The 56,943-nt window shown below is 40.0% G+C and carries 31 protein-coding genes and 1 pseudogene; 16 read left to right on the forward strand and 16 right to left on the reverse strand.

Annotated elements, in window-relative coordinates; all coding sequences use genetic code 11:
* Positions 1–241: 241 nt before the first annotated feature.
* Complete coding sequence (locus CL181_RS11185; RefSeq protein WP_176505182.1) at positions 242–2,464, reverse strand: carbohydrate binding domain-containing protein; 2,223 nt, start codon at positions 2,462–2,464, stop codon at positions 242–244.
* 225 nt (positions 2,465–2,689) lie between these two features.
* Between CL181_RS11185 and CL181_RS11190 the strand changes: the two genes are divergently transcribed.
* From CL181_RS11190 to CL181_RS11220, 7 genes are all read left to right on the forward strand, one after another.
* Positions 2,690–3,706: a hypothetical protein gene (locus CL181_RS11190; RefSeq protein WP_097299396.1), complete on the forward strand. Its 1,017-nt coding sequence runs from the start codon at positions 2,690–2,692 to the stop codon at positions 3,704–3,706.
* A 35-nt stretch (positions 3,707–3,741) separates the two neighbouring features.
* Positions 3,742–4,233 carry a DapH/DapD/GlmU-related protein gene (locus tag CL181_RS11195; RefSeq protein ID WP_255251547.1) on the forward strand — a complete coding sequence of 164 codons (492 nt, stop codon included), beginning with the start codon at positions 3,742–3,744 and terminating at the stop codon, positions 4,231–4,233.
* Positions 4,226–5,149 (forward strand): GNAT family N-acetyltransferase, encoded by a 924-nt coding sequence (locus CL181_RS11200; RefSeq protein ID WP_097299398.1) that lies wholly within the window; start codon positions 4,226–4,228, stop codon positions 5,147–5,149. Before CL181_RS11195 ends, CL181_RS11200 begins: the two co-directional genes overlap by 8 nt.
* A gap of 174 nt (positions 5,150–5,323) precedes the next feature.
* Positions 5,324–6,367 (forward strand): glycosyltransferase family 2 protein, encoded by a 1,044-nt coding sequence (locus CL181_RS11205; protein ID WP_176505183.1) that lies wholly within the window; start codon positions 5,324–5,326, stop codon positions 6,365–6,367.
* Positions 6,368–6,546: 179 nt separating this feature from the next.
* On the forward strand, positions 6,547–7,722 hold the full coding sequence (locus CL181_RS11210) for a transposase (RefSeq protein WP_255251548.1): 1,176 nt from the start codon (positions 6,547–6,549) through the stop codon (positions 7,720–7,722).
* Between the two features lie 154 nt (positions 7,723–7,876).
* Complete coding sequence (locus CL181_RS11215) at positions 7,877–8,659, forward strand: TylF/MycF/NovP-related O-methyltransferase (RefSeq protein ID WP_097299400.1); 783 nt, start codon at positions 7,877–7,879, stop codon at positions 8,657–8,659.
* A 419-nt stretch (positions 8,660–9,078) separates the two neighbouring features.
* A complete protein-coding gene (locus CL181_RS11220) occupies positions 9,079–9,975 on the forward strand; it encodes a methyltransferase domain-containing protein (protein WP_097299401.1) in 897 nt (298 codons plus the stop codon).
* On the opposite strand, the gene CL181_RS11225 is transcribed toward CL181_RS11220, so the two are convergent.
* The 11 genes from CL181_RS11225 to CL181_RS11280 form a co-directional block, all read right to left on the reverse strand.
* Positions 9,939–11,114 carry a glycosyltransferase family 4 protein gene (locus CL181_RS11225; protein ID WP_097299402.1) on the reverse strand — a complete coding sequence of 392 codons (1,176 nt, stop codon included), beginning with the start codon at positions 11,112–11,114 and terminating at the stop codon, positions 9,939–9,941. The genes CL181_RS11220 and CL181_RS11225 overlap by 37 nt on opposite strands.
* 27 nt (positions 11,115–11,141) lie before the next feature.
* On the reverse strand, positions 11,142–12,149 hold the full coding sequence (locus tag CL181_RS11230; protein WP_097299403.1) for a glycosyltransferase family 2 protein: 1,008 nt from the start codon (positions 12,147–12,149) through the stop codon (positions 11,142–11,144).
* Between the two features lie 12 nt (positions 12,150–12,161).
* Positions 12,162–13,400 carry a class I SAM-dependent methyltransferase gene (locus CL181_RS11235; RefSeq protein ID WP_217993158.1) on the reverse strand — a complete coding sequence of 413 codons (1,239 nt, stop codon included), beginning with the start codon at positions 13,398–13,400 and terminating at the stop codon, positions 12,162–12,164.
* 60 nt (positions 13,401–13,460) lie between these two features.
* The gene (locus tag CL181_RS11240; protein WP_097299405.1) at positions 13,461–14,645 is read right to left on the reverse strand and encodes a class I SAM-dependent methyltransferase; all 1,185 of its coding nucleotides are present in this window, start codon (positions 14,643–14,645) and stop codon (positions 13,461–13,463) included.
* Positions 14,646–14,722: 77 nt separating this feature from the next.
* A complete protein-coding gene (locus CL181_RS11245; RefSeq protein ID WP_097299406.1) occupies positions 14,723–16,183 on the reverse strand; it encodes a lipopolysaccharide biosynthesis protein in 1,461 nt (486 codons plus the stop codon).
* A gap of 317 nt (positions 16,184–16,500) precedes the next feature.
* The gene (locus tag CL181_RS11250; protein ID WP_097299407.1) at positions 16,501–20,238 is read right to left on the reverse strand and encodes an FG-GAP-like repeat-containing protein; all 3,738 of its coding nucleotides are present in this window, start codon (positions 20,236–20,238) and stop codon (positions 16,501–16,503) included.
* A 236-nt stretch (positions 20,239–20,474) separates the two neighbouring features.
* A complete protein-coding gene (locus CL181_RS11255) occupies positions 20,475–22,526 on the reverse strand; it encodes a VCBS repeat-containing protein (RefSeq protein WP_176505184.1) in 2,052 nt (683 codons plus the stop codon).
* 238 nt (positions 22,527–22,764) lie between these two features.
* Positions 22,765–24,039 carry a glycosyltransferase family 4 protein gene (locus CL181_RS11260; RefSeq protein WP_097299409.1) on the reverse strand — a complete coding sequence of 425 codons (1,275 nt, stop codon included), beginning with the start codon at positions 24,037–24,039 and terminating at the stop codon, positions 22,765–22,767.
* A gap of 170 nt (positions 24,040–24,209) precedes the next feature.
* The gene (locus CL181_RS11265; protein ID WP_097299410.1) at positions 24,210–26,318 is read right to left on the reverse strand and encodes a carbohydrate binding domain-containing protein; all 2,109 of its coding nucleotides are present in this window, start codon (positions 26,316–26,318) and stop codon (positions 24,210–24,212) included.
* A 434-nt stretch (positions 26,319–26,752) separates the two neighbouring features.
* Entirely contained in the window at positions 26,753–43,471 is a 16,719-nt protein-coding gene (locus CL181_RS11270; RefSeq protein WP_097299411.1) for an SdrD B-like domain-containing protein, read from the reverse strand.
* 390 nt (positions 43,472–43,861) lie between these two features.
* Complete coding sequence (locus CL181_RS11280) at positions 43,862–44,614, reverse strand: M48 family metalloprotease (RefSeq protein WP_217993159.1); 753 nt, start codon at positions 44,612–44,614, stop codon at positions 43,862–43,864.
* Positions 44,615–44,802: 188 nt separating this feature from the next.
* Here CL181_RS11280 and artC point away from each other — a divergent pair, with 188 nt between their 5' ends.
* Positions 44,803–45,639 carry an archaeosortase C gene (gene artC, locus CL181_RS11285; protein WP_141398883.1) on the forward strand — a complete coding sequence of 279 codons (837 nt, stop codon included), beginning with the start codon at positions 44,803–44,805 and terminating at the stop codon, positions 45,637–45,639.
* Here artC and CL181_RS11290 read toward each other — a convergent pair.
* The gene (locus CL181_RS11290; RefSeq protein WP_097299415.1) at positions 45,632–48,556 is read right to left on the reverse strand and encodes a DUF1616 domain-containing protein; all 2,925 of its coding nucleotides are present in this window, start codon (positions 48,554–48,556) and stop codon (positions 45,632–45,634) included. The two genes, artC and CL181_RS11290, sit on opposite strands and share 8 nt — an antisense overlap.
* Before the next feature lie 11 nt (positions 48,557–48,567).
* A complete protein-coding gene (locus CL181_RS11295) occupies positions 48,568–49,086 on the reverse strand; it encodes a VanZ family protein (protein WP_097299416.1) in 519 nt (172 codons plus the stop codon).
* Between the two features lie 289 nt (positions 49,087–49,375).
* Here CL181_RS11295 and CL181_RS11300 point away from each other — a divergent pair, with 289 nt between their 5' ends.
* The 4 genes from CL181_RS11300 to CL181_RS11315 all read left to right on the forward strand — a co-directional run bounded on the left by CL181_RS11300 (position 49,376) and on the right by CL181_RS11315 (position 52,653).
* Complete coding sequence (locus CL181_RS11300) at positions 49,376–49,852, forward strand: PEF-CTERM sorting domain-containing protein (protein WP_141398885.1); 477 nt, start codon at positions 49,376–49,378, stop codon at positions 49,850–49,852.
* Positions 49,853–49,935: 83 nt separating this feature from the next.
* Entirely contained in the window at positions 49,936–50,901 is a 966-nt protein-coding gene (locus CL181_RS11305) for a glycosyltransferase 4 family protein (protein WP_097299418.1), read from the forward strand.
* A gap of 6 nt (positions 50,902–50,907) precedes the next feature.
* The gene (locus tag CL181_RS11310) at positions 50,908–51,561 is read left to right on the forward strand and encodes an acyltransferase (RefSeq protein ID WP_097299419.1); all 654 of its coding nucleotides are present in this window, start codon (positions 50,908–50,910) and stop codon (positions 51,559–51,561) included.
* A gap of 6 nt (positions 51,562–51,567) precedes the next feature.
* Positions 51,568–52,653 carry a DegT/DnrJ/EryC1/StrS aminotransferase family protein gene (locus CL181_RS11315; protein ID WP_097299420.1) on the forward strand — a complete coding sequence of 362 codons (1,086 nt, stop codon included), beginning with the start codon at positions 51,568–51,570 and terminating at the stop codon, positions 52,651–52,653.
* A gap of 38 nt (positions 52,654–52,691) precedes the next feature.
* On the opposite strand, the gene CL181_RS11320 is transcribed toward CL181_RS11315, so the two are convergent.
* Complete coding sequence (locus tag CL181_RS11320) at positions 52,692–52,871, reverse strand: hypothetical protein (protein ID WP_141398886.1); 180 nt, start codon at positions 52,869–52,871, stop codon at positions 52,692–52,694.
* A 152-nt stretch (positions 52,872–53,023) separates the two neighbouring features.
* Here CL181_RS11320 and CL181_RS11325 point away from each other — a divergent pair, with 152 nt between their 5' ends.
* Entirely contained in the window at positions 53,024–53,545 is a 522-nt protein-coding gene (locus tag CL181_RS11325) for a hypothetical protein (protein ID WP_097299422.1), read from the forward strand.
* Positions 53,530–54,063: an inosine/xanthosine triphosphatase gene (gene yjjX, locus CL181_RS11330; protein ID WP_097299423.1), complete on the forward strand. Its 534-nt coding sequence runs from the start codon at positions 53,530–53,532 to the stop codon at positions 54,061–54,063. The genes CL181_RS11325 and yjjX overlap by 16 nt, the downstream gene beginning before the upstream one ends.
* A gap of 5 nt (positions 54,064–54,068) precedes the next feature.
* Here yjjX and CL181_RS11335 read toward each other — a convergent pair whose 3' ends face one another.
* Entirely contained in the window at positions 54,069–56,120 is a 2,052-nt protein-coding gene (locus tag CL181_RS11335) for an adenosylcobalamin-dependent ribonucleoside-diphosphate reductase (protein WP_255251549.1), read from the reverse strand.
* A 179-nt stretch (positions 56,121–56,299) separates the two neighbouring features.
* Between CL181_RS11335 and CL181_RS20425 the strand changes: the two genes are divergently transcribed.
* Together CL181_RS20425 and CL181_RS11340 are read left to right on the forward strand one after the other, a co-directional pair.
* A complete protein-coding gene (locus CL181_RS20425; RefSeq protein ID WP_176505185.1) occupies positions 56,300–56,479 on the forward strand; it encodes a hypothetical protein in 180 nt (59 codons plus the stop codon).
* Positions 56,476–56,943, forward strand: a pseudogene (locus CL181_RS11340) (RNA-guided endonuclease TnpB family protein); the annotation flags it as partial. The gene CL181_RS20425 and the pseudogene CL181_RS11340, both read left to right, overlap by 4 nt.

Genomic DNA, 56,943 nt, shown 5'->3' on the forward strand with positions numbered 1-56,943 from the left:
GGTTTCTCAGGAACAGTGAATGATGGACGATTGATGTTCCAGCTTGCACAGTTTGCCGCTGCCAGGGATATATACTACATTGATGATATACGATTGGAAAAGATCAATGACAGCAATATGGTATGATTGGGAAATGTTTTGTAGGTACTTTCATAAATCGAAAGTATCTTTTCTTTTTAATTCTTTAATCGTATAATATTTTATGCGTTGAAAAAATTATGGTCGGAAATAATAAAATTTGTCAAATGATATTACTACCTACCAAAATTAAATCCGAAATATCTACTTTCCCATCTTCATTTACATCATAAGCAGGATAAGGTATCGTGGTATTTTCACCAAAATGTTTAGACACTCTAAATAAATCGTAAATATTTACGATGCCATCATTGTTTATGTCATAGATACTATGGTAATTTTCAACTTTCTCCAGTCGTACATCATCAATGTAGTAGGTATCTCCGGCAGCAGCAAACTGTGCAAGCTGGAACATTAATCGTCCATCATTCACTGTTCCTGAGAAACCGCTTGTGTTAAATACAGCCATGAATGTCTGCCAGCTCGTTCCGAGATCGGGTGTAAAGCTTAAACCATAATTTGTATATGGGGAACCATGTTTGATCAAATTCACAGTCATGTCATGTCCAGTCATTGAATATGCCACAAGACTCAATCGATAAGTGGTATTTGGTTCCAGTGTTATCTCCATCTGATACAATTGGATATTCGTACCGCTGCTGATCAATGAAAGATTAGCAGCTTTTGTCCCGTTGTAGCCGGGGGATGCTGCGCTGAAGGTTCCGGTTCCACTCGTGTAGAACTGCCATGAAGTTGTACCTGATTCAAACCCCGGGTTCTTGACAAGAACAATGGAAGCCGTTGGCAAGACTGTTATTGTTGCGGCATTGCTCATTACACTACCAAAAGAATTCTTCACATCTACGCTGAACGTTGAACCAGTATCAGATAAGGCTGTTGCCGTAATATTGTAAGATGCACTTGTGGCTCCAGGTATGTTCGCACCATTCTTCTGCCATTGATAGCTTAACGATGCTCCTGTGGCCACCACGCTTAATGTGGCTGTCTGTCCCACCACAATGGTTTGACCAACAGGATGAATTGTAATGTTTGGCAATCCTGACAGAGGGATGTTCTCTGCCTTCAATCCAATCGGGTTAAACGTACGCTTGGTTTTTGGTGGGTTGTTATGTAGCCATTGGTAAGGGGTGATTTCAGAATGATCTGGTATTATATTCCACAATGGGGGGTAATATGAATTATTAATAAATCCGGATGAATAAATAAATTCTGTTGTACCACCAAGTGCCGCTACATTCGACACTTCATTAAAGAATATTGGATTTAAATAACCAGACCCCATCGAGCCAGTTGATATATATGATATTCCTGAATGATAAATATCGGGCGTGTTCTTTATTACTTCTTCCATGTATAATTTTTGGCTGTTCAAATTATAATTAGCAGGGGACTTGGTTGGTGATGTTCTTTCTGTTACCCACATATCAATATACTTATTTTGGCTTAAATCACTGAGATTTATTGCATATTCAGCACATCCGGGACCGACAATACAGGTGGGATTGAATGCGGATTGATATGTCTGTGTCATGATTAAAAAATATGGGTACTTATAATCATTTCCTAAGGATGAAAGGCTTTCTCGGAGTTCTTTGAAGAATGATGTCATTCCCTTTTCTCTCTCGTGAAGCATATCTAGTAAAACTGGATTGGCATTAGGGGGGGAATTTACAAATGGATATGAATAGGAATTAATATCATAACCATGTTCTGCCAGAATACCAGTTCTTCCTGACCATTCTACACCATATCCATCTATGCCTGTTCCTGCTAACCACAATCCTGGTTCTTCGATATGAATACCATCGAAATCAAAATTGCTTACTGCATACTTTATTAATTCGATTCTTTTTGCTCTGGCTTCGGGATAATTGAAATCCAAATAATTCGTTCCAGTACTTGGTAAAACATTTCCGTTTTTATCTTTAGGGTAATACTGTGTACCGAAATACCCTTTACAATTACTATCTCCTGTAAGCGTCATTTTGTTAGCGGGGGAAAGTAGAATGACAGATATATTTCTACTATGTGCATTTGCCAAGAAATTCACAAGAGTTTGTTTGCTTCTGCCAAGTGGGTCAACATATCCTTTCCCTGGCGCAATCTCTTTAACAAAGAAACATGCCCCCCATGGCATAACAATTGAGTCTGCATTAATATATTGTGCTTTATCAAGTATTCCGTTATAGTATGCAGCATTATTTTGTATATTCCAAAAATGTTCCCATAACGCCCTTCCCATTATATTTTTCGTCATATCAGGGGCTGCGCTCGCAAACGGTACCTGAGTTGCCAGTATTATAATGGCAATTAATATGACATTTTTATTTATATAATTAGTCGAGTTGAATTTTATAATTTTCATGTTATCTCCTTTTGTTGATCTAACATTTTTCAATACATTGACTTCTATTAAGGAGCATGAATGAACATGCATTTCAAAGATATGGCCATAAATTTTTTAAGAAAAGACCGTCCTAAGATGTTCCTTAGACAATTCCTAATCCCGGAAGAATCATGGAACAGACTTCTCAATATAAATAATCTTAACACGCTAATAGAGATAAGTACTCGATAGTCTTGATTGAATATGAAAGAAGTAATAGTTATTATTTGCTGTGACACAGAACCGGATCAACCACAATACGGTGGTTTGGATTATAATGTGCATTTTGGAAAACACACATGGAAGGGTATAAAAGAAGGCATCCCTAAAGCGAAGGAAGTTGCCAATTATATTGAGGATGCAGAAGGGCATAACGCTAAAATAACATGGTTTCTCAGGTCCGATGACCAGATTAAAGAATTATATGGTGATCCTGCATGGATGGTAAGAAATTTCATGGGTATCTGGAAAGAACTTGGATCGCAAGGGGATGAAATTGGCTGGCATCCTCACCTGTGGAGGTGGAATGAATCCATAAAAAGCTGGTATCCTGAACTGGAAGATCGAATATGGATTGAAAATTGTATGGAAGAAGGATATAATCGATTTCCAGAAGAGTTTAAATTGACCAGCAGCAGGATGTGCTGGAATTTTCATAGCAATATCACAATGAACAAGGTAGATGAACTCGGGTTGAAGGTGGATATTTCGGCGATGCCGGGGCAAAAATCTATCAAACCTGTAAATGACTCACCGGATTCTCTTTATTATGATTGGGAAATTACAAAAGAGCCACCATATTTTCCATCACAGTCAGATTATCGTAGAGAAGCGGATATAAATGAGCGATCTCTGGACATTTTGGAAATTCCACTGACAAATTTTGAGATATCATTGTCCTGGCAAATTAAAAGGATACTAAAAAGGTTTCTCAGGCCAGGCAGGGGATACCCTTTAGGAAAAAGAAATCCGGCTAAAATAGATGATAATCCGGATTTTTTTAGGTCATGTGCTATAAGAAAGTTCTTTGAAAGCAAGGAAAATAATTGCAGAACCTTTTTGGTTTCATATTTCCATGCAGATGAATTGCCTGGAAAAGATTCATTAGCATCGACTTACTTTGAGAGAAATCTGAAATATATATCTGAAGCTTCTAGAAATTATGGTGTTCCCTTTAGATTTCTAACTGCAAGAGAAGCAGCCGGAGAAGTTATAAAATGAGAATTCTAAGGACAATAAATAGGATTTTCTTGTATATGGCGGAATACGTACCGGTTCCATTTGGATATTTCCGAATGCTGCTTTATACATTGGCAGGTCTGAAGATGGAAAAAGGAGTAACAATTGAGTATGGTATGCAAATAGGTGGTAATTTTGAAAATATTTACCTTAAAGAGAATGTAGAGATCGCACAGGGTGTATATTTGCATGCATATGATAGGATAGTAATTGGCAAAAATACTGCCATTGCACCTTTTGTAAAGATAATTACCAACCAAAATCCCAGGTTAGATGTGAATAAACTTAACGAGTTTTATACACCTTTTAATAAACCTGTTGTTATTGAAGACAATGTGTACATCGGTACGGGTGCAATTATTCTACCAGGTGTTACGGTTCATGAGATGTCAGTTGTGGGGGCTGGTGCAGTGGTTACAAAGGATGTTCCATCTTTTACCGTAGTAGCTGGTGTTCCCGCCAGAGTTGTGAAGAACCTTGCCAAAAAGGAGACAATATGCAATGAATGATCAGAATATTGCAGAATGGAAAAGCGGAGAAATTTTTCTGGAAGATGAATATGCCAGCATGTATGCGAAACATAGAAAGTACATATTAACAAAGATATTAAATAATACCTGTTTCTTAATTAAAAGACCAATAATAGGAATCGTAAAAGCTAACGTATTTTACTATAACGGTAATGTGAATGAATTCATAGATGAATGTTATAGGCTTTCTAAAGAAAAAAACATCCCCTATATTGAGATACAAACTTCGATCACGGATAAAGCATTCTTACAATTCCCCCATAAAAATACTGGCACTTATATAATAAATCTTCATGATGATATCGAAACAATATGGAATAATTTAAACAAAAAAGCAAGGAATCAAATAAGGCAGGCCAGGAAAAAGAATGTTGAAGTGGTAATAACAGACAGCGAAAAAGATTTTTTAGAGTGGTGGGATATATATTCAAAGACTGCAAACCATAAAGAATTTATTTTAGAGTCGTATAATTTGACTAAAGAGTTATTTGAAAAGAAAGAAATTTCGCGGCTTTTTGTTGCTAAAATAGGGAATAAAATTGTTTCTGGCAATCTAATTATATTATCCAATACAGAAGTGATATGGAAATTGGGGGGCTCAGACCGTGAATTTTCGGAATTCAGGCCAAACCATTTACTTCAATGGGAAATTATTGAATGGTCAAAGAAACAGGGGTATTCATATTATGATATGGGAGGGGCATTACCTCCCCGATATGATATTAATGGTGTACCGATAGATGAAGGAAGTGGAGAAGGCCCAAGTTCATTCAAGAGAAAATTCGGTGGAGAGTATAAAGAAATTTATAAGTATCAGATAATAACAAACAAATTAAGATATAAAATTAATAAGGCATTAATAAATGCGCGATTTAAATTAATGAGACATTTGTAATGCAATGATTGGAATGCGGAATTTTGTAACAAAACAGGAGATAGATAAAGTTCAATGAAATTAAATAACAAAATTATATATTTTATGATCCTATCATATATATTACTTAATCTTTTTGACATTGTATGGAAGGAGATAATATTATTAATTTTATTTATTTATATATTAATAAATTTGTGGCGTCTCAAACCTCTTGAAAATGTTGATACAATCGAAGAACCTGCGACATTCCCGCTTGTTTCTATAATTATCCCGGCATGGAACGAAGAGAGCACCATAAAGAGAAGTATAATAAATATATTAAAATCAAGCTATACTAATTTCGAATTAATCGTCATCGCTGGCGGAGAAGACAAAACATTTGAACTTGTGGATGATCTTTCCAGGAAAGATAATAGGATAAAGGCAATCAAACAGGAACCCCTCGGAAAGAGTGCAGCTTTAAATAAAGGTTTGGAACATAAACAGGGTGAAATAGTCATATTCCTGGATGCTGACAGCCTTGTTGATGAGAACTGGCTAAATTATCTGGTTAAACCAATTATCAACAAAGAAGCAAACATAACAGTAGCTGATTTCAAACCTTATATAGAAAACTGGGTAACAACATGGTATTCTTTATACCATAGTTATTTAAGATATGTAACGGATAAAAAAGGCTTTTTTGGAGGTTCGACTGCATTCGAAAGTGCTGTTTTTGATAATGGAATCGTGCTTGATGACAAAGTTATTGCAGATGATTATTATTTGAGTATTCGATGTGGAGATAAATATAAAATAAAATTCGTTAAAGAAAGCATAGTAAGAACAGACATTCCCAGCACTTTTGCTGATTTTTTAATCAATGGAGTAAGGTGGGTCAGGATATTGTTGCATACAACATTACTCTTCAATAACAAAAGAAAGAACGTCTTATTTACGCTCCTGAATGCAACCTACTTCACATTAGGTTTACCTGTATACCTTCTTCTTTACTATACGATAGGTAATGAAGCCTCATTTATCTTTTTGGAAGTATGGTTCATTTATTTCTCACTTTTGATCCTGTTAAATGCAATTAAACCCCTGGCTTTATACAGGATCGATGGAAACGGCAAATGGTTAAAATATGGGTGGGTTGCTCTGGTTTTTCCAGTCTTCGTATATCTGGTATACTTTTATGCAATGCTCACTTATAAAAAGGTAACGCCATTTTTTAAAGGATCAAGGAAGTTTTAATCCGATTTATCTTCGTGGGTTCAAAGGGTTGAGAATACCCCTTCCGATAGGTGGGGGATGAATCAGACCCTTTGCAATTGTAATACCTATCCCGAAAAAAGTATTGTTCAGATAGCATTTTAAGGGATAAGCATAACGAATATATAGTATCAAATACATATATAGATTGTTCAGATAGCATGAGAAAATCATTTCAATTTCGGATATACCCAAACAAAAAGCAAGAAGTAGCTCTTGAGAGGACTCTTTCTACATGCAGACATCTTTACAATGATGCTCTTGCAGAGAGAAAACGAAATGCTGAACTTAACAGACTTCAAAAATCATTCGATCTATTCCCGTGGGGATATCCTGAATGGATTAATTACTATGACCAAGCCAATCAACTACCATTGATAAAAACAGCATTCCAAAAAGAAGTACATTCCCAAGTACTTCAAAATACCCTGAAGCGTGTCGAACGAAGTTTTCAGAACTTCTTTAATGGTGCAGGATATCCGAGATTTCAAGGAAGGAATAGGTACAATTCATTCACGTATCCGGGTAGCGGCCTGAAACTTGAAGATGGAAAACTTATCTTATCTAAGATAGGAGCAATCAAAATCATCTTACATCGTGAAATCGAAGGCAAAATCAAGACCTGTAATATCAAGAGAGATGTTGACCAGTGGTATGTTTCATTCTCATGTCAAATTGATATTCCGATCATTCCTATTGAAATCAAGACTATAACGGGAATAGATGTCGGATTAACTTCCCTGATAACATTCAGCAATGGAGAGCAGATTGAACCTCCAAAGTATCTTAGAGCATCCGAGAAAAGACTTGCACGAGAACAGATACATCTATCAAAGAAAAAGAAAGGTTCAGAGAATAGGAATAAGCAACGAATCATTGTTGCGAAAGTACATCAGAGAATCAGGTATCAAAGAAAGGATTTCAATCATAAATTAAGTACAAATCTTGTGAATAACTATGACCATGTAGTGTTTGAAAAATTGCAAATACAAAACATGCTTAAAAATCATTGTCTTGCAAAGTCAATAGTAGATGCATCATGGTCACAATTAATCAATTTAACTATATACAAAGCAGAATACGCTGGTAAAATAGTGGAATTGGTTAACCCTAATGGAACATCGCAGACCTGTATATGTGGTCACCATGTACCAAAAGACCTGTCAGTGAGAGTACATTCATGTCCTTCCTGTGGTCTTGTGCTAAATAGAGACCATGTATCTGCGATGATAATCCAGAATATAAGTACGGCGGGTATCGCCGGAATTCAAGCCCGACTGAGCAATCCCAATAGGGAAGCAATGAAGTGGGAAGCCCCTTGTGAGAGCAAGGGGTAGTTCACAGTCAAGATTCTAACTAGTGAAACCAATATATAAGAACCTATTCAAGTCTGAAATGTATATTTTGGATAGAATAAGCATAAATATATTAGTAAAGGATAAGATAAAATAGTAAATATTTATACAATATACAAATAATTCAAAGGTATTTATGATAAATCAGGTCAAAAATCTTGTTCGGAAAAATAAAATAGTTGTTCATACACGCCTATTTTTCAGGCGAATGTCTGATTCCTGGAAATATGTTCCAGTTAAAGAATATGCAAATATCAAGAAACTCTTTCTATTCTGGGAACTTTTTCCATATTCCCAACAAAATTATGCAAGTCTTTCAAATGTTTATGATCTGGCCAAAGTGATGGAAAAGAATAATACCAGGGGAAGTTTCGTTGAATGCGGCGTCTGGAAAGGTGGGTGCGCCGCGGTTATGGCTATTATTGCCAATAAAGCCGGGAACAACAGGAAGATCTGGCTTTTTGATTCATTTGAGGGGATGCCGGAAGCTACAGGAATGGATTCAGGAAAGAGTGCCATGGAACTGGCTGAAGGTAAAATGAGTGGCAAATTAATTCCTGTGGGTACGAATATCGCTTTAATAGAGGATGTTAAGAAACTGTTTTTTGAAAAATTAAATTTAAATAAGAGTAACATAATCTTTGCAAAGGGCTGGTTCCAGGAGACAATCCCAAAATACAAAGATCAAATAGACCATATCGCTATTCTTAGAATTGATGGGGACTGGTATGAGTCAACAAAAACATGTTTAGAGAATCTCTATGATCAGGTTATTGAAGGAGGATATATAATAATTGATGATTATGGCTTTTTTCCAGGATGTAAAAAAGCGGTCGATGAATTTATCAGTATGAGAAATCTGAAAGTAGAATTAATAAAGATCGATTATTCGCGCGTATATTTTAAAAAATTGGATTAAAAAATTATCCTGTATTTTAGAAAAAATAAATTTTCAGATTTTGTTGTCAGAAGTTTGGGGTAAAGTTGGGTAATTTATGACAACAGAGGAGGGGCGGGGTAGAACCCCGGATATATCACCTCGCAGAGTATAAAAGCATAACTTTTGTTGAACCGAAGGAATACCCGTTATTTCAGTTAAAAAAGCCATTATCAATGAGGGAGCTTCCTTTGATGAGCATTACAATTCCAGCTACTCTCATACCTGGAAATATAATAGCTCCTATCATTGTTGAGGCCAGGGAATAAATTAAAAGGAGCTATTCTTATAGCTTGTGATGGGGAGGGATTAATTAATGGATGGGCTCCTAATTGTGCAAAACTTTATATTTGTTGAGTGTATTTTTATCGTACATTATTAATACTTTGAGGAAATTTTTTATGATACAAATTAATTTAAAATTCAGTATAAAAAATATTAAAGATGAAATTTTGTGGGATTATTTTTACGGTGCTCTTCGTAAACCAAAAGAAAATTTTAAAGGCACTTCATCTAATATAAAAAATATTCTGCATAATCCTCTAATACAGAATGAAATCATTGAAGAACTAAAAAATAATGATTTGAATGTTATAGATCTCAAAATAGACGTGGACGATTACAGAAAATACCTGAAAGAGGCTGAATATAATAAATTTCCTGATTATTACTCTACTGGCAATAAATCGTTTAACATCAGTGAGAAATCACTTGAGCATTATCTAGGAGCTAAGTTATTATCCTTGTCCAAAGAGGATATATATATAGACATTGCAAATGATAACTCACCTGCACCAGATATATACAAAAAATTATTTGGTTGTAAGGTATATCAACAGGATTTGGTTTATCCAGATGGCATTCATGGAAATATCATCGGGGGAGATGCGGCAAATATGCCGTTGGAGGACGGTTCTGTAACAAAGATGGGACTTCATTGCTCATTTGAACACTTTGAAACAGATTCAGACTTACGATTTATCAAAGAAGCTGGCAGGGTTCTGAAGAAGGGAGGAAAATTATGTATACTACCATTATATCTTTTCAATAAATATATAATAACAACAGATCCCGCGATTTTGCCAAAAGGTGGTATACCTTTTGAGGAAGACGCTGTATTGTATTGTTTTAATAGATTAAATGTTCGCCACTGTCGCTTCTACGATATACCTCATTTCATATCCAGAATAAAAAATAATCTGAATGATCTCAAATTGACGATCTTTGTTGTCAATAATGAAAAAGAGGTGGATTCATCATGTTATGTTAAGTTTATAGCAATGTTTGAAAAAAGCTGACTCAATTTTTCTCCATATTGGTCCCAGGAGTATTTTTCTTCTGCCAGCTTTCTACCGTTTTTTGCAATGTATCCTGCATACTCAGTATCATTTAATAATTCATTGATTCTATCAGGGAATTTACTGATATCATCCTCTATTATCAGGTGCTTTCCATCTATCGCATCAATTCCCTCTGCGCCGATCGATGTTGAAATTACAGGCTTTTCCATAGCAAAATACTCAAGAATTTTAAGGCGTGTCCCGCCACCGATGCGCAGTGGGACTATACAGACATCCGAATTAGAAATAAACGGCCTTACGTCAGGCACCTCACCGGTTATGAAGATATCATTTTTTTCGAGGTTCTTCAGGGTACTAATGGGATTTCTTCCTACAGCATAGAATTTGATTTGCGGGATTTTTTCTTTCAGGACTGGATATGCATCCCTGCAGAAAGATTTAATTGCATCTACATTTGGATACCAGTTCATAAGACCGGTGAACACTATGTTCGGGCTAAAGTCTTTCCGTTCAACAGGATAAAAATGATCTAAATCCACACAATTGGGCAGCATCATTAGATTTTGTGCCCCCATTGCTCTGAGCCTTTTACTATCGTTTTCAGAGACAGAGATGCAGGCATCAAAACTTCTGATAGCATCCTGTTCATGTTTCTTATTTTTAAGATAATCAAGGAAAGTTAAAACTGACCTGGTACTGAATTTATTTATAAATGTTCTATATAAGATATCAGATTCGATATTATGTGCATCATACACTTTCGGGATCGTTGAAATATTTTTCACATATGCCGACATTAAAAGCGATTCAACATGGAGAATCTGGAAATTATTATGATTAATTATATGAGAAATCTGCTCCTGAATTTTTGGTGAATAACAACTTAACATCGTCTCATAAGGATTCCAGGATAAGAGTGATTTCAATCGACCATATTTTTTCGCCTGGAATGGTAACGGATAAACGGTACAATATTTTTCCAGACCCGATACGTCTTTAACTTCGCCGGGACGAACTAAAAATAATACAGAGATATCGTGGTATTTTGATATTGTTTTAATTAAATTAAAATTTCTGATTTTTGCTCCACTATTCGGCGGATAGGGCGGATTCGGTGCTAAGAAAAGTATATTCATACAACCACATTAGATTATTTTGTGCATTTATTTTTTCCTGATAGGATTCAAATGGTATTTAGTAGCAAATTTCAGTTCCATGGCCATCTGCCTGGAATGGGATCGCAGCCAGTTCATTAAATGTCCATAACAACATACTCTTTCATAAAAGGCCAGAGAAAAGCGATTTATTGAATTGAAATATTCAAAAAAAAACCTCCAGTGCGGAAATGATATCTGTCCGCCCTTTGACGAATCGAACCAGACACTGCGCATGTGCATATCCGGGTGCGCCCTGACCGAGCGCTCTGCATGATCCCTGTTAAAAAAAAGATACTCCGGAATCTCAAAGAACCGACCGAGCAGGCCAAGTTCGGCAAGTAAACCCAGGTCTGAACCCGGATAAGATTTGATAAGTGAAGTTTTCCTGAGAACATCAGACCGAATCAATCCGAATACCTCAAAACACATTGGATGAAAGAATATGAGATCACCGAATCGATCCTGGGGCTTCGTGGAATTAACATTCAGTTTTCTTGCTAAGTAGCGTCTGCTGAATGGAAGATTGAATCGAATATTTTGATTGGTTTGATCGGTATTCAGCTTTAGGATGTAGGCTGCAATGACAGATCCATATTCATCGATGATTTCAGTTCTTGAACTGCAAAGCACAATTGAATTATCTTCCTCAAGAACTTTTATGCACTTCGATAGATAATCCGGAGCTATGAGGTCGTCATGTGCAGCCCATTTGAAATATATACCTGAAGATAAATTAAATACGTTATTAAAGTTCCAGGCAGCACCACGATTTTTTTCAATCCTGTGATAACGAATACGGGAATCTTTCTTTGCATACGCCTGACAGATTTCCTGTGTTCTGTCCGTGGAGGCGTTGTCAGAAATTACCAGCTCGAAATCCGTATACGTTTGGGCTAAGATCGAATCCAGCGCTGCCTCAAGATATTTTTCACCATTGTATACTGGTAAACCGAAACTTACTGGAACTCTGGATTTTTTGTTATTATATTTTTCTCCTTCTGATCCCGGACTCATTTTTTATCAACCTCAAACAAATATCAATTGTGCTGATACTCCTAAACCATTCATTATCTGCTGGATTTCATTTTTATATATTGCATTCATTATTATTATTTTATCCGGCTGGTATTCTCTCAGGAACTCAGGTGAACATATTTTCTGCCCTGTTCCCGGAATATATTTACCCTGTTTACGGGGATTGATATCAATGACATATTCTATCTGCTTTTTAGCCCCGATCATATTCAAGAACGTGACACCTTTAGAGCCGGCTCCCCACAATACAATCTTCTGTCCGGACTTTTCAACAGTTTTGATTTCTTTCTTCCAGGTTCTTATTTTAGTATGGAACTTCCTTACAAACTGGTCCAATAAAAGTTTCATATTGGATTCATAATCGGTCTTTCGACAGGATTGCGAAGTACAAGCTATAGCCTCTATGAAAAGAAATTGGCCATTATACGAATCGTTTAACGCAAAAATCGAGAATCCGCATGAAGCGAATAAATAAGCAAGTGATCGTTTGCTGAAGAATGATCTATGTTCATAAATCAAATCCCATATTCCAAGATCCTTCAAAGTATAATCTACATTCGGGACCTCAAAAAAAACAATTGTATGATTATCACCTATCATTTTGCGAATATCAGTCAAAAAATCAACAGGAGATTCGATGTGTTCCAGGACCTGTCGGCAACATATGAAATCAGCCCTGTAATTCAGGTATCTTTGCGAATAAAAATCTTTAATAAAAGTAATTTCTGGATCAGGGCAGGGTGTCTCCCCGACATTTTCATAACTGGAATCAAATCCGACTCCCCGGTTTTTGCCGGTTTTACATAGCAATTTTAAGAAATCCCCTTTTCCGCATCCTATCTCAATTATACTTTTTCCGTGTAAATTGTAGGTTTCTATCAATCTATCTGCCAATTCTTTAGCATAACCCTGGAAAATTTGAGAAAAATGTAATGAATTTTCATATTGTTGCGTATATTCCATTAGCCTGGGATCAAAAGCACAATTAAAAATATGTTCACAATCTTCACATAACACTAAAATAATATCGGACCTTGGAGCGTTCAAAGCATCGTCGCTTGTTTCCCATAGAAGGTTGCAATGAACAGGGACATCCGGAATCTCAAGAAAGACATCAGTATTTGATGATTTGCAGACAGGACATATACTTTCTTTCCGAATATTCTTATTATTCACTATATTCTTATTATTCACTATATTCTTATTATTCACTATATTCTTATTATTCACTAACATCGGCTCATTCGAATTATGTTCAATTTTCTTTTCTTCATGTTTTAAACAGATTTTTTAAACAGATTTTAGTTCTGCAGTAACACCCATTTTATCAAGAGTCTCTTGAATTTCATTACAATAAATTGGATTCATAACTATAATTGTATCAGGCTTGTACTGAATTAAAAACTCCGGGGCAATGACCTTTTGACCTGTACCTGCCATATATGTTCCATGTTTTTTTGGATTGATATCAACTACATATTCTATCTCTTTAAGAATGTTGAGAGTGGTTAGAAATGCAACTCCTTTGGAACCTCCTCCCCAGAGGACTACTTTGCGGCCTTTTTTCCTTGAATTTTCAAAGTAGCTTTTCCACGTATTTAATTGTTTCTTACAGTTCTTAGAGAATAGATCAACCTGGCTTTTTAGTTGCACTATATCCTCTTCTGCTGGTAACGAGTTACGTTTCTCTCCCTGGCTCAATCGTGCTCCTAACATTATATACTGATCGTCATAATCAATATACAGATCTATAATTTCAAAACCGTTATTTCTAAACAATTTAGCCAGGGACCCTGGACTGAAATACGAACAGTGTTCATAATATATGTCCCAGAATGCCTGTTCTTTCAGGATTCGCCTGACATCCGGAACCTGGAAAAATACTGTGGTATCAGGTTTGTTATGAATAGATTTTTTAACAGTTCTTATAAAATCGGCTGTTTCATATATATGTTCAAGTGTCATTCTGCAGCAAAGGAAGTCACATTGAATATCAGCATATTTTTCTGAATAAAAGTCTTTTATGATAGAAACATGGTTTTTTTCAAGATTTTCATTGCGTCCCGGTATATAAGCCGGATCAAAACCCCTGCCGCGATTATTCCCAAGTTCGCAAAGCATTGATAAAAACTCCCCCTGACCACATCCGATTTCAATTATGTCCCTGCCATGAAGATTATAGCGATCAATTAAATTCCGGGCTAATTTCCGGGCAAATAGATTAAAAGTTGTTGAATAAATTTGTGTTGATTCATATTCATTTGAATATTCATGAACACTTGAGTCAAATGAAACATTCGAGATAAAACCACATTTTTCACAAAATCCCAATTCAATATCTCTTTTCGGATATGTTATGGCTTTCTCCTTAGTTTTTAATAATTGTACACTATGAATGGGTATGTCTGCAATTTCATAAATTATGGATGGCATTTCCAATGAGCCACAATTTGGACAGGATTTTTTTTCTAACATTGTAATTCCTTTATTAGTAAAATTTTTGCATTTATAATAAATTTAACGCATATTAAATGTTGTTAAAGTTAATATCATCATGAGATCAGATTTGAATATAACATTCGAATGTCTTCTTTTAATCTACCATTTGTCAGAATAAATAGGATTAATACATACATAATAATTCCTGACAGGACTAAAAATATTAGATACAATAGAGGATATTTTGAAATAATATCATACATTTTTGTGTATTCTTTAATTCCTATAATAAAAATTGCCATTAGAATTGCTGATAAGAGTGGTGGTATTAATATTTTGACAAAACTCTTTCCCTCTATTCCCAGAAATTTTACTGCAAGACTAAAACTAATAGGTGCGAAAATTAATCCGGAGAGAGAAACAAGAGATGCTACTCCAATTAAACCAAAAATTTTTGCTGCCGGAATAATAAATAAAATTATTAAAAATAATTGCATTCCAACCAGTATTGTTGATATATTGGGCTTTCCCATAGAAAGGTATAGACTGCTCGTTGCTGAAGAAAGAGAATAAACTAAACCTGCAATACATAATATCTGTAATGGTAAAATTGCGGGAGCCCATTTTTCTCCGAGTACTATCTTTACAAATTCCGGAGCGAGTGCAAAGATACCAAGTGTAATAGGTATGGTGATAATAGAGGTATATTTTAGAGTTTTTAAAAATGCATTTCCCAGTCTGGGAATATCATTACTAATATTTGAAAATGTTGAAAACAGAACTTTATCAAATATTACAACTATCTGCCTGGATGAAAAGGTTGCCCAGGTATAAGCTATTATGTAATATCCCACAACCGTTGGTCCTATTAGCTTTCCTAAAACGGTATAAATTAAATTATCAAAAGCTAAAATTATAAATCCGGTTGCCATTACGTACTTTCCATAGTTGAAAAGTTCTTTTGCTATTTTTTTATCTAATTGTAAATGGAATTTCCATGGGTTTATAATCCAGAAAATGATAGAAGAGACTACTCCCTGTATAATTCTGCCATATACAAGACTCCAAAAAGAATAGCCGTTATATGCCATGAAAATTGCCACTGCAGAATATGAAATATTGCCTAAAAAACCAGATATAACAATCTTCTCGAACCTGAGTTCCTTTGTCAATTTCGTATTTGGTATAAAATTAAAATTTTCAATTATAATAACAATCGCAGAAATTTTCAAAATCGAGGAAATTACCTGGTCTTTAAAAAAATTTGCCCACAAAGGAGCGACAATATAAACTACACAAAAAAGAAGGATACTCATTATTAATCTAATCGAAAATCCAGTCCGTAAGGATTTTTCAACGTTTTCCTTTCTTTGAATGACCGCACTGGACATTCCAAAATCTTTTAACCCATCAACTAATGTAATCAATATACCGGCTATTGCGACAATGCCAAAATCCGATGGCGAGAGTAGTCGAGCCAGGATAATTAGAGTTACTAAATTGAGAATTTTTCCAAAAACCTGAAATAAACCAACAGCACTTATATTTTTCAACGTTTTTTTTGTTAAGGACATAATTATACTCCTCTCTAACTTAGAATATTGTTGGCAATTTCTCAGCGATCCGTTTATTGGATAATCCCGGTTTCATAAGATACCTTACGAGAAAGCAATTCAAAGGCAGAATTTAGTTCCCTGGAAAATAGTTCCTGTTTTGTCATTGAAAAAGTCCTCTTTTCATTCTTCCCGGTACATTCCTTATAAAGGTAAATTTATAGTCTATTATGTTGAGACTCTATATATATTATATAGCAACAAATCTCTAAATGAGGGAGAAAACGTTAGCTATTGGGATGAAAAGAAATCCTGCCCTTTTTCGGACCCATAATATCCTAAATCGCATCGTTTCTCCAGAGATGAATGAATTGGGGCGCATCCCAGGCTATGCTCACAATGTCGAGGTCGCCATCCCCGTCCAGATCTACTGTCCGGGCCCCCAGGTGGCTCTCCTTCCCGCTCGACACCAATCGCTCCTTGAAAAGTCCTGTTCCGTCATTGACCCAGATCGAGAGGTTCAACGTTCCCTTGTGCTCAGCCAGAATGACATCCCTGTCTCCATCCCGGTCCATGTCGGCAACGCCAAGGTTATTGGTCGAGCCCTGCGAAATGATGCGGGTACGGATCCAATTCGATGTCATCGGGTTCGCAGGCTGCTTCCACCAGAACGTTTCTGCCCCGCCGGTCAGTCCGTTCTCTTCGGTCGCAACGATATCCGATTTACCGTCTCCGTCCAGGTCTGCGACTTCCAGGCGATCAGGGAAAGCTGCTTCGGAAAAGTCCCCCACTGCGAATGCCTGCCAGGTAGATGCACCGGTTCCGGGATTCTTATACCACTCGACCCGCTTTGTCTCACCTGTGGTCGCAGCTATGTCCATGTTGCCGTCACCGTCAATGTCTGCGACTCCAAATCCCTCATCGGAAGGATTACTGTTCACTATGACCTCTGGCCAGTTCCCAGCTTCCGGATTCGAAGACGGGATTCGGAGATAGTAGATACCCCGGCAGGCTGAACTCCGCGTTGACACCAAGATTTCCGGCCGTCCTCCTTTCTCGATCTGTGCGACCCTGTACCCCTGCGACCCCTGGGGATGACTGGCGGCCGGAAGACTGGCCACCCTGCGGGCAGTGAAGCTACTACCCTTTGTATCGTTTGCCTCCAACCAGTAGATGCTCAGGTTGGTTCCTTCCGTCTTCTGCCCGATCACATCTGTGAAATTGTCCCCGTCTACGTCAACCACCAGTATTGCATGAATACCGTTAGGGAACACGGCTGACTTCGCCCATGAATTCGTCATTTTTCCGCCTGGATTACGATACCAGGAAGGCCCGGAGACAACGTCGGTCTTGCCGTCCCTGTCGATGTCGCCAAAGTCCAGTCCGAATGTAGGTGTGTGGTTGCCCGCCAGCTGGATGTAGAACCATCGGTCCAGCGGAAGTGTAGGCCTGTTTTCTTTCATATTTCTCCACAGTTCGACAGGCGAGGTGTCTTTGTAGTTTGCTCCCACGATGTCTATATCGCCATCCCTGTCGATATCGCCCATACGGATATTATGGGATCCGGTGGTCGCAAGAACCTGCAATGACCATGAAGCTCCGCCCCCGGGATTCCAGTAGATGCCTACCCGCCTGCGGGCCGACTGCTGCATCTCGGAAAATGCCACGTCCGGATCCCCATCGTTATCGAAATCGGCGACCAGAATGCCGTGCACGTAGTCGACCGAAGGTTCGATCACGTGCTCGACCCATGTGGCGCCGGCGTCTCCAGGATTTGCCGGAGCCGCATACCAGGCCAGCCGCCCGGGGCTCTCCGAGTTCGCTATTAACACATCTAACCGGCCATCTTTGTTTATGTCCGCGACTTTGTTGCTGACGAGGGGGGGCCAGCTGCCGTTTATGGTATGCCGGATCCAATTGGGATTCGCTGGATCATCCGGACTTTCAAGCCAGTACCCGTTTCCCACAATGTCCAGATATCCGTCGCGGTCGATATCGCCAAGAGCCGTTCCTTCACCATCCGTGGAGGTTGCGATATCCACACGCTTCCAGGACAATGGATTATCCTGCAGGAAAAGAATGTGCCTGCCGAAATGGGGGCGTACCACAACGTCGACCCTGCCATCCCTGTTGACGTCACCCACTTCTATGTCATGAGCCTTGGAATAACCGATGATGTGCTTTGTCCATGAATCCATCGGACTGCCGCCTGTGTGCCTGGGGTTCTCATACCAGAGGATCTGACCGTTGACAAAGTCGGGAACGATCACGTCTAAGATACCGTCTCCACGGATCGAAGCTAACTGCATGTCAGTCGTGAAGACCGAACTGGTGTCGATCACGTGCTTTGTCCATGACGGCCATTCATACCACTGCAGCGGTGTCCCGCTGTTATCTGCGACGACCACGTCAGGATAGCCATCACCGTTCAGGTCGCCTACGGCCTTTAAATCGGCACCCAGATTGGCGCTGTCGATGATGGAGTGCTGGAATATTTTAGTATCCGGGGCAATCTGGGCTGAGACGGATATTGATAAAACACTGCCATATGCATTTGTAATTCTAACCCGGAATTGTGCGTTGTTATCTGCTGCTGTTATTGCAGATGCTGTGTATGATGCACTTGTTGCCCCTGAAATATTGACCCCATTCTTTTGCCATTGATAACTAAGGGGTAAGGTGCCTGTGGCTACTACGGTGAATGTTGCATTCTGGCCAGCAGTAACTGTCTGGTTTGAAGGTTGTTTTGATATGACTGGCGGGCTAAATGTGTTTACCTTCTCCAACCGAACGTTATCGATGTAATATCTATCTCCTGCTGTCATAAATGCTGCAAACCAGAACTGTAAACGGCCATCATTAACCGCACCACTTGAAGTAAATTCAGTCGTAAAAGTCTGCCAGGTCGTACCGAGATTTACTTTAAACTCTGGCATATAAGCGGTATATGGCGAAACTTGCTTGAACAGCCTGACAGTCATATCATGCCCTGTCTTTGAATAAGCCGCAAAACTCAGCCGATAGCGGATGTTTGCTTCCAATGTTACTCCTGTCTGGTACAACTGGACATTCGTGCCATGACTTTCAAAAGCAAGTTTGGCGGCATTATTTCCTTCATAACCGGGGGATGCCGCAGTGAAAGTACCCTTTCCGCTCGTATAGAACCGCCAGGATGTAGTTCCTGATTCAAATCCAGAATTCATAATTAGATTTATTGAGTTCGCAGGAATGACCGCTAACGCTGCTGCATTGCTCATAATGCTGCCTGCCGAATTTGTCACCAGGATGCGGTAATTCGAACCACTATCTGATAAGACCGTTGCCGGGACCGTGTACATTGGATCGACTGCACCGGATATATTTACACTATTCTTCTGCCACTGATAGCTCAATGGTGCAGTCCCGGTAGCTACGACACTGAACTCTGCGGTCTGACCTTCATTAACGGTCTGATTCACAGGATGCCTTGTAATAGCCGGTGGTACCGGAGAAGTGGAAATTACCTTTTCCAATCGAATATCATCGATGTAGTAGGTGTCTCCTGCTGCCGCAAACGGTGCCAGCCAGAACTGAAAACGGCCATCATTAACAGTACGTGTGAAACCTTTCGTCGTAAATTCGGTCGTAAAATTCTTCCAGCCTGTGCCAAGACCTGCCGTATACACCAAACCGTAGTTGTTATATGGTGAAACGTGCCGGATCAAATTCAAAGTCAGATCATGTCCTGTCGTTGAATATGCGGCAAAGCTCAATCGATAGCGGACATTTGGTTCCAGTGTTACTCCCGTCTGATATAGCTGGATATTCGTACCCGCACTGCTCAATGAAATCTTAGAAGCATTTTTTCCTTCAATGCCAGGTGATGCTATATTGTATGTTCCCTTTCCGTTGGTGAAGAAAGTCCATGATATTGTCCCGTATTCGAATCCATGGTTGCGTATAAGATTAGTTGACGTAGAAATGGAATTTACAGTCTCGATAGCGGCTCCCGCCACTCCTGTCAGCAATATTGCCAGCATCATTATTCCAACTGCGATTCCAAGGGCAGGCCCACCATAAACTCTTTTATCTTCCATCTTTTCACCTTTTTTTCATCCGACTGATTACAATTAGACTGCCCCTTCACCATTCAATCGCTTTACCCTCAATACTGCAAGGACTGGTTGATTGAAAGCCGGCATGAATTCGTAAATTTGTATACCACGTTACAACACCATTTTGTATGATGTACTAATTGTTGGTTATGAATTTCCTGCATATAAATGTTTGGAAATTATTACATCCGCTAAATTATAATTTTACAGCAAATTCTTTATTGTTCAGCCACGATCGCATCGTTTCTCCAGAGATGAATGAATTGAGGCGCATCCCAGGCTATGCTCACAATGTCGAGGTCGCCATCCCCGTCCAGATCTACTGTCCGGGCCCCCAGGTGGCTCTCCTTCCCGCTCGACACCAATCGCTCCTTGAAAAGTCCTGTTCCGTCATTGACCCAGATCGAGAGGTTCAACGTTCCCTTGTGCTCAGCCAGAATGACATCCCTGTCTCCATCCTGGTCCAGGTCGGCAACGCCAAGGTTATTGGTCGAGCCCTGCGAAATGATGAGCGAACGTGTCCAATTCGAGGTCATCGGGTTCGCCGGCTGCTTCCACCAGAACGTTTCTGCCCCGCCGGTCAGTCCGTTCTCTTCGGTCGCAACGATATCCGGTTTTCCATCTCCGTCCAGGTCGGCAACTTCCAGGCGATCCGGGAAAATTGCCTCAGGGAAGTAACCAGCTACGAATGCAGTCCAGTTTGAGGCTTTGTTCCCGGGGTTCTTATACCACTCAACCCGCTTTGTATCACCTGTGGTCGCAGCTATATCCAGGTTGCCGTCACCATCAATATCGTCAATCCCAAATCCTTCGTCGGAAGGATTACTGTTAACCAGGACATTTGTCCAGTTTCCAGATTCCGGGTTGGTCGATGGGATTCGCAGATAATAGATGCCACGGCCAGATGCACTCCGGGTCGATATCAGGATTTCGGGCCGTTCTCCCTTTTCGATTTGGGCAGTCTTGTACCCCTGCGACCCTTCAGGATGACTGGCTGCCGGAAGGCTTGCCACCCGGCGAGCGGTAAAGGTAGTACCAGAAGGAGTGTTTGCCTCTAACCAGAAGATGCCCGGATTGGTTCCTTCCGTCTTCTGCCCGATTACATCGGTGAAATTGTCGCCATCTACGTCAACTACCAGTATTGCATGAATACCGTTGGGGAACATGCCTGATCTTATCCACGCATCCGTCATCTTCCCGCCAGGATTACGATACCAGTATGGACCAGAGACTGCGTCGGTCTTGCCGTCCCGGTCGATATCGCCAAAGTCCAGTCCGAATGTACGCATGTTGTTGTTCGCCAGCTGAATGTATGACCAGCGATCCAGCGAAAGTATTGATCCGTTACTCAGCAGATTTCTCCACAGTTCGACAGGCGAGGTGTCTTCGTAGTTTGCTCCCACGATGTCCATATCGCCATCCCTGTCAATGTCGCCCATACGGATATTATGGGATCCGGTGGTTGCAAGTATCTTTAGAGACCAGGAAGTGCCGTTCCCAGGATTCCAATATATGCCCGCACGCTTGCGAGCAGACTGCTGCATCTCGGAAAATGCCACGTCCGGATCGCCATCGTTATCGAAATCGGCAACCAGAATGCCATGCACGTAGTCGACCGAAGGTTCGATCACGTGCTCGATCCATGTGGCGCCGGCGTCTCCAGGGCTGGTCGGAGCCTCATACCAGACCAGGCGCCCTGTGCTCTCCGAGTTCGCGATTAATACATCTAACCGGCCATCTTTGTTAATGTCTGCGACTTTATTTTTTACACGGGTGGGCCAATTATTGCTTATAGTATGCATAATCCATTTAGGATTCGTTGGATCTTCCGGAGATTCAAGCCAGTATCCATTTCCTAAAATGTCTAAATCTCCATCAGCATCAATATCACCAAGAGCCGTTCCTTCACCGTTTGTAGATGTTGTGATATCTATGCGAGTCCAGGATAATGGATTATTCTGCAAGTAAAGAATATGCTTACCATCGTGAGGCCGCACTACAACGTCAATTTTACCATCACCGTTAACATCTCCTGCTTCTACATCATGCGCTCTGGAGAAGCCGATGACGTGCATTGTCCAGGTACCATTCGGATTATCACCCGTGCGCACAGGATTTTCATACCAGAGAATTTGGCCGTTAATATAATCGGGAATGATTATATCCAATATACCATCTCCGATGATTGATGCAACTTGCATATCTGTTGTGAACACAGAACGGTTATCGATTATATGCTTTGTCCATGAAGGCCATTCATACCATTGCAATGGTGTGCCGCTGTTGTCTGCAACGATGATATCCGGATAGCCATCACCATTAAGATCGCCCACACCTTTTAAATCGGCACCAACATCGGCACTGTCAATGATGACATGCTGGAATAATGTCGCGGTCGATCCGGGCTTTTGAGCAGGAGTCTTGTTCACGCACCCAGAAAATATTACACTTAAAAGAATAAGTGATGCGATAAAATACCTGAATACCCCCTTTTTTGACATATTATATCTATATCTGATGATCCTTCAAAATTTTTTCATAATTATGTAATAAATTCTCAACTACCCTGTCCCATGAAAAAATTTCAATCACCCTTTGTCGACCTGCCTTTCCCATCTTCTCCCTCAATTCATCATCTGAAATAAGCTTTAAGATTGCTCCGGCTAAACCATCGGCATCATCTCTTTCAACCAATAATCCAGTCTTACCCTCTTCTACAATTTCGGTTATTCCTCCTCCGCGCGTCGTAACTACTGGAATCTCACACGCCATAGCTTCAATAATGGGCATTCCAAAAGGCTCATCCCATACCGAAGGAAATATAAATATATCAGCGTTTAGATAATAAGCTCCTAATTGTGATTGTGGAATATTGCCCGGGAAATTTACATGATTTGCCAGATCTCCGGGCAGTTTCTCCCGAAGTTTGGTGAAATAACTGCTGCCAGAACTGTTATCATAAAATAATGCCAATTTAGATACTTTTTCATCATCCTCTACACGAACGATGAATTCAAAGGGTGTTTCGGCATCCGGACCAACTACATCAAGTTGTATTTTTGGAAATTTTTCTACAACTTTCTTAAGAGCCTCTAATAGTACATGTACACCTTTTTCTGGCGAAATCCTGCCCACAAACAACAATTTTTTAATATCATTGTTTTTCGTCGGGTTATTACCATATTTTATTGAGAAATTGTTAATATCAGCACCATTATAGACTGTCTGGCATCGGCTGGTAAATTGAGGAAAACGGCATCGGATATTTTCAGTAATGAAATCACTACAGCCAAGTACTAAATTGGCCTTACTAAGCCTTTTTTCAATAACGCTTTTATCAAGTTGCGCCATCCAATCACATTCCATATGCAAGACAATCTTGAGTTCAGGATTTAAAGCACGGATTATTGGAATAAACTGGGAAAAATTGTAGATGTGGACAATATCATATTTTTGGGTCCTCAGGTCGTTTGCTACCTGCAAAATATATCCAAGATAATACAACCTGGATACGAACACAGGTTGTTTAACCGGACGAAACTTTGAAAAAGGAGAAATAACTTTCAGCAGGAACTTCCTATCAAAATAAGTAGGTATTTGTAAATATTCAATTTTATCTTCCCATTTTTCTTTCTTCCGGATGCCTGGTCCGGGTGAATAAACAATGACATTATGGGAACCAGCCAGTCTGCGTGCAAGCTCGTATGTTATTATCTCAATCGAACCTCGTGAAGATGGTGGAAACATCTGGCCGATAGGTTGATTGATAATTGCTATTTTCATTCTATCAACTGTTTTTCCTGTTTTTAGTGAACTACCCCGTTCTTATATATAGACTATCTTATATAGATATCTGTGAATGCAGTACTTTCCGATTTATCCTGAAGCACCTTCAGGATAGCTCAGGGATATACATTCCAGTACAAGTTTAAATTCCATGATATAATTCAAACTTAAGGCCATACTGGTTGCCCGCCATTAGGTGGCACTATTATAGCAGTATACCGTACCTTCATCGGATAATATAGATTAAAGTTTTCGCCATCAAATGGCCCAAAAGGAGGTCTATATCGATTATCTACCGGCATGCCATATTTATCCTTAACAACGAGCATCCGTTCAAGAAGCTGCCTGCTCCAGACGATCTTGTTATACTGATACAATGATGTCATTGGCTGACTGGCATAATAGGTACCTGTGCTGTTGAACTTCTGGTAATTTGTACAGGCATGCTTTGCTGCTACAAGTTGATCCTGGAATAAACACATCTGATAATTTACAATTTTCGTGCTTGGTTTAGTGATTACCTGAAGCCTCGAATAGATTGTTCCTCCTGCATAATTTACAGGGGAAACAAGATTACTCGGGACATTGGAAACTCCGAAGAACGAGAATGCCCTCGTAATCGTATTGTGGGTATAGTATTCATCAATTATAACAAGCTGGTTGGTATTGGATGATGCTCTAACAGTCAGGATTGCCTGATTGCTGGTAACGCTTCCCTTTGCGTTTGTCACTATGACCCTGTATGCTGCCCCATTATATGATAGAGTCGCGGAAGGGGTTGTGTACGATGCGCCTGTCGCACCAGGGATATTTGTTCCATTCTTCTGCCACTGATACGTCAACGGCGCTGTGCCCGTGGCTGCAACGCTGAATATAGCAGTCTGTCCCACTGTAATTGTCTTGCTGGCCGGTTGAGTAACAATTGTGGGTGGTACTTGAGTAGCCTGGGAAACTTTCGTGAGAACAACATCATCAAAGTAATACTGATCAGAAGCGGCATCGTACGGTGCCAGCATGAACATCAGGCGGCCATCCCTCACTGCTGTTGAAAAACCAGTTGTAGTAAACTGAACTGAGTATTCAGTCCATGAAGTTCCAAGGTTAACCACATAGTTCGATAATCCATAACTGGTATAGGGGGAGATGTGCTTCATAAGTGAAATTGAAAGATCATGGCCTGTGTTCGAATATGCCTTAAAGCTCAGGGTGTATTTAGTGTTGGGACTAAGCACCAGGCCTTTCTGATATAACTGGACATTAGTTCCTTGCTGGGAAATTGTAATGTGACCTGCATGCGGGCTCCCAAAACCTGGCGCATTGTTCAACAGCGTGCCTGCACCATTAGTATAGAAGACCCATGGAGAGGTACCCAACTCAAATCCCGGATTAGAAATAATCGAAAGCGCAGGTATATAACTGACAGTCAGTGTTGCCTCATTGCTGTTTACACTGCCCCATGCATTAGATACCAGTACCCGAAATCGAGCTCCGTTATCAGAAAGCGTTATTGCAGGAGTTGTGTACGATGCGCCTGTCGCACCAGGGATATTTGTTCCATTCTTCTGCCACTGATACGTCAACGGCGCTGTGCCCGTGGCTGCAACACTGAATATAGCAGTCTGTCCCACTGTAATTGTCTTGCTGGCTGGTTGAGTAACAATTGTCGGTGATACTTGCGTATCCACGGAAACTTTCGTAAGAACAACATCATCAAGGTAATACTGATCAGATGCGGCATCGTATGGTGCCAGCCAGAACATCAGGCGGCCATCGCTCACTGTTGTGGAAAAACCAGTTGTAGTAAACTGAATTGAGTATTGGCTCCATGAAGTTCCAAGGTTAACTACATAATTTGACAAACCATATTTTGTATAGGGAGAGCCGTGCTTCAGAAGCGAAATAGAAAGATCATGGCCTGTGTTCGAATACGCCTTAAAGCTCAGGGTGTATTTAGTGTTGGGACTAAGCACCAGGCCTTTCTGATATAACTGGACATTTGTCCCTGGTGAGGATATCGTTACATGGCCTGCGTAAGTACCCACGATGCCAGGAGCGTTATTCAAGAATTTTCCTGCTCCATTGGTATAGAAAATCCAGGGAGAGGTGCCTGACTCAAATCCCGGATTTACGAGAATGCTGGTCGACGCGGCAGAAGATATACCCGGTATTGTCAGTATTAAAATACATAGAAATCCGAGATACTTTTTTATCCATTCCAGGTTTATTCGTAAAATTCCCGTTTCCAGTATATATGACCCTTCATTTTTCTTTAGCATTTTCTATCCTCTTCCTATTTATCTTATCAAAGATAATCGATAGTTCAACATTATTATATATTAAATATTTCGACAATTTTTCTGGATTATGTGACGTTTTTAAAGTTTAGTGAGTCATATTTATTAATCTAATGCACTAAGATCATTTTATTTTAATATTCAGGAAATAACCTGAATTCTATGCTTGATATTCCGGTCTTATAGGCTATATTTCCATGAGATAAGTCTTTAAAGAATGATTCTTAATATTTCAGAGCTGTCCATACATCCACATTCCGTACCCTTAACTCTTACAAATTTTAATCATTAAACACGATATGCTGAGTAAACAGTCTTTGAACTCTGTGTAAACTCAGTTCTATCCTGATTGAGAAAAACAAAGAACCATAAACACCAGGGCTTCCAGCCCCGGGTAGTTTACAGTTCACACAGTATCAGGTTACCTTTTCCAACCGGATGTCATCGAAGTAATAAGTCTCTCCTTTTGCTGCAAAGCTTACAAACCAGAACCGTATTCTTCCATCTTTCACCGTCCCGGAGAAACCGCTTGTGGTAAATTCAGTGGTGAAGGACTGCCAGCTGTTATTAAGATTAAACGTTTTGGATAAACCATAGTTGGTATATGGTGAAACGTCCTTAAGCAAATTAACAGTCACATCATGTCCCACAGTTGAATATCCTGCAAAACTCAGCCGATAGCGAGTATTCGGTTCCAGAGTTCTTCCGTTCTGGTATGTCTGCATATTCGTACCAATAGTGGTGAAAGCAATTTTTAATGCGTTGCCAGTTCCGTCATAACCTGGAGGTGCTGCACTGTAAGTCCATGCTCCGTTCGTGTAGAAACTCCATGATGTGGTTCCTGATTCAAATCCGCCATTGCTGACCAGATTTGGCTGCAGGGATGCGGTTGTGAACTGCCAGGTAACCGATGCCGCCATATTATTACCAGCTATATCCTTTGCACCTGTCCCGACTGTTACATTGTAGACCATATTGTAGGAAAGGCTCGTGGGTGGCGTATATTTCATAGTGTTGCCGCTCCAGTTGAAAGTCCCTCCTGAAGTATCAGGGAATGTGGAGAACGCGGACTCAGCTGAGGATTTATTCATCTCTTCGCTAAAGGTTACATTTATCGAGGAAAGGACTGGAACATTTGTTCCACCGGGCGTTTTACTGATCACCCAGGGCTGGAATGTATCCGGAATCGTTGTGAACTGCCATGAATATACAGGTAGCATATTATTTGCCATGTCCTTTGCGCCGGTTCCAATTTCAACAGAATAGGTTGTATTATATGAAAGGTTCAAAACCGGGGTATAGGTCATATTATTTCCTATCCAGCTGAAACTTCCATTTGTAGCCGGATTAGTTGAGAATGATGATATTACCGATGACTGGTTCATCTCTTCACTGAAGTTCACTGTTATCCGCGCGGTCACAGGAACATCCGTTCCGATGGGCGAATTCCCGATGACCGCTGGGGATGTTAGATCCTCTTCTTTTGTAATGAACTGCCATTGATATTGAGATGACATATTATTGCCATACAGGTCCTTTGCACCAGTTCCGATCGTGACATTGTAAGTTGTGTTGAATCCAAGGCTCAAAGCCGGGGTATAGGTCATATTGTTCCCGCTCCAGCTGAAAGTCCCTCCTGAAATATCAGGAATAACGGAGAACGCTGACTCAGCTGAGGATTTATTCATCGCTTTGCTGAAGGTAACACTTATCTTCGTTGTATAAGGAACACCTGTTCCTGAGGGCGAATTCCCGATAACCGCCGGGGGTGTTAAATCCACTGGAATTGTAAGCACCGCTTCATTGCTTGGAACGCTGCCGAATTCATTGGTCACTATGACACGGTATCTGGAACCATTATCTGTCGATGTCGTCGGTGGAGTCGTATAGGTCTGGTTGTGCTCACCATTGATATTTACGCCATTTTTCTGCCACTGGTAGTATAACGGCGCTTGTCCTGATGCTACAACACTGAATGTGGCACTCGACCCTATAGTTACTGTCTGATTTACGGGTTGGGTCGTAATAACCGGAGGATTGTCCCACACCGGCTGTCCGCCGCCAGGCGGTACTATTATGGCAGTATATCGCACCTGCATCGGATAATAGAGATACAGGTTAGGCCAGCCGCTCCAATTTCCGTCAAATCCGTATCGGGTATCTACCGGCCAGCCAGTTAAATCTTTAACAACAAGCATCTGGTCAAGAAGTTTCCTGTCCCATGAGATATTGTAATATTGATACAATGATGTCATTGACTGACTGGCATAATAGGTACCTGTGCGGTTGAACTTCACGAAATTTGTACAGGCATGCTTTTCTTCTACAATTTTATCCTGGAACATACACATCTGATAATTCACAATTTTCGTGCTTGGTTTAGTGGTTACCTGAAGCCTTGAATAGATTGTTCCCCCCGCATAATTTATTGGCGAAACCAGGTTATCCGGTACATTGGGTTTACCAAAGTATGAGAACGCCATCGTATAATTATTGTGGGTATAGTTTACATCCATTATAATCAGCTGGCTGTTATTGGACGATGCCCCGATCCTCAGGGTTGCCTGGTTGCTGGCAACGCTTCCTTTATCGTTTGTCACTATGACCGAATATAGCGCCCCATTGTCTGATTGGGCCGTGGGAGGCGTAGTATATGATGCGCCTATCGCATCCGGGATGTCTGCTCCATTCTTCTTCCACTGGTAAGACAGAGGTAATTGACCTATGGCACCGACACTGAATGTTGCTGTTTTTCCCAGTGTAACCAGACTATCTGCAGGCTGCGTTACAATGATTGGTGGGCTTACACTGTCAAATTGTTCTACCATGCCTGTCGTAATACTCAGATCCTTATATGCTGAGTAAACGGTCTTCGAGCCTGGTGTAAACTCTGTTCCGTCCATAAGACCCATTGTGAAATGCTGTGGACCGGATTGTGGCGAAATAGTTGCAGTCTGGGAATAAGTCCTGCCGAAACCAAAGACTACCATTGAACCTCCGGTATCCGTCATCGGATGGTATTCATCAATTAATGAATCATCCTCATGGTGCGAAACGAACAGGGAGCGATTCACATTCGGATCACTGAAATAAACCCATTCGTCTGTGGGAATATCATCATTTGTTCTCACAGAGAGCATGGTCTTCCTATTATCAGATCTGACCATGAAATCTGTATTTTGATCTAACGACCCGCCGGGAGTACCTTCGTAGAGCCACCAGTAGGTGCCGCCTGCTTTTACTATGGTATTTGTAGCATATCCGGGATAGAAGTCCCAGAGACTTTCCCATAGTCCATTATTTGTGACTGACCTTACTCTGATCTTTAGCGGTCCCTGTGAGACTATACTGCTTGTACCGGTTGTCCAGCCCGGATGGAAAATCCCATTAGCATAAACATTGGGAATGCCGCGGTATCCCCCTCCTGCACTGGTCCAGGGAGTCGGATGGAAATTGATCCAGTCATTATTTGATGCATCCACAAGACTCGATAAACCGCCTGCCTGTTTCTGGAAGTAGTAAGTGCTGCCGGCTGCTCCTATCCGATAGCTTAACTGCCCTTCATCAGAGACATTATCGGTAAGTGTAACCTGTGGAGTCACAGACAGAGTGGAATAAGGTGTGCCTGTCAGACCAAAGTAAACCTGGTAATACCTGTTAGCGTTTGCCTGTGTCTTGCCAGTCATGATGAAGACGATAGTTCCGGTCGCTTTTGTAGCTGAATCGAAGTCAGGGTCTTTATCGAACTGGAATGGGACCGTAGAGCTCAACACCACGCCCAAGCTATCTGTTTCAACAACTCTTAACGAATTCTCATCAAAGGTGCCAGCCTGTCCAAGTATGTTAAGCATGTTGGTAAAGTCCACGCTCACTTCAACTGGTTTTTCAGATCGTTCGTACTGTGTAGCATTAACTGTCACAGGTATGCGGAAATTGCGCTGTGCATCCCACCACTGTGAACCAGCTTCAATTACTGACAGTGTTACCTCATCGCTTGTCACGCTTCCATAACCGTTTGACACTACAACACTGAACTTTGTGCCGTTATCTGGCAGGTAGACAGCAGGAGTTGTGTACGAAGAACCGGTTGCATTTATTATGTCCACACCATTCTTCTTCCATTGATAACTCAATGGCGGGGTTCCACCTGCTGCGACACTGAATGTCGCCGCCGATCCATTTAATACAGTACTATTTACAGGCTGCATTGTTATGATTGCTGGCAGCGGTGTATCTTCAGGAACAACAGGAGAAGAGGTATCAAAGAAATAATCGACAAGACCCGTAACGGCGTTCCCCGTATTCGCAAAATAAGGCCCTACTGAGGTCACAGTCAATGCCTGGCTGAAGCCGGGTGCAAAGATCCAGTTCACACCATCATATGAATATGATTGCAGCCACTGGTCACCTGTCCTTTTTACCCGTAAGAATATCGGATTATTTGAATTAATCTGGATATCAGTTTTAATCTTTGCAGACCCGCCGATAATGCTTGCTGCAAATAGTCTCGTTCTTGTTGCTTCCCTGACAAAATCAAACCGCAGATAGTTGTTGCTATCCTGCTCTACAATCAATCCCTGGGTCTGTAAATCTGATGTCGGGGACTGGAACTTCACCTCTATCTCAAAATCCTTATTTGAGGTTGGTTGCATGATTCTCGGTGCCGTATTTTGTAACCATGCACTATGTGATAGGCCAGCCGGCAGGGTAATAGATAACAATGAATCAGAAGTCCCATTCCCTATGATGGCAAATGTCGCATCACCCTGTGGATTAACTACGGTCCATAGCGATGTGTTCAGGGAGGGAGCATTGAAATCATCCGATTTAATGCCTGGCTGGGTCACCAGAGTCGTAAAACTCAGGTCTGCCGTATTGGCGGAATTACCTGCTGTATCTGTGGAATTGATCTGATAGTGATACTGCGTCCCAGCTGTCAGACCCGTCAGGGTAATCGCATGAGACGTCGTTAATGTTCCATCAACAATACTGCCATTCTCATAAGCTATGCTTTGCCCATAGGAAACGTTGCTTGTTGCTGACTCATCCGTATTCCACCTGATAATTGCCGAGGACACATCCGGCATAGAAACAACATTACTTATGGCTGGTGGTGTGGTATCAATATCAAACGGCCCGGGTTTGATACTAACATTTCCTATGCTTACGTCTGCATTATGAACCATAAGCACAACAGAACCATTTTTCAATTCACCCGGAATTCCGGAACCGCTGATAGTCCACTCAGAAGGCTCAAATGTGCCTTGTTCCCATACCTTAAGGGAATAAATTGAATTTAAACCAACTGTCTGCGCTCTCATCTTGAAGATATAGGGAACACCGACTGTAAGTTTCTTTCCACTTGTATCATCTGCAATTATACTACCACCATTCCCCTGGATTTGCAGCCTATAATTATTTGATCCGACATATGAATAGCCTGCTAAGGCTCCCAGTGGCCACCAGCCGTTTCTGGGCTGCTTACTGTTCCAATCATAATGACCCTTCCATCTCACAGTGAAACCGATAAAATTTCCCATAGGATTGGTAATCAAGGGAGAGTTAAGAGTGATCGGAGTTGTGATCTCATAGTCGTCCCATGTCATATTACCAATTGCGACCAAACGGTCATAGCCAATGGGGGAACGGATACTGTTAGTTTCTAGAGTCCATTTTCCATCAACAATCTGGGCTACATCCTGGATATTGGTAACATCACTCCAGTTGATTGAGTACGTTCTCGGCCAGGAGTTGTTACAGGAATACTGGACCGTCATCGATTCGTTCTTCACGTTTCCTGCGCCATCAGCCGCTTTGATTTCTATCTGATTGTTTCCACACAAGAGGTCTATGCTGTTGATCTCAATATTGAAATCACCCCTGGACTGGAGACGCATGCCATCAGGCCCTACTGTAAGAGGCCGGGCACTTCCCCCGTTCAGGGAATAATTCATTGAGACAACCCCGGATTCGTCATTAGCGTTGCCAAGAATGTTCACCCACTGCTGGGGGACGCCAATTTGTCCAAAGCTCTGCGGATTTCCATACCAGAGGGAAATGTTGGGAGGATTATGATCCGTATTGTCTTCAGGTACCACAGGAGATGATGAATTGAAGAAATAATCGATCTTAGCGTTAAATGCAGGCGCCGGATTTCCCGCATTACCTGCGTATGGCCCTACAGTGTTCACCGTCAATACATGATTGAAATTCGCGGCAAGAGTCCAGTTGTTCCCATCGTATGAGTAATACTGTTTCCACTGGTTCGCTGTCCTGTTAATCCGGAGGTACAGGGTATTGCTTGAGGTTATCAGGTTGTTTATTCGCTGGGTAGCGGATCCGGATGCAAAACTTGCAGCATAGATTTTTGTTGCAGTTGCAGAAGATCTAATGAAATCAAACCTGATATAGTTGCTGCTGTCTTGTTCTACGATTATTCCCTGTATCTGTGTCGCCGATGTCATTACAGACTCGAATTTCGCCTCGATCTGGAAATCCGTGTTGTCTGCGGTCTGCATTACACGCGGGGCAGTGTTCGTTGTCCATGCATCATGTAAAGTACCGGCAGGTAAGTTGATGTTCAACGATGCATTTCCTGAACCCGCGCCTGTTATGGTAATTGTCGCATCACCCAGTGGATTGACGGAAGTCCAGTTCGAGGAATCCAGGGGGAAGACATTGAAATCATCAGAAATGATGTTCCTGACAGTAAGCTTTGATGAATTACTGGTGGCCGTTCCCAGGGAATTTGTTACTGTAACGCTGTAAGTAGCTCCATTATCTGCCATTGTTGTTGGTGGGGTTGTGTAGGATGGACTGTTCGTACCAATGTTCACACCGTTCTTCTTCCACTGATATGAGAGGGGCTTTGTTCCGGTAGCTACTACATTGAAGGTTGCTGTTTTCTTCAATTTTACATTCATATCGACCGGTTGTGTAGTGATGCCGGGTGCATTTTGCGGCAGGAAATTTGTAAAGTTCAGGTTGTTTATGTCATTTCTGGATATGTTGATCACGATAGAAGTGCTGTTAGTTGCATTGTAATCAGGATTTGTTTCTCCTGTTATTATATATGTGCCTCTTAAAAGGTTATAGAATATATATCGGCCTGAAGAATCTGTCTTCGTGTTGTTTATCATTAAACCTGTAGTATTATTTAAAAGGTAGATATTCCAGTTTGATATGCCCGGTTCACCGGCATCCCATATACCATTTTCGTTCTTATCTTCTATCATGAACCCGGAAACATTATATTTTGGTGTTAAGTAATTTGTAAAGTTGAGGTTGTTTATGTCTTTATTTGAAACAGAAACAACAAGAGATGTGCTGTTACTGGCAATGTACCCGGGCTTTGTTTCTTCTGTCACTCTATATGTATCCCTTGAAAGGTTATAGAACACATATTGACCTGAGAAGTTTGTCGTTGTTTCAGCTATCTTTACACCTGTAGAGTTATTGAACAGGGAGATCTTCCAGTTCGGTAATCCGACTTCACCTGCATCCCAGATACCATTTTCGTTCTTATCTTCGATCTTGAATCCGGAAATATTTAATTGCTTCGGAGCAGAATTTGTGAAGTTGATATTGTCTATATCTTTGCCTGCTACGGTGAACACAAATGATGTGCTGTTCGTTGCAAAGTACCCGGCCTTCGTTTCTTCCTTCACTTTATATGTCCCATTTATGAGGTTATAGAATGCATATTTACCTGAAGGGTCGGTCTTCATACTGGCGATCTCTACACCGGTATTATTGTTGAATAGAGATATATTCCAGTCAGGTATCCCTACTTCACCTGCATCCCATATGCCATTGTCGTTATTATCCTCGATATTGAATCCTGATACATTGGATCTTAATGCATCTTCAGGGATAACAGGTGAATCGGCATTGAAGAAATAATCAATTAGACCGGTGAAAGCTGGCGGAGTAGGTCCTGAATTCGCTATAAATGGACCTATGGAAGTCACTGTTAATGAAAGGTTAAAGCTTACGGATTTTGTCCAGTTTATACGATCGTAGGAATATTTCTGTGTCCATTCATTTCCTACTCGTTTTATATTCATGTATAGAGGGATAGCGCTACTCTGAACCGCACCAATTGGGGTGTTCACTCTCATCGATGCTGATCCGTTAGTGAAATTAGCTGCAAATGCATTTATAGTTGTACCATCGCTAAAGAAATCAAATCGAATGTAGTTGTCTTTATCCTGCTCGATGATGATCCCCTGGGTCTGGTATTTCTTGTTTAGAACGGATTTGAACATAACCTCGACTTCGAAATCATTGACATTGACATACTGCATAATCCTTGAAGCATTGTTCAAAATCCAAACATCATGCGCTTTACCCGCAGGTATGGTGATGTTAAATAATACATCTGATGTACCAATGCCATCAATCCTGAATGATGAATCATTTTGCGGATCGATCTTTGTCCATAGCGAGGGATCCTGGCCTGGATTACTGAAATCATCCGATACAATACCCAGTGGTTTATTTATGAAGTTCTGGTTTAAGATATCTCCGCCTGAAATCGTTATCTTCCGGGTTAAATCTGTGAGATTCTTCCAGCCTTTACGATTTTCTTCAGTTACGTTATAAGTGCCATTTATAAGATCTGTAAACCTGTAGAAGCCCTCATTATTAGTTGACGTGTTTATTGTCATCGATCCATTGGATATTGAGATATTCCAGCCAGAAATTGCAGTTCCAGCGTCTCCATTGATCTTGTAACCTGAGACATTATATGTATAAATTATTGGCTGGTTCCTGAAGTTCACACTCAGATTATCCTTGCCATCGATAGTGATTTCCTGGATCAGGGAGGTGATATTCCTCCATCCGGGTCTCTCTTCTTCGGTTACATTGTATGTACCATTTACAAGGTCTTTGAATTCATAATAACCTGTACTATTAGTTGACGTTCTTATTGGTGTTGAGCCATTGGTTATCGTGATGTTCCAGCCAGCAATACCAGTATTGTCACTGGCATTGATCTTGTAACCTGAGAGGTTATAGGTATGAATTATTGGCCTGTTTGTGAAATTAACATTGTAAATGTCATCATAATTAACTATGATCTCCCGGGAGAGTGGAGTGACATTCATCCATTCGGGTTTTATTTCTTCACTAACCGTATATGTGCCTTTTGTGATGTTCGTGAACTTGTAGGAACCGTCAATATCAGTTAACGTGCTGCCAATCAGCATCGTGGAATTCGATATAGTGATATTCCAGCCAGACAGACCGGCGTTATCGCTGGCATTGATCTTGAAACCTGATACATTGAATTTTGTACCCGGCAATGGAGCGTCTTCAGGAATGAGGGGAGAGTTTGTATTAAAGAAATAATCTATAAGACCTATATGGGCAGGTGCCGGGGTTCCAGCATTGCCTATAAAGGCTCCTACTGAAGTCACCTTCAATATATATGCGAAATTGTAGCCCGCTGTCCAGTTGGATCCATCTTTTGAATAGTTCATCATCCACTGGTTGCCTATCCTTTTTACACGCATGGTCAGGTTAATCGGGTTTGGAGAAGTTTTGTTAATAGTAAACATTGTCTTTGGCGTACCTTTCCCATTAGCAAAAGTGGCTGCGAATATTTTTAAATTAGTCACATCACTTTCAAAATCAAACCTTATGAAATTTTTGCTGTCCTGCTGTATGATAACGCCCTCACTCTGGTAAGTCTTATTCAAGACTGACTGGAACTTGATTTCGATCTCAAAATCCTTGTCAGGAGCGTTCTGCATGATCCTTGGAGCATTATTTCCATACCAGATGTCATGATCTAAACCCGAAGGAATCGAGATTTTTAACAATGCATCTTTGGTACCTGGACCTACCTTAGCAAGGGTTGCATCATTTCTTGGATTGATAAATGTCCAGAGCGATGTGTTAAACGTTCCATCACTGAAATCATCTGAAATAATTTCGAGAGGTTTATTCATGAAGTTAACGTTCTGTACATTGCTGCCCAGGATCATGCGATTCAGGGATAATGGAGTGACGTTGAGCCATTCCGGCTTAAGTTCTTCGGATATAGTGTATGTACCATTCAAAAGGTCTGTGAATTCATAATAACCAGTGGCGTCAGTTGTTGTTTTAATCGGCGTTGAGCCATTAGTTATTGTGATGTTCCAGCCCTGGAGTCCGGTATTGTCATTGGCATTGGTGATGTAACCTGAGAGCCTGTAGGTATAAACTCTTGGCTGGTTCCTGAAGTTCACGCTCAGATTATCCCTGCCATCAATAGTGATTTTCTGGGTCAGGGGCGTGACATTTATCCAATCCGGTAGTTCTTCTTCAGTTACATTGTATGTACCATTTACAAGGTCTGTGAATTCGAAATAACCAGTGGCGTCAGTTGATGTTTTTATTGGTGTTGAGCCATTAGTTACCGTGATATTCCAGCCCTGGATCCCAGTATTGTCACTGGCATTGATCTTGTAACCTGAGATTTTGTAAGTATTAACGCTTGGCCTGTTCGTGAAATTCTGAAGTATGTCCTGGTCTATACCTTTGATTTCCCATAATCTGGGTGAAACATTGTTCCATCCTGATCGCTGTTCTTCAAATACTGTGTATGTACCTTCAACAAGGTCATTAAATTCATAGAAACCATTCGATCCGGTGGACTTATTTGTCTGGAGTGAGCCATTAGTTATTGTGATGTTCCAGCCAGGTATCCCTGTGCCATCGCTGGCATTGATCTTATAACCTGTAAGGTTGAATTTCGTTGGATCTTCAGGGATTATAATTGATTCCGTATTGAAGAAATAATCGATTTGACCGGTATATGCAGGCGGGAAGTATGGTAAGCCAGATTGTCCCACAAAAGGTCCAACCGATGTTACTTTTAATACATACGAGAACGTAGCGCCTGTAGTCCAGTTCATACCGTCTGTGGAATAGTTCATTGTCCACTGATCGCCTGCTCTTTTGATCCGCATATAAAGGGGAACAGGAGAGCCACTGATTGAAGTCGTCGACTTCACTTCAAATGATTCGTTGTCATTAGTGAGCGCTATTATATTTGTATTCAATAAATCCTGTTCAAAATTAAACCTGATTGATTTATTATTATCCTGCTGGATAATTACCCCTTCCATCTGGTTCATTGTTGTCATTTGAGACTGGAATTTGACCTCAATCTCAAAATCCTCGTTACTTGCATTCTGCATAACCCTTGGTGCATTGAGGTTGCCATCCTTAAATTCATGCTGTGACGTATCGGGAACCGAAATAGATAATGACGCATTTTTAGTACCGGTACCTATAATGGAAATTGTTGAATCATTTAGCGGATTGATAACTGTCCATAGCGGAGATTTAAGAGATGGAGAACTAAAATCATCAGAAACAATAACCAGAGGTTTATTTATGAAGTTAAAGTTCGTTACACCCTGGCCATCAATTGTGACTTCCCGGGATAATGGAGTAAGATTAACCCATTCTGGTTGCAGTTCTTCAAATATAGTGTATGTGCCATTTAAAAGGTACGGGAAATTATAGAATCCTGTATCGTTAGTTGAGACTGTTGTTTGTATCGCGTCACTCTTCGCTGTAACATTCCATCCAGGGATTCCCCTGCCATCGCTTGCATTAATAATATAACCTGAAATGCTGAATTTCGATGGATCTTCAGGTGCTTTCGGAGAGTTCGTATTGAAGAAATAATCTATAAGACCGGTATGTGCAGGTGCCGGGAGTCCGGCATTACCTACAAAGAGTCCTACTGATGTCACTTTCAATGTATAAACAAAATTAATACCTGGGTTCCAGTTTATCCCATCTCTTGAATAGTTCATTGACCATTGATTGCCTACCCTTTTCACACGCATAGCCAGATTAACCGGACTTGATGAACTACTGTTAATAATAATCATTGACCTGGGTGTCCCTGCACCATTAGCAAAAGTGGCTGCGAATATTTTTGTATAAGTCCCATCACTTTCAAAATCAAACCTGATATAATTAAGGCTGTCCTGCTCTACTATAATGCCCTCACTCTGGTATTTCTTGTTCAAGATTGACTGGAACTTGATTTCGATCTCAAAATCCTTGTTAGGAGCGTTCTGCATGATCCTTGGAGCCCTGTTTCCGGACCAGACATCATGGTCTAAACCCGAAGGAATCGAGATGTTCAACAATGCATCTTTGGTACCTGAACCCGCCATATTAAGGGTTGCATCATTTCTTGGATTGATAAATGTCCAGAGCGATGTGTTAAGCGTTTCATCACTGAAATCATCTGAGATAATTTCGAGAGGTTTATTCATGAAGTTAACGTTCTGTACATTGCTGCCCAGGATCGTGCGATCCAGGGATAATGGAGTGACATTTAACCATTCCGGCTTAAGTTCTTCGGATATAGTGTATGTACCATTCAAAAGATCGGTGAATTCATAATAACCTGTATTATTAGTTGTTGTTTTTATTGTTGCTGAGCCGTTAGTTATCGTGATGTTCCAGCCCTGGAGTCCAGTATTGTCATTGGCATTGATCTTGTAACCTGAGAGATTGTAGGTATAAACTCTTGGCTGGTTCCTGAAGTTCACGCTCTGATTATCCTTGCCATCGATAGTGATTTCCTGGGTCAGGGGCGTGACATTTATCCATCCTGGTCTTTCTTCTTCAGTTACATTGTATGTACCATTTACAAGGTCGGTGAATTCATAATAACCTGTATTATCAGTTGATGTTTTTATTGTTGCTGAGCCATTAGTTACCGTGATGTTCCAGCCCTGGAGTCCAGTATTGTCACTGGCATTGATCTTGTAACCTGAGAGATTGTAGGTATAAACTCTTGGCCTGTTCGTGAAATTCGAAAGTATGTCCTGGTCTATACCTTTGATCTCCAGAGATACAGGTGAAACATTCGTCCATCCTGATCGCTGTTCTTCAAATACTGTGTATGTACCTTCAACAAGTTCCTTGAATTCATAGAAACCATCCGATCCCGTGGACTTATTTGTCTGGATTGAGCCATTAGTTATTGTGATGTTCCAGCCAGGGATCCCGCTGCCATCGCTGGCATTGATCTTATAGCCTGTCAGGTTGAATTTCGTTGGATCTTCAGGGACTATTATTGATTCCGTATTGAAGAAATAATCGATTTTACCTGTATATTCAGGTGGGAAGTAGCCTGAACCGCTTTGCCCAACAAAGGGTCCAATAGATGTCACTTTTAATACATACGAGAATATAGCGCCTGTAGTCCAGTTCATACCGTCTGTGGAATAGTTCATTGTCCACTGGTCGCCTGCCCTCTTAATACGCATATAAAGGGGTGCTGGAGAGCCACTGATTGAATTCATCGACATTACATTATACGATTCATTGTCAAAAGTGATCGCCATTATATTTGTACTGAAATAATCCCGTTCAAAATTAAACCTGATTGATTTATTGTTATCCTGCTGGATAATTACTCCTTCCATCTGGTTCACTGATGTCATTTCGGACTGGAATTTGACCTCTATTTCAAAATCCTTGTTACTTGCTTTCTGCATAATCCGTGGAGCATCATAGTTTCCGATCTTAAATTCATGCTGTGATGTATCGGGAACCGAAATGGATAATGATGCATTTTTGGTACCGGTACCTATTATGGAAATATCTGAATCATTTCGTGGATCAACAATGGTCCAGAGCCCGGTATTCAGTTCTTGAGCACTGAAATCATCCGAGACAATAACCAGTGGTTTATTCGTAAAGTTCTCGCTTATGTCCCTGTCTAACGTTATTTCCTTTGATGCCGGGGTAACATTGGTCCATTCAGATTCCAGTTCTTCAAATATTGTGTAGGTACCCCTTGCAACATTCGCGAATTCGTAATAGCCATTCTCATCAGTGAAATTGCTTATTTGACCATGATCATTCTTTATCGTGATATTCCAGCCTAAGATTCCTCTTCCGTCGCTGGCATTGAGCTTGTAACCTGAGACCTTGAATGTTGATATTGGCTTGTTCGTGAAGTTCACGCCTGTATAGTCCTGGCCAAAAACCGTGATATTCCGGGATAACTGAGAAACATTAGTCCATCCTATCTTCAATTCTTCAGAAATTGTGTATGTACCGTCAATAATATCAGTGAATTCATAATAACCGTTCGCGTTTGTGGACCTGGTTGTCAGGTTTGACCCCTTTGTCAGTGTTATATTCCAGCCAGAGATTCCAGTGCCATCACTTTGATTGATCTTGTAACCTGAAATTATATATGTTTTAACTATCGGTCTGTTCGTGAAGTTGACATTCGTTATATCCTGGTCTGTAACATTGATCTCCTGGGATCTAACCGAAATATTCTTCCATCCTGATCGCTCTTCTTCAAAGACGGTGTATGTCCCGTTTACAAGGTTCGTAAACTGATAGAAGCCCTCGTTATTAGTTGATGTGATTATTGTCGTTGAATCGTTGGTTAATGTAATATTCCAGCCAGAAATACCTCTGTCATCGCTGGCATTGAGCTTATAACCTGAAATATTTAATTTCGTTTCATCTTCAGGTATTATAGGGTTGTTCGTATTAAAGAAATAATCAATTAAACCGTTATGGGCAGGCGGTATTACATACCTGCTGCCAGCATTCCCCACAAATGGCCCTATTGATGTTACATTCAATGAATACGAGAATGCAGTGCCTGTAGTCCAGTTCTTTCCATCTGAAGAATAGTTCATCGTCCATTGGTCCCCTTCCCTTTTAACACGCATATAAAGGAATACGGGAGGATCATTAATTATGTTGTTTGTTATGACTATTGGATTTCCATTAGAAAAAGTTGCAGCGAACTTCCTTGTATCATATCCATCATAGAAAATATCAAGTCTTATGTATTTATTGATATTCTCCTGGATAATCACTCCCTGGCTTTGATACATTTTGTTCACCTGGGATTGGAACTTAACCTCGACCTCAAAATCTATATTACTAACATTTTGCATGATTCTGGGTGCATTGTTGGTACTCCAAACATCATGTTCTAAACCTGAAGGAATCGAGATGTTTAACAATGCATTCTTGGTTCCAGTACCTACCATTGTAAAGTTTGCATCATATCGTGGATTAATAAATGTCCAGAGTGATGTGTTAAGTGAAGGAGCACTGAAATCATCCGAGATAATAAGCTGCGTATAGATCACGATGGCCTTATTCGCACCCAGTGATCCTGCTGTGCCGGGGGGGGCAAGAGTCAGGACGGCAGCGTTGTTAGCACTGTCATTGATCGTTCCTCCGTTCAGGGTGAATGCAGTGGTTGAAACATAATCCAGATCGCTTGAAATATCTTCTGACTGGACAACATAATTGAAGGTTAGAGTGTTGGTTCCTGAACCGCTGGAATAGGTGGCCTGTCTATCTGTTGAGCCTGTTTCAAGCTGGATCTGTGGTGTACCGGTTACTGTTACCGATTTTGTGAATTTTACTGTGACAGCGATCGTCTTGCCTGAGCTGTATGTTCCATTGGCTGTGGTTGACGAGACTTCCGTTACTGAGGGTGCAACAGTATCTGAAGTATATGTCAGGGTATTGGATGCGGTATTGCTGTTCCCTGCTGTATCCTGGGCTGAGCCGGCTGGAACGTTGATCATTACTGTGATACCTGCACCGTCAGTTGGATTTACATCAAAGGTGTAACTCGTTCCTGATCCACCAAAGTTCTCTACAGTACCGTTTGTAACTGTGACGTTTCCTGATGTGAATCCTGTAACTGATTCACTGAACGTTGCGGTTACTGAGATAAGGCCATTGGTTGGATTTGGGGTTGAGGAAGAGAGAACTGCTGTTGGAGATACTGTATCTGAGTTATATGATAGCGCATTGGATACGGTATTGCTGTTCCCTGCTGTATCCTGGGCTGCACCGGCTGGAACATCGATCGTTACTGCAATGTTTGCTCCATTTGTTGGAGTCACGTTAAAAGTATAAATTGCTCCTGATCCTGCAAAGTTATTTACTGTACCGTTGGTTACCAAAATTTCAGATGAATCAAAGCCTGTAACTGATTCACTGAACGTTGCGGTTACTGAGACCAGGCTGTTGGTTGGATTCGGGGTTGAGGAGGAGAGAATTACTGACGGTGTAACTGTATTCGATGTATATGATAGCGTATTTGATGCTGTATTGCTGTTGGTTGCTGCATCCTGGGCAACACCGGCTGGAACATCGATCGTTACTGCGATGTTTGCTCCACCTGTTGGAGTCACGTTAAAAGTGTAAACTGTTCCTGAGCCTGCAAAATTATTTACAGTACCGTTTGTAACTGTGACGTCTGTTGCTATGAATCCTGTAACCGATTCATTGAAAGTTGCAGTTACTGAGATCAGGCCGTTGGTCGGATTCGAGGTTGAGGAGGAGAGAATTACTGTCGGAGAAACTGTATCTGAAGTATATGATAGCGTATTTGAGGCTGTATTGTTGTTGGTTGCTGCATCCTGGGCTGAGCCGGCTGGAACACCGATCGTTACTGTGATACCTGTACCGTCGGTTGGATTTACATCAAAAGTATAAGTTGTTCCTGATCCACCAAAGTTCTCTACACTACCGTTTGTTACTAAAATATCTGCTGAATCAAAGCCTGTAACTGACTCATTGAAAGTTGCAGTTACTGAGATCAGGCCGTTGGTTGGGTTGGTGGTTCCAGATATAAGTTCAACTGTTGGTGCTACTGCATCTATCACAAAATCAGTGTTTGCACCCAGCGAACCTGATGTACCTGGAGCGGGCAAAATGAGAATCGCATCGATGCCCGAACTATTTTTGATCGTTCCGCCATTCGTTGTGAGTGAGCCTGTTGCGACATAATCAAGTTCGTTTGAGGCATCTCCTGCCTGGACGGTATAGTTGAAGATAAGTGTATCAGTGCCATTACCGCTGGAATATATGGCCTGTTGATCGGTTGTGCCTGTCTCAAGCTGGATTTCTGGATAACCGGTTAAGTTTACTGGTTCACTGAAGGTTATGGTTATCGCTATTGTCTGGCCTGTTGTATAGGTTCCATTGGCTGTGGCCGATGATACTCCGGTCACTGTGGCCGAATCTCCGCTTGCTGATACAGAGATAAATATAACGGCAGCTATAATTAAAAATCCTAACAATAATATTGATTTCCTTCCTAACTTTTTGAACATAACTTCACCAGTTTTTTTATAATTTGGTTCTTATCTAAACCAACCGAATCATACAAACCCCTCAAATGATATAAATATATCGCTGTTAAAAAATAAAATATTAATTATTATAATCATCATTGTGATGTGGTATTGTGATGATTATTTTTCGAATCTTTTTAAACGAATCTGGCTTTGAATATTCTAAACATCTGAAGAAAGCCCAATATCAACAAAGTCATGTAGGATGCAAAGAACATAAATATTACTTTATAGTTAAAATCTGTTAATGTAAAAGTTAATATAATACTAAATATGAACAATATAATCAAATAAAAAAGAAAACTGAATGCCAGTGCTTTCTTCCAGGTCTTCATTCTAAATTTAAGACCAAAATGTAATTCAATCATATTATTTTCTCCTCAATTTCTGTGCCCGTATTTTCTGGGAAGAATGAACATTAAATAGATATTCGAAAAATGTTTCCTTTTGCGGATCAATAAGACAAAGGAAGCCCAGAGACGAATAACCTGTGACATTATTAGACTCAAGACGCTTGATCGCACAAATAAGTGCATCAGAATTCTTCGACAGGGTTATGGCCTTTGTGTCATAATCTTCTTTTGATAAAGATTGAATAAGGGCTGCGGCAGGAGGCGCAGTTAGTCCCATTATAAATAATCCAAATAGCTTCGGTGCAGGGTCATTATAATCCCCAAATCCTGTAAATGCCGCCCCCCAGCGAATTGCCAGGGAAGGCATGGTCATGATGGCAGTTATCAGGGCAACAATGGTCCTCTTTCGAATATTATTATCTATCTGCACAATATTATGTGCAAGCACTGCTTCAACTTCGTCACTTTTTAACAGGGTCGATAACCTTTTTGGAACGACAATAATGGTCCTGTGCATATCCCTGCCAATAATAAAACTGCCCGGAAGCTCTACCTCAGTTATATAAATGGATGGCACAGTCACACCATATCTTGCTGAAAGTGTCCTGATCTTTTCCTGGATTTCAGGCAAGTCTCCTGAAAGAGCTGGTCGCGCCTTATAAAGAAGCAAAACGAATTTATTTGCATTGATTATTATAAACCAGACTATAATAACCGATAAAATAAAAAGTCCGATCAGTACCCTGGCCTTATCATAAATTATTCCCAATATCAATGGAAAAATTATGAGAAATATAAACAATGAAATTCTCTTGTAAGTGTTCATGAGAATGTATACTATTAGTCCACACCTGTAAAATCTTTTGGTATTAGCATAGTTTTACAGATATTAACTTTTTTACAGTCAAATTAATCCCTAGATTATATATAGCTTATCCTTATATAATATGATCACTGGTGAAGATTATTAGTACGCAAAAACATAATATCCTGATAGTCCTGCTTGTAATGGCTTTTTTCACCGGCGCAACAATTCAATTTGGTGAAGGCTCTATCCCCATAGGAATTCTAATGTTCCTTATTACTTTAGGACTTACAACACGGTTTAAGCTTCAAGGTGCATACATAACAAAAAGCTCAAAATTTTACATTGTGCTTGGAATATTCATATTATTTGCCGATATTCTATATAATTTAAAGGCCATGAACCAGCTCGGTACTCTTGACACCATGGCTCTTTTTATGGGCATATCTTTTATCGCTTATGGTACAGGCAAGTACAGGCGCATAGGCGAATTCGGGATATACATGTCTGGAACATTTATTCTATTATTTCTTTTATTTTATATAATATTACCATCTCTAAAAAATAATTTCATTCATGATTTTGACCATTATTTTGTGCTGCTCCCCTCTCTTTTTATTGCAACCTCTTTAACGAATATGGACCTGCATATTGTCGGGATTGAGACCGTTCATTTCAATGGTTTTGAAGATGCTACCGTTGTAATAGGCGGACCCTGCTCCGGCCTCTATTCAATGATGCTGCTTTTAGGCATTATTGTGGGATATGTTAAGATGGAAAATATCACCGAAAATAAAAATATCTATTTATTGATGTTTGCAGCAATTGTTATTGCCTATTTTTCCAATTTGATAAGGGTTTCCATATTATATATTGTTGGCTATTATTATGGCATTGAAAAAATGATGTTTGTCCATGTATACATTGGGTGGTTTATTTTTATAATAATTAGTTTTGGTATGATGATGGCTTTGAACCGGATTAAATGAGAATATTCTTTGGTTCAAAACCAAATATATATTTGTCAGAAGAAATGGGCAAAATAAATAGGATATATTTTGCTTCTTCCTTTACTGGCTCAAAAAATATGGCACCTTCTATTCGGGCAGATGGAGCTATAGTAGTTTGTTCTATCTGATTGCTCCTTTTGATATTAGTCATTTCATATTGATTTCCAAGATCATCAATGAGGACAGGAGATGAATTATATTTGAATTGTTTATCTTCAGTTTCAAAATTCTTTACTGCAATAACAACCTGGGAATTCCAACCAGGAGTATTTTGAAAGCTTTTTAGTTTTATCTCTAATCCACCCTGAGTAAGTGCTTCGCCCATAGTAGCATTAATTGGAAGATAGGCTGATATGTTGCCATTAAGGTCCTTATCATCTAATATTTTTGATTCGGCCTTTAAGCCAAATTTGTATATCTTCCCGTTCAAATACAGGATAACCTTGAGATATTTTGCATCAGGATTTATTTCCTCGAAAAAAATCGAACCTCTCCTTACAACTCCGGGATATATAGGAGATAATTTTATCTGGGTGCTCCTCTGGATACCAATGCCCTCGTATTGGTTGCCCAGATCATCAATGATTATTGGAGTTGGATAAAATTGCTTTCTTTCATTTTCCATATTTTTGACAGCAATATCAATCCGGGAATACCAACCAGGAGTATTTTGAAATCCCTTTAACATTAAAGCAAATCCATCTTGAGTGATCGTATCTCCCAAACCAGCATTTATTTCTTCTGAAATACTGTTGGAAAAACCCTTTTCTTCTAATATTTTCGCTTGTGCTTTGAATTTGAATTCATATTTATTCCCGTTTAAATATAGAATCAACTTGAGATCTTTTGCATCAGGATTTATTGGCTTGAAAAATATAATACCTCTCCTTATAGCCCCGGGATAAACAGTGGTCTGTTTTATCTGGCCGCTTCTCTGGATTATAACCATCCCATATTGGTTGCCAAGATCATCGATTAGTATTGCAGATGGATTTAATTTAAATGGTTTCTCTTCACTTTCTATGTTCTTGACAGAAATACTGACCTGGGAGGTCACCTCCGGTGTGTTTTGAAAGCCATTTAACATGACCTCAAATCCATTTTTAGTAATTATATCTCCCATTGTTGCATTTATATTATCAGGTGTATTCCCATCTTCGCCTAATATTTTCGGTTCGACATGATAGTTGAATTCGTACTTCTCCCCATTTAGATATAGAATTATCCTGAGATCTTTTGCACTATTATTGATCGGCCTGAAACTTATCGTACCTTTCTTTAAGACTCCGGGGTAAACTGGTGATAGTTTTACCCTATCAATCAGTCCGATTCCTAACATCTCATATTGATTGTCAAGATCATCGATTATAACAGGAGCTGGTTTTAAACTCACATTTTTCTCTATTTTTCCAGTGTTTTCAATTATAAAATTTAATGAAGATAAGTTTTCAGTTCTCGAAAAATTATATAATTTAACTGCCAGACCCTTTTTTTCCAGAGTATCTCCTAATTGAGGCAATCCGCTTTTAAAAAGTTTTAATTTTATATTATCCCACAAGACAGTTCTTGTGAGATCATCAGTTGAATTGCTATAAACCCGAAATGCAAGAGTATTCTTCCCCGACAACAGCACCGGGACTCCGATATGCGCCCAGGTGTTATTATTATCCCCGACCCTTGTTTCCCATATGACCTGTCCGTCAAGTAACGCCTGCTTTAAAGCAAAGGATGATGTATTTGAATACTCCGAATCTATAACATCAAAGGAAAGCGTTGCCAGGACATCCCCCCGGGTCGTTAAATTCTGATAAATAATTCCAGAGGAATCCGGATTTCTTGAACTATAGTTCATTTCATAAACCCTGGATGAGATAGTTTCATATATATAGCTACCTTTAATATCAGGACTGCTTCCAAAAAACAACCAGCCTTCATCTGATTCCATATCACCGTTTATGATGTTGGGCAGTTCTGAAAATTTAACTGAATCCAGATTGGTGTTAACCATAAGATGGACTGATCTGTAAGATTTATTATCTTTAAAAAGATCAATTTCTAATTTTGTTTTATTTCCACTCGCGATAGAAGACGCCAATTCAGGTATAACTGTTACATTGTTTAACCATCTATTGTTATGATCGAGAATAATAGGATATTCTTTCAGGATTTTTCCTCCGAAATTCACCCTGAGCATATAATATACAGGCGCATACTCATAATTTTCTACTCCGACCAATATTGTATAAGGTTCACCAATGCTGACTTCAGTCAGATAGTTCTCGGCTTTTCCATCTGCGCCAAGGATATAAAGAGATGTAAATTTTTCAGGTTCTGTATTTACTTTTGTATAGATCACCATTGCACTTACAATAAGTATGGATATAATCATTGTTTTGATTAGCATTTTTTCAAGGGCATGATCCGGCCCGGTTTCAGGCTCTTTATTTTTAAGGATATAATAAAAAGATCTTATGTCTGAAAGAGTAAAACCATAACTTTCTTTCCCATATCTCCATCTCTGGATAAGTGTTAATAAGAAGAACATCCCAATAATTAATGATAAACTTATTGTTATCGAATCGGACTTAAAACCCCATCGGGTATAATTAAGGCCAAATCCGTCAAAAACAGTTATTGCTATGCTAAAGCCGATGCTAAATGTAAATCTTTCAATGGAACTCAATTCCCCGCGCTTCGGGAATATTATTGCAATAAGCATGTATCCGGGCAGGAAGAGTAGCAAGGGCAATGCAAAGATAATTCTCAGGAATCCCTGGTTAAAAGGGGGTATCAGGATGAAGATTATCGCTAAAATAACAAGTATCGGGATAAAAATTAAATCCAGATTATTGATTAATCGATTTTTAAGGTATTCAATTATCCTGATCTTTTTCATTTAAATGTACCTTATTTAGTTGATATAGAAAAAATCCTGTTTCTTATACAGAATTTATCTTTTATAAAGATTACTGCTTGCGCCATGATCACTCCTGTGCTATCTGCAGCTAAATCCCATAAACTTGCTGTTCTGCCAGGGACGAATGATTGGTGGAATTCGTCACTTGCACCATATACCGTTCCAATAATTATCGCAAACAACAGGGCATGTTTATGTAATGTTGAGTTTGGAGAGTTCTTTAAAGTATAACATAACAAAATTCCAAATCCTGCATAAAGAATTAAATGCACCAGCTTATCCGGCTGCTTATAGAATATATAAAATGGAGAGAGCAGAAAATTAAAATCAGAGCTTGAAAGATAACGAAATATGTTTCTTATAAACTCAATATCTAAAAAACCCGAAATCGATTCTGCATCGGAACTTGATATGGAAGAAAAGTAAAAAATTAACACTGCATACAGAACAGACAGTATCAGAAAAACTTTAAATTGAATACTCGCATTTTTAAGAGAGTTTTTTTTCATTATCGCCATTCCATTTAATTTTATTATTAATTAATCTTGGTATTGGATAGAAGCATGATATGTTATTGAACGAGTAAAATATTCAGAGTAAATGATTATTATTAGCATAACGATGATTTATTTAATCTATTAAAAGAGATACATATATATTGAATAGAATAGTATTAATAACTAATTTACTCAACGGCTATGGTGGCTTATGAGTTGGAATGTAGATAAATGTGTATATAAGAGTGATTAAAATAACATGGTGAATAAATTTATAACGATTACAGTGTTAATCGGGGCGATGATAACGATGACAGGGATTGCACTGGCTGCTGGCATAGATGCAAATCCCAATCCGATTTCATTAAATGTAAATGAAGGTAAAAGCCAGACAGTAAACGTAACTTCTGATGGACCTGCTATTTTAAAATTTACAATCGATGGGGTTGGATTTAATCCGACAGATAAATTTACAATCTCAATCCAGGATCCTGATGGTATTACACATAGCGGATCAGAGATACAAAATTCAAATCCGTCGGGCTGGGCGAGTCCGGCAACTTTTATTGTAACTTATAATAATAAATTAGAATCAAATGATGATTATCTATTGAAATATAAGGTTTTTTGGGTTGATAATCCAGATCCTTATGATGCAGATTCAGTAATAAGAGTCCAGATAACACCTACCCCCGAGTTCCCTGCTGTAGCCCTGCCTGTAGCAGCAATTATCGGCCTTGTATTTTTATTCCAGCACAGGAAGGATAAAGAAGAATAATTTACTTCCAATTTATACATCATATAAATATTTCATTTCACACAAAGACTAAATAATTCTTACTCTATTAAACTCTGGATCGTATGAATTTCTATCAAATTCTTGAAATAAGTCTGGTATTCCTGTTTCCTTTCTTCATCATATTAGCTACCACACCTTATCTCATACGGAAACTAACTAAAAGAGGACTGGTTGTAAAGGATTACTACAAGAAAGGCAACCGGATGGTTCCGACAGGCGGTGGAATTGCCATAATGCTGGCTGTCCTTTTCTCGATGTCCATCAACTCAATTTTCTATAATTTTGATGCTGTAAATTATGTATTATTAAATGTAATACTTCTATTTGGCCTGTTTGGTATCCTCGATGATATGATCGATATTGGAAGACCCGCCAAACTTGTTCTTATGTATTATTGTTCATATCCTTTGATGCATTATGTGACTCATTCCCTTATTGTAGTCCCATTTATTGGAAATGTGGAACTCGGGATTTTCTATAGCCAGCTGATAGTCCCAACTTTTGTCCTTGTGACAGCAAACCTTGTGAATATGCACTCAGGGTTCAATGGTATGTCATCCGGCCTTTCAGTCATCATTCTTGTTTCCCTGATAATAAAATCCATTATAAATGGACAATTTGATAATATCGTTTCAATTTTTTCAATAATCGCCCTGACAGGTGCAACATTCGGGTTCTTTCTGTTTGAACGGTACCCATCGCGGATATTCTGGGGAAATGTGGGCTCACTCACAGTCGGATCTGCAATTGGTGTTCTGATAGTCATGCAAGGTTTTATTATCAGCGGTTTTATCATGCTCTTGCCTCATACAATTAATTTTCTGATGTATGTTTACTGGCGTGCCAGGAAGTATCCTCAGGTCAAATTCGGGAAGGTCAGAGAAGATGGCACACTTGAAGTGCCGAATAACCTGACACTAAAATGGGTACTACCATACTATAAAAAGGTGAACGAAAAGCAGGCTACTTACGCAATGTATGCAGTCACAGCGATTTTTAGCATTATTGGGATTATAATCCCCGGATAGTAATCTATGATAAGATCTGAAAATGTTAAAATATACGGAAAAAGTTCCATAGGAAAGAACGCGATAATTGGCGATGGTGTTATAATTGGACATCCTACAGCGAATATCCTGAAAATTGCCGCATCTTCAGGGTCAGATATAAAGGACATGGACTTCAAAGGCTCTCATATCGGAGATCATGCTGTGATAAGGTCAAATTCGACAATTTATTCTGATGTTGATATCGGTAATAACTTCCGGACAGGGCACAATGTCATGGTACGCGAAGAGACACGGATCGGTAACGATGTGCTCATTGGTACAAATACTATTCTTGATGGATGCACAATTATTGGAAATAATGTCAGTATCCAGGGAAACGTGTATATTCCCCTGAATGTTATTATTGAGGATCATGTTTTCATTGGGCCCTGCGCTGTGCTTTCAAATGATAAATATCCGATAAGGACTAAATCCGGCCTGAAAGGGCCGATACTTCGAAAAGGCGCTTCCCTTGGCGCAAATTCCACAATTTTACCAGGCATTGAAGTAGGCACAGGCGCAATGGTTGCAGCAGGCGCGCTTGTCACAAAGGATGTGCCCCCATGGAAATTGGCGATAGGTTTTCCAGCCAGATTTAAAGAACTACCAGAAGAATTAAAAGTCTTAAATAATATTTAGGTGTATATGATCCCCATAGCAAAGCCCATAATCGGTGAAGACGAAATAAATGCCGTTGTTGAGGTAATGAGATCAGGAGTAATTGCAGAAGGCCAGAAGGTCAAGGATTTTGAATCAAATTTTGCTGATTATGTCGGGACTTCCTATGCTGTCGCAGTGAATTCCGGGACTGCTGCACTGCATGCTGCACTGCTGGCCCATGGAATCGGGAATGGAGACGAAGTCATAACCCCACCTTTTACTTTCGCAGCTACATCAAATTCAGTTTTATTTACAGGCGCAAAACCTGTTTTTGCAGATATAAAAGAAGACACTTTTAATATTGACCCTGAGAGGATCATAGAGAAAATAACTCCCGGAACAAAAGCCATTATTCCGGTTCATCTGTACGGGCAATCAGCAGATATGAAAAGCATAATGGAAATTGCACAGGATAATGATCTCATAATCATAGAGGATGCCTGCCAGGCACACGGCGCAACCTTTGAAGGGAAAAAATCAGGTTCATTTGGAACAGGCACTTTTAGCTTTTACCCCACAAAGAATATGACCACGGGTGAAGGCGGGATAATTACAACGAATGATAAAACCGTAGCAGAAAAAGCGAAAATGATACGGTCGCACGGTTCAAGACAGCGATATTACCATGAAATGTTAGGATATAATCTTCGCATGACAGATATTGCAGCAGCTATTGGTTTAGTCCAATTAAAGAAAGTTGATGAATTCAATGATTCGAGGATAAGGAATGCACAATATTTATCAAAATCATTGAATAATATAAAAGGAATAAGCCTGCCCTATGTTGATAGGCGCTGCAAACATGTATTTCACCAATATACCGTAAGAATAAGAAATGGCATTACAAGGGATGAAATTATATCGTTATTGAACAAAAGAGGGATTGGAACAGGAATATATTACCCGTTGCCCATTCATAAACAACCGTTTTATAAAGACCTGGGATACAGCGATTCTCTTCCGGTCTCGGAAAAAGCATCCGAAGAGGTCATTTCTTTGCCTGTTCATCCATCCATAACCAGGACTGACCTGGATACTATTTCACAAACGTTACGAGAATTATTAAGTTAAGATTATTAATTTTTTACAATTGAAAAAATATTGTTATGCTAAACTGAACCTATCGCCCCTTCCTCAAATTGATGTGAGGTGTGAATATATGTTTTGATGTTATTAAAATGCATGTTTGAAAAACGACACCCATAATCATCTTCATATTGGTCGGCCCAGCCTTTATCAAGTGCGTCCCAGTCGATATTTGGATGTACGTTATGTTTCTCCTTTTGCATAATGAGTATCACCATCACAGAATATTACCTCAAAGTTATTTAAACTTTACTCATTAAAATTATTATCATCATAGACGTTTTGAAGATCCATACTGATATGAACTCTATAGATCACAGATACAATCATATATTTAAAAACCTATCAATGGGTTATGACGGTCCAGATCGATGACCAGGGATGGGGAACACCCATAGGAGGTGTAGGGATCATTGTTGTCAGGAAAGAGACGTCTGAGATCTATTACGATATTATCCCGATAGAATGTTTCAACCTGGAAATGTTCAAGAAGAAAGCATATCTTACAGAAGCAAAAAATATTGTTGAAGAAGGCATCAAAAAATTGAATGTCAGCAAGGATGAGGAAATTGAGATATGCTCAGGCTGTATTCATGATAAAACAGCACAATGGTTAAAAAATGAGGACTATAAATTCACTGTCCGGAAAATTGACGGTATTGCCCAGCAAAAAGGGGAAGAGATGTTTATTGAATATCTTCGGGGGCTTGGTGTTCCAGATCCGCCCCCCATTGTTGAGGAAACAGTGGACGAATATAAAGCGCAGTTCTTCTACCTTATGGATTGGGTAAAAGATGACCCGATCGGAAGAGTTCATCTTTGTAAGACCGGGTGGCCATATTTCAAGAAAAAAGGAAAGTTATGCCTGGAAAAGTAATTATTGTTGCGTCTTTGAACAAGAATAAAATAAAAGCAGTTAATGAGGTCTTCAATTCTTACCAGGTAACAGGCGTGGCATGCAAGTCCGGGGTCAGCGAGCAGCCCGCGAGCCTTGATGAGATTATCAAAGGCGCAATTACGAGGGCAAGATCGGTTTTCAGGGATTGTGAATATTCGGTAGGGATCGAGGACGGTATATCTCATGTGCCTGAAACCAGTAGCGGTTATATGAATTTTTGCTGCTGTGCCATCTTTGACGGCACGCGGATATATCTTGGTCTTGGACCTGCTTTTGAATATCCTGCAGAATGCACAAAGCGCGTCGTGGATGAAGGAATAACCATCTCAGAGGCATTTATTCCTTTAACCGACAAACCGGATATCGGGTACGAAGAAGGTATTATCGGATGGCTGACACATGGGAAAATAAGCAGGACAGAGTATACAAGACATGCTGTAGAAATGGCAAAGGTACAGATCGATAATAAAAGTCTCTATTCACCCTGTTCCTATTGATTGAATCACACCGGACAGACCTGTGCTGCGCAACCTCCTGAATATTCAGAATCCACAGACACATATTTATCCATAGAATCTCCCAGGTACAAAACCTGCCTGGATTTACTTCCATACCTGTATACGGTGATCCCCTTGCATTTTAATTCATAAGCGAGCATGAACGCCGTCTCAACTTCCTTGATATCCACATCATTCGGGAAATTTATGGTTTTTGAGACCGCATTATCACTATATTTCTGGAATGCAGCCTGCATTTTCACATGCCACCGGGGGGCTATATCAAAAGCGGTCACAAAAACCCGTTTTACATCATCAGGTATCTCTTTTATTCCTGCAAGTGTGCCAGTCTTTGCGATTTTCATCATCAATTCTTCGCTATAAAATCCCCTTTCTTTCGCTACGGATTCAAAATAAGGATTCACTTCAATGAGTTTTGTGCCCTCAAGTACATTCCTGACAAAAGAAACAGCAAATAGAGGCTCGATACCGCTTGAACATCCACCTATAATGCTTATTGTACCTGTGGGCGCGACTGTTGTTACTGTAGAGTTGCGTATTGGTTTTTTATATATACTGCCAGGGAAATTTGGAAACGCGCCTCGAACTTGCGCTAACCTTTCAGATGATATATGTGATTTTTCCTGGATGAAACCCATCACTTCTTCTGCGGTTTTCAATGCTTCTTCTGAATCATAAGAAATCCCCAGTTGAACCAGCATATCGGCAAAACCCATTACCCCAAGGCCGATTTTCCTGTTCGCCTTTGTAATTTCCTCGATCTGGGGAAGGGGATATTTATTGATGTCAATTATGTTATCAAGGAACCTGACCCCGATATTTACGGTTTTTTCCAGCTTTTCCCAATCTATAGAACCATTCTTCACAATTTTAGCAAGGTTTATCGAACCCAGGTTGCAGGATTCATAAGGCAGCAAAGGAAGTTCACCGCATGGGTTCGTACTTTCAATCTCCCCTATGTGGGGCGTGGGATTGTGCCTGTTGATCTCATCTATGAATATAATTCCCGGATCCCCTGTTCTCCATGCCATCGTTATTATGAGGTTCCAGATTTCACGCGCTTTAACTTTCTTCACGACTTTCCGGTTTCGGGGATTGATCAACTCATAATCGCTATCCTCCCTGACCGCATTCATGAATTTGTCATCAACAGCTACTGATATATTGAAATTTGTAAGGAATCCCTCCTTTGTTTTTGCAGTGATAAATTCAATAATATCCGGATGATCCGCCCTCAGTATTCCCATATTTGCGCCGCGTCTTTTCCCTCCCTGTTTGATTATGTCAGTTGTGGTATCAAATACCCGCATGAATGAAACAGGACCTGAGGCCACTCCTTGTGTGGATTTTACAATATCTCCTTTTGGTCTTATGCGCGAGAATGAAAATCCTGTACCCCCGCCTGATTGCTGGATCAGCGCCATGCTTTTTACCGCATCAAAAATGCTTGTCAGTGAATCTTCTACCGGAATCACAAAACACGCAGAAAGTTGTCCGATATCAGTGCCTGCGTTCATAAGAGTGGGTGTGTTCGGAAGAAATTCAAGGTTCACAAGTATGTTAAGAAATTCTTCCTCAGATTCAGGGTCAAGAGCCACAGCCTTTGCAATTCGCTCAAAGAGCTGCAAAGGAGTCTCCAAAACTTCCCCTTTATCATCTTTTAACAGGTAGCGCCGCTCGAGGACATGCACAGCATTTACACTCATTTTCAGTTCATCCCTCACACCAAAGAATTCTTTGGCTTTCCTGATCTGGGCCCGCTTTTCCCTGTATAATATGTATGCTTTTGCGATGCCAGTATACCCATTTTTAATTAAGACTTCCTCGACAGCGTCCTGCACATCTTCTACACCAGGTATTCCGGTTATTCTTTTATCAAGAAGTTCCACAACCTGGCCTGCAAGATCTTCTGTTCTTTCACCATCCTGGCTTTTTGTTGCTATAAATGCCTTAAAAATAGCTTTAGCTATCTTTGCTCTGTCAAAATCTACTATTCTCCCATCTCTTTTCCGGATCTTCTGCGGCAGAAAAATCACCCCATTTAATAAGAATTAATTACCATCATATTAACACTGGAGTATATGAGTTTATTATGAATTAAGCTTTTCACATCGTTGGGGTGCAGGGGTAGAGGAAGCCCCTGATTTATAATCAGGAGAGAAATCTTACCCCGCCTTCAAATAACTATATATACAGATTGAACATTTATATCAATATGAACAGCATTGATAAAACCCATTGGTATAACGAGAATACCCAATCTCCAATATGTAAATCGGCGGGAAATAGTTTTCAATTTGCTGACATTCCAGTAGATGTAACCTGTAAAAAATGTTTAGAACTATTAAAAGAAAATCGTGGGTTTGTATTAAAACATACTGGATATTTGATATGAAACAAACGCTTGTGGTTAAACTGGATACAAACAAGGAACAGCATAGTGCTATTCTTGAAACCATGCACAGGTTTAACGAAGCGTGTAATTATATTGCCGATATTGCTTTTGAACTGAAAACCGCAAACAAGAGGGAACTTCAAAAGGTTGTCTATTATGATGTCAGGGATAAATTTAAACTTTCTGCACAGCTTACCATAAGGGCTATTGCTAAGGTTTGTGAATCCTATAAACGGGATAAAACTATCAAACCAACATTCAAGCCTACCGGAGCTATCGTTTATGATCAAAGAATCCTGTCCTTCCGAAAGCTGGAAGCCATATCTATCCTTACCAACAGTGGAAGGCTGACTGTTCCTATCCGTATGGGAGAATATCAAAAGGTTAGACTGGACAGAATCAGGGGTCAAGCTGACCTTATTCTCAGAAATGGAATATTCTATCTTATGGTTGTGGTTGAAGCC

This window comes from Candidatus Methanoperedens sp. BLZ2, assembly GCF_002487355.1.
Lineage (GTDB): Archaea > Halobacteriota > Methanosarcinia > Methanosarcinales > Methanoperedenaceae > Methanoperedens.

What these genes read in the sequence shown, in the direction of transcription:
- CL181_RS11295 (WP_097299416.1), bottom strand. Translation starts at nt 49,086, where the DNA reads ATGAAAAAAAACTCTCTTAAAAATGCGAGTATTCAATTTAAAGTTTTT.
- CL181_RS11245 (WP_097299406.1), bottom strand. Translation starts at nt 16,183, where the DNA reads ATGTCCTTAACAAAAAAAACGTTGAAAAATATAAGTGCTGTTGGTTTA.
- CL181_RS11315 (WP_097299420.1), top strand. Translation starts at nt 51,568, where the DNA reads ATGATCCCCATAGCAAAGCCCATAATCGGTGAAGACGAAATAAATGCC.
- CL181_RS11200 (WP_097299398.1), top strand. Translation starts at nt 4,226, where the DNA reads ATGAATGATCAGAATATTGCAGAATGGAAAAGCGGAGAAATTTTTCTG.
- CL181_RS11250 (WP_097299407.1), bottom strand. Translation starts at nt 20,238, where the DNA reads ATGGAAGATAAAAGAGTTTATGGTGGGCCTGCCCTTGGAATCGCAGTT.
- CL181_RS11225 (WP_097299402.1), bottom strand. Translation starts at nt 11,114, where the DNA reads ATGAATATACTTTTCTTAGCACCGAATCCGCCCTATCCGCCGAATAGT.
- CL181_RS11190 (WP_097299396.1), top strand. Translation starts at nt 2,690, where the DNA reads ATGAAAGAAGTAATAGTTATTATTTGCTGTGACACAGAACCGGATCAA.
- CL181_RS11265 (WP_097299410.1), bottom strand. Translation starts at nt 26,318, where the DNA reads ATGCTAAAGAAAAATGAAGGGTCATATATACTGGAAACGGGAATTTTA.
- CL181_RS11195 (WP_255251547.1), top strand. Translation starts at nt 3,742, where the DNA reads ATGGCGGAATACGTACCGGTTCCATTTGGATATTTCCGAATGCTGCTT.
- CL181_RS11270 (WP_097299411.1), bottom strand. Translation starts at nt 43,471, where the DNA reads ATGTTCAAAAAGTTAGGAAGGAAATCAATATTATTGTTAGGATTTTTA.
- CL181_RS11325 (WP_097299422.1), top strand. Translation starts at nt 53,024, where the DNA reads ATGACGGTCCAGATCGATGACCAGGGATGGGGAACACCCATAGGAGGT.
- CL181_RS11240 (WP_097299405.1), bottom strand. Translation starts at nt 14,645, where the DNA reads ATGTTAGAAAAAAAATCCTGTCCAAATTGTGGCTCATTGGAAATGCCA.
- yjjX (WP_097299423.1), top strand. Translation starts at nt 53,530, where the DNA reads ATGCCTGGAAAAGTAATTATTGTTGCGTCTTTGAACAAGAATAAAATA.
- CL181_RS11220 (WP_097299401.1), top strand. Translation starts at nt 9,079, where the DNA reads ATGATACAAATTAATTTAAAATTCAGTATAAAAAATATTAAAGATGAA.
- CL181_RS11230 (WP_097299403.1), bottom strand. Translation starts at nt 12,149, where the DNA reads ATGAGTCCGGGATCAGAAGGAGAAAAATATAATAACAAAAAATCCAGA.
- CL181_RS11260 (WP_097299409.1), bottom strand. Translation starts at nt 24,039, where the DNA reads ATGAAAATAGCAATTATCAATCAACCTATCGGCCAGATGTTTCCACCA.
- CL181_RS11305 (WP_097299418.1), top strand. Translation starts at nt 49,936, where the DNA reads ATGAATTTCTATCAAATTCTTGAAATAAGTCTGGTATTCCTGTTTCCT.
- CL181_RS11300 (WP_141398885.1), top strand. Translation starts at nt 49,376, where the DNA reads ATGATAACGATGACAGGGATTGCACTGGCTGCTGGCATAGATGCAAAT.
- CL181_RS11185 (WP_176505182.1), bottom strand. Translation starts at nt 2,464, where the DNA reads ATGAAAATTATAAAATTCAACTCGACTAATTATATAAATAAAAATGTC.
- CL181_RS11290 (WP_097299415.1), bottom strand. Translation starts at nt 48,556, where the DNA reads ATGAAAAAGATCAGGATAATTGAATACCTTAAAAATCGATTAATCAAT.
- CL181_RS20425 (WP_176505185.1), top strand. Translation starts at nt 56,300, where the DNA reads ATGAACAGCATTGATAAAACCCATTGGTATAACGAGAATACCCAATCT.
- CL181_RS11310 (WP_097299419.1), top strand. Translation starts at nt 50,908, where the DNA reads ATGATAAGATCTGAAAATGTTAAAATATACGGAAAAAGTTCCATAGGA.
- CL181_RS11215 (WP_097299400.1), top strand. Translation starts at nt 7,877, where the DNA reads ATGATAAATCAGGTCAAAAATCTTGTTCGGAAAAATAAAATAGTTGTT.
- CL181_RS11210 (WP_255251548.1), top strand. Translation starts at nt 6,547, where the DNA reads ATGAGAAAATCATTTCAATTTCGGATATACCCAAACAAAAAGCAAGAA.
- CL181_RS11320 (WP_141398886.1), bottom strand. Translation starts at nt 52,871, where the DNA reads ATGCAAAAGGAGAAACATAACGTACATCCAAATATCGACTGGGACGCA.